Raw genomic sequence first — 57,671 nt, forward strand, 5'->3', positions numbered from 1 at the left:
GAATTAAGGCAGCCTCTAGGGTATGAGCCCAGTACAATACCGGGCTCATACCCTAGAGGCTGCCTAATGAAACGACCTGTCTAACTTTCGGGGGTCACTTCATCTATTCCCTACACTTTTATATAAAATCAATATTATAAAGTAGGATTCAACAACTTCTTACAGAATTCTATATTTAATACGTATTGGACGGATTATTTTCAAGTTCCTCTATAAAAAAGGGAGGTCATACAATTGTGAAATTTGTACAAGAACAAAGATTAACTGTCAAGACAACTTTTTCAAAAGAATACAAGATTTTTATTTTGGGTTTACTCATTTCACGAATCGGGGATTCACTATATACTTTTGCACTGCCTTGGATTGCCTATCAATTAACTGGTTCAGCTGTAATTATGAGTTCTTTATTTGCTGTTAACGTATTGCCAATCGTTTTATTTGGCCCTTTAGTTGGTGTACTAGTTGATCGATATGATCGAAAAAAGTTACTTTTGATATCAGATATTACCAATATTATTTTAGTAAGTCTCGTACCAATTTTACATGCATTACATCTATTAGAAGTCTGGCATTTATACGTAATTACTTTTATCTTAGCAGTTATGTCCATGCTTTTTGATGTAACAACAGTTACAGTCATTCCACACATCGCAGGTGCATCATTAACGAAGGCTAATTCTTTATATCAAATGGTTAATCAATTGGCTAGTTTGTTTGGTCCAATCATAGCTGGGCTTTTCATATCTTTTATTGGCGGCTTTCAAGTACTTTGGATTAATGTTCTTTCATTTATTGCTACATTAATTGCTGTGATTATATTACCTTCTATGAAAAACTTAAATAAAAAGAATACTAATAAAAAAACATTGCAAAATGTACTAAATGATTTGCTTGATGGTTTTAAATGGCTCAAAAATGATCGGTTAAATATAGCTTTGTCACTTCAAGCTATGGTAGGTAACTTTGGAGCAAGTGCTGTTTTAGGTGTACTTATGTATTATTTATTATCGACATTAAATCTTACCTCCGCACAAAGTGGCTATAATTATACTTTAATAGGAATAGGTGGGCTTTTAGGAAGCTTAATTGCCGTTCCTTTAGAAAAGAAATTTCGACGTGGTGTACTTATTCCTTTACTCCTATTTTTAGGAGCGCTTGGGTTAACATTTGCTTTGTGGAGTACATATTGGCTTGCTCCCGGAATTGCTTTCGGAATCGCGATGACATGTAATATCACATGGAATACGATTGTTACATCAATTCGGCAGGAAACTGTTCCATCCAATTTGCAAGGGCGTGTTTTAGGTTTTTCTCGTGTACTTACACGATTATCTATGCCATTGGGGGCATTAGTAGGTGGAATTATTTCAGCCTACAATCCTGTATTTATATTTGCTTTAGCTGCTTTTACTAAAATAATTGAAGTCTTTATTGCCTTATATAGTCCGATACGAAAACTGTAAAGATGAAGATTTATATATTTTGAGATATTAATAAAATAAAAAAGGCATAAAACATGCCTTTTTTTATTACTTATTTGTTTATTGGATAACAAACTTCTGTAACCCACTTATTAGGATCCGATTCCATCGCTGGGCTCACATGATAAATATTAAACATTGGGCCTGCTAATTCGTAACCTTCTGTCTCAATCCATTTTGCCGCAGCTTCATTTACAGTTGTCATCTGTTCATAACTTCCATTAACTGTTATGGAAGCTACATGAGTTGATTCAATCTTTTTAAATGCAACGTCTTTTGTATTTTCGTGCTTACCAAGAATACTTAGCTGTATTTCTATATCTACATCATTTTCTTTGTATTCACTATCATGGAAAACCGCAATACTATAACTTGGATGGTCAATACTAATATTTCCTATTTGAATTTCTTGCATCAATATACTCCATAAATCACCTTCGCAATTATACGATGGGATAATCTTTCTAACACTAGCTACAGTTCTTTCTGGAATTTCTTTTATTGAAACATGATAATTCATCTCAACAACATCCTCTCTCATCATTTTCATTGAGTCTTCGAGGAGACGGAACTGTTTTTGGAGGTTATTCATGTCTTCTTTAACTTGAGCACTACGATTAAAAAATTTCTCTTTTATGGTATCTATATTATCGCATTCTATTATTTCTTTAATAGTAGCAATATTAAACCCCATAGCTTTTAACGTTTGAATTTGATTTACTTTTTTTAATTGGTCTGCTGAATAAAATCGATATCCACTCTGCTCATCGACTTTTACTGGTTGTAGTAATTCCACTTTATCGTAGTGTCTCAACATTCGTATACTAATGGAAGATAGTTTTGAAAAATCCCCTATTTTAAACATGATTTCCTCCTATAAGTTACATCTACTTTGAAGCTCAACTTTATCTTAAACAATGACATTGTGTGAGGGTCAACTGTTTATAACGTTTGAATTATATTTCTTTAATTATTTACCCTTATATACTCTTCTGTCTTATGCCTATAAAGATTGATAATAATCCGTTCACAGCTAATAAAATTACTATAATACTTGTAAGTAAACCTACATCTGCCGCAAATATTTTTATCGTACGCCATGGTGAGCTTGTACAATAAGTAAGAAGTGGGATGAAAATAATAGATAATAGTAGGAATAGAGCCCCTACGAATAACCAAGTTAATTTTTTTACAGTTTCCTTATGTTTATATTTTTTAATTAACATAATTGATGAAATGAAAAGCGCGAGTATAACTGTAGACATAACAATTTGTGTAAATGGTATGCTTTTATGGGGATCAACCGGTTCTTCTTCATTCAAAATATTAATAATCCCCTTTTTTAATACTGAAAGTGCTGGTTCTTCTAATACATGATTTTTATTTGTTAAAATCACACCACCCCAGCCACTTTTATTTAAAGTAAATATTTCTGTACGAGCATCGGGCGTTGATCCTGAATGCCAAATCATCGTTTCGCTTTCATTTATACTTGTTGTTCTTAATCCAAAACCATAGCTTTTTTCTGAATTTATGTTATAAAGTGGTGTAAGATAAAGGTCGATGTTTTCTTTCTTTAAAAATTGAGTATCTTCTTGTCGATTCAAAAACATAATAAATTGAATCATATCTTCCAAATTTGCGGTAATATAACCATACGGTGCCCCGGCATTATCATAGGATACTACACTTTTTCTTGGTATGCCAAACCATGACTGATAACCTGTTAAATAGCCTTTTTCATATGCAGTTTCTTTACTTGCTGCCGCACCATTCATATTTAATAGCTGAAAAACATGTTTTTCCATATATGAGGAATATGTATCATTTGTAATTTCCTCAATAAGTGCACCTAAAACAATATAATTCGCATTACTATATTGATATTTTTCTCCTGGTAGAGCAGTTAATTTTACATTTGAAAGTCTCATTACATTTTCTTTTAATGCTGTAGAACTTTTGGATTGCTTATCTGATATTAATAAGCCTTCATATGTGTTTATTCCGCTTGTATGAGTTAAAAGGTGTTGGATTGTTATAGATGAGGATATTTGAGAATCTTTTAGTTTAAACCAAGGAAGATGTTGTTGAACTGAATCCTCTAATTTTATCTTTTTGTCTTCTATTAATTTTACTATAGCTAAAGCTGTTAAAGATTTGCTTATTGAGCCGATTGCAAATGGTGTTTTACTAGTTATTTTTTTTTCAGATTCCCCAGTAATCCCCCACGTTTTAGTGAAGAATACATCTTTATTATGTACAATTGCAACAGCAGCCCCTGGAATATTCTGTTCCTTTATAAATTTTTCAATATACTTATCTAAAGTAGCTTTAATATCTTGCTGAGCATATGCTTTTGGATAAATGATACATAATACTATTACATTACAAAGAATATAGATTTGAAATAGTTTATAGATAGTTTTCTTCATTATACTTTAGATAGCTTTCTTTTTTTATAACTTACTAAGCTAATAAACACTACTACAGAGAGCATAAAGCTAATCATTATTAATAAAACGTTCCACCATTGATTCTCTGATATGCGATATAAAATATTATAATTAAATGTATTTTTGCTATTAGTTGAATTAAATGATTCAGTTAAAAATATTGAAAATGTAGTTTGCGAGATGAGGTAAGTAATAATTGCGATGAATATGCCACGTAAGATAAATGTGTTGAATTTTCCTTTTTCATTTTGAAGTTGTTTCATTTTAACTTGTAAATCAATTTCATTTATTTCTATAAAATCTTTAACAAATAATTGAGGGGTACCTAAATCATCTATACTGTCTTCACCATGTTCATGACACTCTTGAATATGTTCTAATATTTGTCTCTTAATATTTTCCCTTTCTTCTAAACTAATATCGTATTGCTTTAATTCCTTAAGTACGTCTCTTAAAAATTGCTTTTCTTTACCTATCAATTTATTCCTCATTTCAGAAGGTCTCCTTTCAAACCACTTTTTAATAATGTTTGAATGTCCAATTGCAATTCTAACCACTCATTAATTTTCTTCTCAAGACGTATTTTCCCATTTTCATTAATTTCATAATAAATCCTCACTTTACCACTGTCTGTTACCTCTTGATAAGTGTTAACCCACTCTTGATTTTTCAACTTAGTTAAAATAGGATAAATACTTCCTACTCCTTTCAATTTTAAATTGTTTATTTCAAGTTCTTTCATAATCTCATAACCATAACTTTTCTTTTTCGACAAAATAGATAATACACACATTTCTAAATGACCTTTAATTAAACTTGTTCTATCCATAGGATAAATTTAACAGAAATATATACTTCATTCAAGTATATATTTCTGTTAAATTTAAAAAATCAGACAATGAAAAATAGATTAATAAACAAAAACATATCACTTACGAACCATTTTAAACCTTAATTTTCGTTTTTATAATATAATAATTACATAATATATTAATCGTTTATCACTATTTGTTTTGTATCTCTCCTTCCATATTACTTCTTTTCTTATTGAAAAATATTGTATGGAGACATAAAAATACTAAAAGATCCAATTTCTTAATTTTGATATTAAGAAATTGGATCTTCTTTCATTACCTTGTATTAATCATACTGCGCTAATATATACATTATAAAGAATATATGTTTTATTAATTTATGTTAATAAAACATATATTAATAAAATTTACTGATTACTCTCAAGACATTCATAAACCGCCATCATATCTCGTTTATCCAACTCACGTATGCGATTGAAAATGGGTATTTGTCCAACAGCTTCTGTTAATAAGCTTTCATTCACAACATCACTTACTTTTCCAGTTAACCACGTTTGTACATCCACGCCCTCGACAACTTCTTTTAACCCTTCGTCATTAATACCACTTGCATTACAAGTTACACATGGAATTGTTAGTTTAAAGACACCATCATGTAGATTATCTTCGGTTATCACTTTCTTACCTTTACAAAATGGACATGGATTACTTTTTTTAATTTTATTAATTTGGGTAACTAATTTTTTGTATCCAAACGCTTCGTATACATACGTAAGTTTTTTATATTTACCATTTGTGAAATACTTATCTATAATGGTTTCTCTCGTTTCATAAACATTAGGGAAATCACAAACAGTTACCTGATTATTAACACTAATGGATTCGATATTTCCTTTTATTTCGCTCCAGAATGGTAAGACATTTTGTAACACCATTTCATAGTTTGAAAAGCTTGCTTGTTCTAATTCAAACATTTTCAATGCAACTTGTGCTTTTCTTGGCAATAAAGAAACATCTTCCGTCAATACCATATCGCCACCAACAATAGACTTCAATTTAACAAGTGCCGGTAAATCACCAACTATTTTCAATACTTTATTAATAGGCTGATTGATTATTTCACGAATATCTACGTTACCAAATTTAAGTGGTTTATGATGATTTAAAACCGTCCCCTCACAAATTGGACATTTCATCATTTTTTTTGAACTCTTAATTTCTTCTTTAATAGGTGCTTTTGAAATAACAATATATCCACCAATAATTGTATTAAACCCTACCCATGTTCTGCGTGTCTTTCCTTTTTTATCATAAAATGATTTTTCAAAATATCCGTACCAAAACGTATGCTTTTCTTCTTCTGACATATCATTATAGCTCTTTGACAAATCGTGACCAAGCTCATTTTTTATTTCTTCGAATAGAAATTCTATTTTTTCATGCTGATAAAATTTTAATACCTTCATGATTTCTTGATCGAATAGCCCATCCCAAAATGGAACACTTTTATCTTGAATGGCAATATCTTTATCAAAAACTTCAATTTGAAGACGTCCAGAACAAGATGGACAATGATTGTCCTGTGAATAGAAATCAAAACTTCTCGTATCTTTATTAATTGGATGAGCAGCTACAATATGATTAATTAATCCACCAATCTCATATAAGAAACTATATTGACTATATAAATGTCTTTCAAGATCAATAGCAATAACAGGTGCGATTGTATCAGATTCATATTCACCATAAATTAACCTAGCCATTGATGATAAACTTTTTAAAATACCGCCCTTATAAACATTTTCGGCATTTTTAAAATAGTTAATATGATTTTCTTCTAAATAGTGAACTCCTTTTTTCTGCTTAAGCATTGAAGAGATATTTATTTTCTCTGTGCTATTCACATTACTTTTTTGACGATAGTAATCCTCATGATTAACAACATCCAAATGCTCTACAGATTCATTCTGCCTTTTTCCAAAATCAACTATATAATCAGAGCTTTCTAACATGTAACGATTATGCTCAATCATAATGATAGAAACTGATTCATCTTGCAGAATACCTCTAATACTATCGATAAATTGATTTAAAATATTTTGTGATAAACCTTTTGAAGGCTCATCAAAAATGAATAATGTATGTGGATTTCTAGTGTTTGCAAATAATTCCGAAACTAAATGAACACATTGAAACTCACCTGTCGATAATGTTTGTGTTTTTCTCTCTAATGTTAAATAGCCAAGTCCTAATTTAATTAGTAGGCTCAAACGTTTATAAGCGATATCTTCATTTGGAAGTTCATCAATAATATCCTCAATCGAGCGCTCAAAAATATCATCAATGTCTTCACTATACTTTGTTAGTTTCTTTTTAATATCTAGGAAAGTTGCTACAGTTGATCGACTTGTAATTGATTGATTTCGGTCTTGTCCCACCATAACTAATTTATCTTTTGGATATCTTTTCAAGAAATCTGTAGCTAGACATTCATTGACAAGTGTAGATTTCCCACATCCTGATTCTCCTGTAACCGTTACCAGCCTGTTTTTAGGAATTTGAAACTCCTCCATTTGGATATTACGGCAATATAAATCATAGAATGTATAATATTCTGTTGGTATTTCTTTATTTCGATCCCACAGTATTGACTTTGGTCTTGGTGATTCTTTCACAATTTTCCCGCCATATTTTCCGCTACCAGGTCCAAAGAACAATTGCTCATCAGTTGTATCTAGTACCGTATCTGAATGATCAATAAGCCAAATTTGATTTTTACACCCTAATCGTTTAATCTCTTCCAAAATTTGCAATAATGTTTCATGATCAAGTCCAACTGAAATCTCATCAATAATAATTACAGCATTTTCACTTACTGCCATGAATTCAGCCAAATAAAGTCGTGTTAACTCTCCACCTGACAATGTACCCATAATTCGATTTAATGTTAAATAACCAATGTTCATATTAATAATATTTTGCAGTATATGCTGTTTTTCTTCACTAATATTTAATTCTTTTGCTAGTGAAAGAATAGATTCAACACTTAAACCATTAATATTTGAAATTGAATGCGGCTTGGCCAACAAATCAATTTCATGTTGTTCAATTTCTTCACTATAACGTTTTCCCTTACATTTTTTACACTCAACATTTTTTGTAGTACCACGGCCTTTACAACCAGTACACCAGCCTAATTGATTATTAAATGAAAAGACCTCTGGAGAAAGATTAAATACTTCAGCAAGTTTTTCCCGAACCTCTGTAAAAACACCAGTATGAGTACCAATCGTTGAACGCGGATTAGATGAAATCGATGATTTTCCTAGAAAAAGTACTAATGGCATTTCTTCCATCTTAATAGCACTAAAATTTGTTTCCATAATGTTAGGAAATAAATATTGATATTCAGCCTTTGGTAATAAAGAAACTAATCGTTTTTTTGACTCTTCACCAATTGTTTGGCAAAAAGTTGTTTTACCCGATCCAGATAACCCAGCAATTCCAAACGATTTATTAAACGGTATAGTTGCATCTAATTTATTTATGTTATTAGCAATTAATTGATTTACTTTCATATTAACCTCTATTCTTATTTATTCACAAAAGCATTTTTAAAATATAATAATTACATAATGAATATTACCTATTATACAATTATCCTCTCACTTCATGAATCTTATCCTTGTATATTCCAAACCATTGTTGCCATTCATCTTTAGAAAATTCTTTCTCTTCTCCTTCTAAAACAGAAGAAAAAAGATTTAAACAAATATGCTAACCAGCTAAATCCCTCGGTGTATGATCTGTTAATTCATGAATGTACTCTTTAAGGAATAAAAGAGTACCATTTTCCTCTTTATGTATTTCAAATCGGACACGATCTTTATCCCAAGTAAATTCAAGTACTGAGTTTACTTGACACTCTAAAATATCAATGTTTATGAATGAACCGTTCATCATGTCGAACTTTATTATTCCACCCGTTTTAAGGCTTTCAATCTGTAAATTGGACATCCATTTTTTCAGCTTACTGTTTTCTGTTAATACAGACCAAACTTCTTCTGCCGTATATGGAAATTGGCGTTCAAATTTCACAATATATCCATCATTTAGTTTCCCAATTTCAGCTATCATTTTGATTGCCTCCTTATACAGAATATATGTTCTCATTTCATTTTACACGAATATAAATATAAAATAAATATTTATGTCAACGAAGTGTTAATTTAAAGTGAATGACGCTAAGAAAAACTTAAATATTTTCTAAATCGAGTTATATAGTATTGAAAATTAAATATAGATTTACGTACAAATAAAAAAGCCGCATTTGCGACTTATGAAATCATAGGATTAACTCCTTTTTTGGTTGAATGATTAGCGCTTAATCGCATCGACAATTAGCGATGGAAAACCAAGTTTATCGCCTTTATTTCTAGAATCATACCTTTTCGAACGGAAAATAACACCGTCGTTTGCATCCCATTCGTTGTAATAAAACTGACCATTTTCATCACAATATTCAAGTAAAACTACCTCGAATCCAGCAGTTTCAAACATTTTCGTTAATGTTTTATAATTATGAACGATTTTATGACTTGCTGCTGGATGATCTTTCGGACCGGGTCCCCCTATTTGAACTATATTTTGATATACCTCATCCTGAAAGAATGCATCAGGGACTCCGCACCGAATATGACCAGATGGTTTTAAAAATTCATAACAGATTTCAGCTGCTCTTACACCTTCTTCAAAAGTAAGGTGTTCCCATACATGCTCAGCTAAAATAGCTGAAATAGAGTTGTATTCAAATCTTTCTTCCCACGTAGCTTTATCTAGTAAGTTAAGTTCATCTTCTTGCGTTTGAATCCAGCCTGGATTATTATTAAACACTCCAGCTCCGACAACTACTTTAATTTCGTCTTGTTTTATTGCCACCATGTTCACCTCTTAAACATTTTAATTCATTAATATATTCTATGTTTACTAATATCCTTCCTCCTTCAACAAATGTAGTAACATGAGTCCAGTACAATACCGAACTCATGCCCTAAAAACTCTCTAACGCAACAATCTGTCTAACTCTATAAAATTAGTTCATAATATACGATTTTTCTTACAGAAATATAGCACACCAAACATTAGCATAATACCAATTACGTAAAAAATTGTTGTTCCGCTCCCACCAGTATTAGGAATTACCCAATTATTCTTCGCATTTTTCACTGTTATTTTTTGTGTCTTTACTGCTTCTGTAATTTCTATTTCTATTGGATCTCTAAGTAACATGTATCCATTCGGTGCTTTTATTTCTTTAATCGTATACTTTCCAATTGCTAATTGGTTGGAAATTACCTTTCCTTTTTCATCCGTTATTAATCTACTAAGTTCTTTCCCTTCTTTATCTAACACTTGAAATACAGCGCCTTTTAGCTTTAATTCACTATCCTTATCATCAACTTTTTCAATTTCAAATTGCCCAGTCGGATCTGGCAATTTCTTATTTTCTATTTTAATTTCTACTACTGTATCTTTTTCTATTTTTACAGCTATTTTATCTTTTAATAATTCATAACCTTTAGGTGCCTCTATTTCCACTAGGGTATAGTTTCCTATTGGTAAGTCCTTTGATATCATTTCTCCTTTTTCATCTGTTATTAACTCTCCAACTACTTTTCCTTTTGCATCTTCTATATGAAACTTTGCCCCTGCTAGTTTTTTATTTTTATCACTTATGTCTACTTTCACAAGCTTCATTTTTCCCATTGGATCTGGCAATTTCTTATTTCCTATTTTAATTTCTACTTCTGCATCTTTTTCTATTTTTACAGTTATTTTATCTTTTAATAATTCGTAACCTTTAGGTGCTTCTACTTCCACTAAGGTATAGTTTCCTATTGGTAAGTCTTTTGATATCGCTTCTCCTTCTTCATTTGTTACTAGTTCTCCAACTATTTTCCCATTTAAATCTTCAATTTTAAACTTTGCTCCTGCTAGCTTTTTATTTTTATCACTTATGTCTACTTTCACAAGCTTCATTTTTCCCATTGGATCTGGCAATTTCTTATTTCCTATTTTAATTTCTACTTCTGCATCTTTCTCTACTTTTACAGCTATTTTATCTTTTGATAATTCGTAACCTTTAGGTGCTTCTTTTTCCACTAAAGTATAGTTTCCTATTGGTAAGTCTTTTGATATCGCTTCTCCTTCTTCATTTGTTACTAGTTCTCCAACTATTTTCCCATTTAAATCTTCAATTTTAAACTTTGCTCCCACCAATTTTTTATTATCATTATTACTATCAACCTTTTTTATTTTTACTTTTCCTGTACTAGGCTTGTTCCAATGGTTCCAGTTAAATTTGAAATTGTGAAACTCAAATCCACCAGTTTGTTGTACCGCACCAACAAATGCTTGTCCATTAATCGAACCGCCTTTTGTTTCTAATACAGCATTGGGAGCAAACACACTCCCAACTACACCATATCCCTCTGTTGTAATTTTTTTCGCATTTGGAAAAACCCAAATCATTTTCCCATTTAGCTCAGTAAACGGGGAATTAGGCGAATATGGTTGTGATGTAGGAACTATATCTGTAGCCTTTCCAATATTGTTCGTGTCATATAGAATAGACCCATTTTTAAATGTAACCTCTATTGCATCTGAATACATTACAATAAAATCTTTGTCCTTAGCATTGGGCAAAAATACATCTCTTATATCTACACTGATTTTCCCTGTCAATTCTGATGAAACATAAATATTAGGATTGTTTATATCTTTTCCGATTCCATGACTCATATTTGGAATTGGGGTATTCGTTTTATATTGACCTGCATTTTTACTAACTTGGTTCACTATATTGCGAAATTCATTAAATTTCGCGTCAATTTCTAGTTTTTCTTTATAAACGATACGATCATAAGAAGATTGTATGATGCGATCTGGATCACTCTCTTTTGTCATTACGACTATTCCGTTTTGAATGATAAAAGATTCTTCTCTTGATTTTTTTAGTTTTCCAGACAATAACAAGGACGGATATCCCTCATCAACCCATTTTTCACCTACTATATTAGATGTTCCTGCTGCTGCACCTACAATCGTATACCCCGATGCATCCATATCACCTTGAACTGCAATTGCTCCTTCAATGTCGCCACCTATTGCTTTATGGTTACCAAAGACAACAGCATTATAACGCGATATATCTCCTAGACCTTCTAAGGTAGTCGTGGATCCATATGCTTCTTTTGGTACATATACGACAAAACTTACACTTAACATTAACAAAACAATAAAATGAATACTTACCAGCTTTAATCGTAGCCTCAATTCCTTTGTTCCCACCTTTACCGTATTTTTTTTATAATCGAATAAAATGAATTTTTATTAATGATGATTTACTTCATCCCCTATATACCGTCTTTACTTATCTTTGAATTTCCGGTCCCACTTCCCATTAATGCAGGATAAATACATTCTATCGAGTTAACTTTTTCTTATAAATTACGACTAGAAGCACACATAACAATAGGATTGTAACTATTACAGTCCACTTATTAAATATAAATATCTCTGTACTCACTTTTTGTTTTTCTTTCTCGTTTAACTCCACGCGCTCACCTCGAACTAGCAATCTATTGGTGTTTACTCCATAAGGCGTACACGTAATTAAAGTTGTATAATCTTTATTTTCTACAATTTGTAGATCGTCCGTTTCATGTGGTAACACTACTTTAATTTGATCTACTTTATAAGCAAGAACTTTGTCTAAAGAATGAATATAAAAAAGATCTCCTTTGCTCAACTTATCTAAATCTGTAAATAATTTTGCTGATGGTAAACCACGATGCCCTGTTAAAATAGTATGCGTACTTTCTCCACCTACCGGGAGCGAAGAAAAATCTAAATGACCTATCCCGCGACCCAATACTTCCTCAGAGGTCCCTTGATAGATTGGCAGTTTTATATTAATTTTCGATATTTCAATATACCCCATTACATCTCCTAAATTTAACACATCAGCATACGCTTGATGATTACTTTTTTTTTCAGAAAATGGATCTGTAAATGTTTTCGCAGAAGTTTGAACTTGTTTATTATATTCGGCTGCTTCTTTTTCCCTACGTTCGACTTCTTTCTTTTGTAATGCTTTAATCTTCTTATCGTAAGAGCTAATCTCAGAATAATGTGCACGAGTCGCCAACCAATTACTAATAGTAGGATATAAAAAAATACCTAATCCAAATAAAAAAATACCCCCCAAAACAAGATTTCGTTTCATATTTCCACCTCTGTATATGCTTAAATATCGAAAAGAGGGAAGCATTTTGCTTCTCCCCTTTTCCCATAGTTACATGTTCCTAAAATCTTAATTTCTAGCAAACTTTTTTCTAAAGAAAACAAATGCCGCTGTAAGCATTAACGTAAGGCCTATTACAGTAAAAAGAGTCGTTCCTATGCCACCCGTTACCGGAAGAATCCATCCACTTTTATTATTTTCAATCGTCAATTTAACCGTTTGATTATTTTCACTAATCTTTACATCAATGGGGTCTTTTAATAATTGATAAGATGCTTTTGTACCATCTTCTTTTGTATATGTTGGTGCTTTCGTTTCAAAAATTTGATAGTCTCCATATGGAATGTTAGACCATTTAATAACACCATTTTCATCTGATACACCTGTTACTTCTTTTCCTGCTACGACAACTATTTTTCCATTATTATCTTTAAGTACAAACTCTGCACCTTTTAATTTATTCTTATTAGCACTATCAATTTTTGTTAACTCAATTATTCCAGTTGTCGGAATAACAACTACAGGTTTAGATTCCTTTTCTCCAATTACATCATTTTTATTTGTAAAATGTATTTTTGCTGTATTTAAAATTTCCGAACCAGATGGTACTCCTTCTTTTACTTGGGATTTAATTTGCAAATGAAATTCTTTTTTACCATCTAATTTTGTGAAATCTTTTACTGTAGCTGTTACTTTTTGACCTTCTATAGCTACCTCAACAACGTTTGCATTTACTTCTGCTCCATCAATTTTCACGATTGGCTTTCCTTGAATCACTAAACGATTATCCAAAGTATCTGTTACCACATATTTTTTGTATTCCTTAATGTCTTCTGGAATTAATGTTTTAATATCATAATTATAATTAGTTAACGGATTTATTGGTAACGCTTCCAATTTTCCGTTAATTTTTTTATCAATTGTTGGTTCTTCATTGTTTTTCACTTCTATTTTAACTACTGTACCAGAAGTAATAGTTCCATCTTCATTAATTGTTCCGGAGTTCTTAACAAAAAACTCACGTTTAGTTGGATCTATTACGTAGCCTTTCGGAGCTTTTGTTTCTTGGAAATAGTATTCACCATACTCCAATCCTTGCACGCGAATATGACCATTAGCATCTGTTACTAACTCTTTTTTCACTTCTGTACCATCTTTTTTAAATAAAGAGAATACTGCACCTGCTAATGCTTTTTCATTTACACCAGTTTTTATTAAATCCACTGCACCACGTTTAATCTCATTTTTGGGATACATGTGAACATCATAGTTTAGCACCTTACCCTCTTTATTCGTTAATGGGATATCCACTGTATACGTATTGGGATTTAGATTAACATGTGGAGGTCCTGCCACTTCTTTCACCTCATAACGTCCTAGCGGAAGATCTTTTAATACAGCTTGTCCGTTATCATCTGTTACTACTTGATTTGGAGTGGCTCCCATTACAGGTTTCACGTCTTCTTTTACGATTTTCCCATCGTTTGAAATTTTTTCAAAAGAAGCAACCCTTTTCACTTCAAACGTTACACCTTTTAATGGTTTCACATCTTTTGGCACCTCTTGATTTGCAGAACCGTCACCTTCTAGTCCCTGCGCTCCATCTTTTTCTTGTTCATACTTATGAATCGTTAAAGTACCTTTAGATGGTGAATCTGCCTTTACTAATACACTAGACCATGTAGAAAATGTTAAGAATAACACTAAAAGCACACTAAATATTTTTTTCATTTCTCTTATCCCCTTTACTACTTCTATCATTTTAAAAATTTCTTTATTACTATTACCTTCTTAAAAGCAATAGTGTGCCAAGTATCAGATTTAAACGAATAACATAAAACATAGTCGTCCAACAATCCATTGTTTACAATCACTTATTCACTTTTCTTATCTTCTATTATTACGTTGTCTCTCCGCATGATATATGTAATTTTCTCCCCTAAATTACACGTATATCCCTATTTCAAGAATCATTACATTTGTTACATAATAGCTTTCACTGCTAATTTCGACTAGTCACTTACTGTCAATCTATTCATATCTCACTTCCTATCCCTATTTAAAATCCAATCTTAATCATTTTTTGATACATATAAGTAATAACCAACAAATAAGTGTGACGATTCATATTTTACGTTACTGTCCAAAACTATTACCTGTATATTCAAATAATATGTGCTATTCATGTTAAATTATGGTATTATTCTTAGAAGTTTATAACTTTTATTTATATTTTTTATTGATAAAGGTTTTCCGTATCTACTTATGAAAAAGGAATATATGTTTATTTAACTATTACGCATAACTGTAAGGAGGAAGAATATGACTAAAAAACTCAGTCTAGTTGAGATAGAGTACATTTGCAATATGTTTTTTCAATCTTTCGAAATTCCAGTTTGTTTTTTAGATTGTAACAAAAATATTCTTTTAGAATTTAAATCCAAAAATGATTCACATTCGTTATATACATCAAAAATAGAACAGTTACATATGCTTTTTCAGAGAAATGATACATATAATTCCCCCATCTTCAGAACTCACGAATATCTAGGGCACTTTATTTTAATTCACATAAAGAGCGATTATATGGTGAACGGTACTGTTATTATTGGGCCCTTGACACATGTAAATTTTTCTACAAGTAAAGCGGATAGTAACCTTAATTTTATTCCAAATTATAAAAGAACAAGAGACCATTATTTTTCATTGTCAGTCAAAGATCAAAATTTCTTTGTAAATATAGCGATATTGTTCTATAACATTCTCTATAAAAAAAATTCAGATGTAAGCACCTTTTCAAATAACAGTGACTCACTTCATATAAGTCATAGCAGCATCTTAAACGAAGATGTATATATTTCAATGCAAAAAGACGAATCCATTTATCATAATTTATATATAGAGCAGCAACTACTTAGTTCTATAGAAGACGGGGATAAAGAAACCGTCCTCAAATATTATTACGAATTCCAACAAGAGACTCTTTCATCTTTATCTTCATTCCATCAATTAAGACGTCATAAAAACATTTGTATTTCATCCATCACGCTCGCTACTAGATATGCGATAAAAGGGGGACTTCCATCTGGGATTGCTTACAAAATTTATGATTTACATATTCAAAGAACAGAAGATTTAAAAGACAAAGAATCTGTTTGGGATTTATTAAAAAATGCTTTTTGTACCTTTGCAGACCGTGTAAAGGCACAAAAAACACAGCAACATTCACAGACTATTGCTATTTGTAAAAACTACATTTTTAAAAATATTTACAATCCAATATCTGTTAAACAACTTGCTAAATTTGCAAATGTGAATTCAGATTATTTATCTATATTATTTAAAAAAGAAGTCGGTATTTCATTAATTGAGTACATTCAACGTGAACGAGTCGAAGAAGCAAAGAAATTATTAACTTTCACCACCTATCCCTTATCAGATATATGCGCTTCGCTTAATTTTAGCGATCAAAGTTATTTCACTAAAATTTTTAAAAAATTCACCAATGAAACACCTGGTAAATACCGAAAATCTCATGTTGTCATTTAGAGTGACACTTCCATTAAAACAAAGTGTTTTCAGTAACTTATCAATGGCAAATTAGAAGTACTCCTATATTCATGAGCTATAGGATTTATACTATTTTCAAATCAAAAAACACGTTACTATTCTTTTATTTTAATGAGAATAGTAACGTGTTTTATATGTAATATAGTTCTGTAGACAGAATAGTATCCAACTGCAAATTTTTATAAAAGCCAAATGTACCGCTTAACTATTAAAATCTTAATAAGTAAAAAATCCATATTTCGTTTTATTTACTTTCTACTTTATTTCTTTTGAATACTGAACTCTTTTCTTCAAACGAATGATCCCTACTATTATTTTTGTATCTTTCTAAATTTGCGAATCAAAGTGAGTACTGTACCTGCAATAATCATCAATATGCCGATTGCTGCACTGTTAGTTGTACTTACACCCGTCTTTGGCAGCTCCTTATATGTATATTCTTTTTTATCGGTATTACTGTTATTTGAGATATTATTGTTATTTGTCTTATTAGCAAGACCATTAGGTTTGCTAGTTTCTTTATCTTTCACTAATACTTTTTGTATCGTATTTACCTCATTACCCACGGAATCTCTTACACTATATATTATTTCATAAATACCGGCTTTATTTGTATCTATAGTTCCTTCATACGCTACTTTAGAAGTAAGGTCACCGTCTTCTTTGTCAGTAGCTGATACTCCTATCAACGGATCAAATTGATCACCCTCAGTAATTGAAGTTGTAGCAGGTACTTTTAGTATTGGTTTATCATTTTTAACTTCTTCTCTAACTTTGACCGTTACAGTTTGCTTCGCCGTTACTTCATGGCCTTTTGAATCTGTAACTGTGTATTTTAATACGTAAGTACCGGCTTTATTTGTATCTACTTCACCATCAACTTTGATTTTAGAAGTAAGATCACCGTCTTCTTTATCGATAGCTAATACTTCTGCCATTGGAACAAATGAATCTCCTACATGAATTGTCGCTCCAACAGGCACTGTTAATTTAGGTTCTAAATCTGATGTTTCGCCATTTCCCTCTACAATTACAGTCTGTGTAGCCGTTGCATTCCCCCCTTGAGAATCAACAACCAGGTATTCCACAATGTATGTACCTGGTTTTGAAGTATCTACATCGCCTTTATGCTTTACTTTATTTGTTAAATCACCATCTTCTTTATCAACAGCTTTTACATTTCTCATTGGATCAAACGTATCACCTACACGTAGTGTAATCGTAAACGGTACAGTTAACTCTGGAGGTTGGTTTTCTGCTGTTTTTTCGTTTTCTTTCACCGTTCCTGTAATTTTTGCCGCATCAAAAGCATTTTGGACTGCTTGAACTTCAATTGAGTTCGTTCCATATTTATTAGCTGCGACTTTAAGGCATGCCAATTTCAATTCAGAGAAATCAGAAGTCATGTTTAATTCATCAGTATTTGCATAATAGAAAATATCAAACATTTTATCTTCACCAATACCATTTACATTTACACCGTTATGAGTACCACCTTGTGCAATTAAATACGCAACTTTATTAATAATACTTGAATTAAAATGTACGCCTCCATAATCCTCTCCATTTAAATCATTATATTTACTATAATCATCGGGATACGGTAGTCCTTCTGAAAAATTAATTGCAGTTGGATTTTTCATATTACGAAAAGTCGATCCAGTTTGCTCTCCTATTGTCCAGTTAAATTCCCCATTATTTATGTATTTCTCTATAGCCGTTCCCATAATATCCGATAATGCCTCGTTAATTGCCCCAGATTCTCCTGAGAATTCAAGGTTAGATTCACTTGATGTAACTGCGTGTGTAAATTCATGACCGGCTATATCGAACGCTTTTACCATAGGATCTCCATATAAAAGCATACTGATGTTATTAATATTAGTACTAAATGCATTCTCCCAATTTTCAGGATCATTTGTTCCTCCAGAATCCCATGCATGTACAACTGAAACTACTTTTTTTCCTTTATTATCAAAACTATTACGATTATATTTTTCTTTATAAAAATCATATACCTTTGTTGCTAAGAAATGAGCGCTTACCGCCTTTGGATCATTAAATGTTGTTGAAGCGCTAGTTGCTAGTATGCCAGGATAATAACTTTCTTCATTTGTAATATCTCTATAATTTACATCATATGTCTCAATTCCTTGCCCTCTTGTGTAATCAGCAAGCGCATAATTCCCACTGGTCTGTTTAGAAATACCAAATGTACGAGTTACGCCTAAATCATCTTTTCCTGTTCCAGTTAATGATGTGAAATTGCTAGTTTTATTTTCCTTAACGGATTCAACATACTCTTCACTTATTTTCAAACTTGATTCTTGTACCATATCTTTTAACATATCGCCATTATGAGCATTCACTAAATAAGTTCCAGATACATAATTTGGTGTTGTAGCAGCAAATGTAACTTGATATGCATTGCTAGCCTGCCCATGATTTTCATCAACAAAAATAACCGCCTTAACTTCTGGTTCAGAAATAAATTTAATGTCGTTTCCGTACTTTTTATAAATATATTGTTTCGCTTCTTCTTTTGATAAATTAATAGGTTTCTTTAAATCTTCTTGTGTTAAATTTTGTGCGCTAGCTCCTGAAATGCTTTTAATAATACCTTTTTTATCTACGTGAGCAGTTAACTGGTGGCCATACACTTCTTTTCCTTCATATATTTGTTGCATGCGCACAAGTGTAGTTCCATCATAAGAACCACGTTTTTGAAGAACCTTGTAATCTACTCCTGTTTCTGCACTAACTTGTTTTGGAGACAAAGCATGCTCCGTATTTTCCTTAAGTGCATCTTTCACTACATTCTCTGGCGCCTTTTTTGATGGTTGTGTAAGATCACCTGTACGGAATGAATCCTCTTGAATTTCAACTTGCATTTGACCAGGTTCCTCTGCATGACCTACTCCATATGGTGTTACACTTGTTAAAACAAATCCTGTTGTTAATGCAACTATAGCTATTTCTTTTTTATTTCCCATGGTATTTACCTCGTATAAATTTCTATTATTTATATGAAACTGCTAAAATGTATACAATCTATTCCTAACATAAAAAGATGACTTTTGTAATCTACAAAAGCCACCTCTTCAATATATAATATCCCTAAAATGTTTTTAATACATAATTTCTATACAAAAAAGAAAAAAGCATTCATTAACGAGCATTTTGCAATACTTTTATTAGGTCATTTATATTTTCAACTTTCTGCTGAAACTGATCAAATCTGTTATGTAGCGATGAAGGATTTTTATCTTCAGTTGAAATAACTTGTTTTAATTCATTTTCTAATTTATCATACATATCAAAAAAATTATCAAATTCTACACTTACAAGCTCTTCATTTTCGCGATAGAATCTTTTTGCTTCTATATAAGTCATATATGATTTATTTAAAAATCCTAATGAAATTAAATATTTAGAAGTGTTTTCTTGATAAATAGCAATATCACATGCTATTTTAATATCAGAATAAGTCTTTTGAACGAGACAATGCAATTCAAAAATCTTAAACTTTAATCCATTATTCATTTCATCCCCTCCCATCGTATCTATTCTACATAAAATTAGAATATTATACAAAGAAAATTATTAGCATAAAATTGACAATTTAAAAAATAACTTAAGGATAAACAAAATCCCTCTCATTATAAATTATAGTTGCGGAGCATTTACCAACATAACAGCAAAATAAAAAACGAAAAGAATAAATCTTTCCGCTCTTAGAGTAATAAATACATTTCATATTGCGCTAAAGAATTCTTTTCAAATCCACATTTCTTTAAAAAACCCTCCAATAAATTATTGTTAGGAAACCCAATTGATAAACTTGATAAATGTAATTCTTCTCTTGCTACTTGTAATAATTTCATCCCAACACCAATATTTCTATAATCTTTGTCTACGAAAATAAAACTAATTTTACCTTGTTCATTTACACATAGAGAGCCTTTTAAGTCATTATCGACATATGCACCATAAAATACATTATTTGTTTGTTCGATATAATCAATATCATTTTGCCAATTTATATGGAAGTTTAACCATTTCTGAATTTCATCTTTAAAAGTTGGAAATTCTAATTGTTTTACTTCAATATCCTTACAATCTTTATTCATTATTTTAGTCAAATCATTTAAATTATAATAAGAAAGATCGTACACTTTTTCATAGCCCAACTTATTATAAAAATGAATCGCTCGGTCGTTTCCTACAATGACTTCGAGAAAAAGTTGCTTACATCCATGTTGAATCGCCTCTTCTTTATGCAGTTCAAATAATTTTTGACTCACACCAATACCGCGGTAATTAGGATGAACCGCTAATGTTCCGCAGCGCATAGTCTTTATACTTTCATAATCTTTTATACCACCTAATATTACGCCAACTGATTTGTCACCGTCTAAAGCAAGAAAAGAATGTTCTAGCAAATTACCTTCTGGTCCCAAAAAACGGTGTATAAAATCCCCTTTTGAAACTTCCATCTTAATAATATAATCGGAAAATCCATCTTTAAAAGCTTCATATACTAAATCAATATTTACTTCACTACACCTTTTATATTGAATCATATAAAATTGCCCTCCAATTGCTTGTATTAACCTCAACATGTACCCATATAATATATTCCATCTATTATAAATTTCAGCTCTTAATTTGAAATGAACGGACATTTCCCTACATATAACTCACTTTTAATTTGTTTTATAACAAACTATCTATTATTTACTACATTAATCTCATAAACACGTAAAAAAGCAATTAAATGCTCACATGCTCTTTCGCATGCTAGCATTTTAAAGATTTTTTGTTCTTCTTTCGTTTTATCATTAGCCTGATCTGAAGCAGCTTTTAAACATAGAAATGGTTTTTTATTTATTTGACACACATAGGCGAAAGCTGCTACTTCTTGATCAACTGCCAATGCTCCATATACGGTATGGAGTAAATATCTCATTTCCGAACTACGAATACGTTGATCTCCTGATAAAAATGTGCCGAAATGTATCGGATCATACGATCGTATTTTTTTTATTCTTCTTACAAGTGATTTTGTTGTTTCAATAGGTGCTGTTCTACCGTTATATAAATTAAAAACATCTTCCCCTGAACCAGCAGCAGTAACATCGTGTTGTATTGCGCTTAGTGCCACTACAATATGACCGTTTTGCACCTTGTTTGATAAACTTCCGCATATTCCTGTCATAAACAACTCATCTGGCTGAAACTCACTAATTAACAATTGTACACAACTAGCGCAGCTTACTTTACCAACACCAGTAACAACTGATATAATTTCCAGCTCATTAATAGTATGAAAATGAAATTCCCAAGCTGCTCTTTTTTCAACACGTTCACTTGGATAATGTTGATGCAAATACGTCAGTTCTGGTTCCCATGCAGATACAATTGCAATACGTTTCATTACACGCTTCACTTCCCCTATTGTCATTTAAATAAGTTATCTATATTTTCTCGTTCATAATCTGGAATCCATTCTTTGTATTTCTTATATAAATCTCGTATTATTTCTTTATTCTTCGCAATTACTTCACATCCTCTATCATCATACATAAACATGACAATATCTTTCGTTGCATTTATGAGAAATACATTTGGATAAGAAATTTCTTTTTTTCGTCCAAATCGAGGATACAGAGCAGAGAAATCCTCATGATTAGCAACTTGTATAAGCGATTCATATTTAATATGTTCCGCAAGGCATTTTAAAGAAAAATGATATGTACAATATAAATCTGCTTCTTCATCTTCAAATAAAAACGGTAACGTTTCTTATCTTATATGAAATCTTAAATCTCTTTTCTTAATATATTTATTGTATACATTTATTTTCTGTGGAGTTTTTATATTTTCCTTTTTAAATCTATAAACATTTGTCACTACAAACACTACATCTTCTTTTGAAAATATGTCTTCAAATAAGAATTTATTATATGTATATAGTTGAGAAAAGTATTCCGTATTTAAATTGTCGGTTCCTTCTACAATTTGATATTTATCTTTTCCAAAATCAAATTGTAAATGATTTTCCCACTAAGAATATAAGTAGGGTACTAATGTAACTCCTGGAAATGTTTGATTCATATATTCTTTTAATTGCATTTCCTTGTCCTTTCTACTGTACAATTCCTTTTAAATCCCAGTATGCTTCTTCTAGCCATGGATGTATAACTTTCAATGTATCTTTCCTTTCCCACAAATATGAAATATATACAAAAGCTGCTTTTTCCAAAGATTTTTCCAATCCTTTTTTTATTTCTATTAAATATGGTGGTGTCCCTTTTTGATCCCATTCTATTTTATCTGCAACAAATAATACTAAATCCATCTTCGTTGCATGTTTACGCAACGTTGTGTGGCAACAAATTGCATTTAAAATCTCTTCATCTTCTACTTTAAATATTTCTTTTGCGATTACTCTCGATAGTTTTTGATGAATGATCATAGGAAACTTTCTTTCTGCTTCCACTATTTCTACACCAAATTCTTCAGCAACTGCAATCCACTCCTCGTTCGGAAAAATGCCACTAATATCATGTAAATATCCTGCAATTGCTGCTTTTTCTTTATCTACGTGAAACTTTTCTGCAATCTTTTTTGCCTCATTTGCCACACGAATTGAATGTTTATATGTAAACTCTTTATTATATTTTAGTAGAAAAGCTTTAATATCATTTTCTATTTTTCCAGTTGGAGTAAATGAATATATATCATTACATAACATAGAAAATCCCCCTTATAACTAACTTTCATTATAATGTAGGATCTAAATATCCTCGTTATTTTATATTCGTTATTAATCTTTTTACTCCTTTTTAATACGTTACATGAAATTTTATACAGAATCATCGCTACAAGTACATAAATGTTTGATATTATAGTAATGTTGATGATTTGTAAGGAAAGGAACTACACAATGAATAAAAATATATTAATTATTGATGATGATAAAGAAATTGTTGAATTACTTGCTGTTTATTTGCGAAATGAAGGCTATAACATTTATAAAGCTTATGATGGCGATGAAGCATTGCAAAAGGTTTCTACATATGAAGTTGACCTTATGATTTTGGATATTATGATGCCAAAACGAAACGGATTAGAAGTTTGTCAGGAAGTGCGTGAAAATAATACTGTACCAATTCTAATGCTTAGTGCAAAAGCAGAAGATATGGATAAAATATTAGGTCTTATGACAGGTGCCGATGATTATATGATCAAGCCATTCAATCCATTAGAATTAGTAGCAAGAGTGAAAGCTTTATTACGAAGATCCTCTTTCCAAAACGCTACTTCGCAAAAGAATGAAGATGGTATTATTCGTATTCGCTCTGTTGAAATACACAAACATAATCATACTGTTAAAGTAAATGGAGAGTATATTAAATTAACCTCTATTGAGTTCGATATTTTATATTTACTTGCAAGTAATACAGGAAGAGTATTTAGTTCAGAAGAAATTTTCGAACGCGTTTGGAATGAAGATGGTTACGGTTCAAATAAGACTGTAATGGTTCATATTAGCAACTTACGGGATAAACTTGAAACAGTAATAAATGGAGAAAAATTTATTCACACTGTTTGGGGAGTTGGCTATAAAATTGAGAAATGAAGCATTTGATATATTAAAAGATATCCCTAAATGGAAACTTATTTTTTGGCTCTTATTAGCTATCACACTCACGCCTATTACTGAGTTAATTATTTATCGCCTCGTTACGAGTGTAATTGAGAGTTCACTTACTCTAACTGAACTTGGTAAAGAATTCATTCGAATTTTTGGTTATGAAAAGTATAAAGGGATTAAAGAATCGTTATGGATGATGATTGTATCTTATTTGTTTTTATTTTCTATTTTTTCATCCTATCTTTACATTTTTTATCGCCACGAGAAAAAACTTTACTATGAAACTTGTATTAAAAAAATGATAGAAGAAATTCGTTATATTGCAAATGGAAACTTCAATCATAAAGTTTCTATTGTAAATCATAATTATCTAGAAGAATTAGCAATCGGGGTCAATGAAATTGTTGAACAATTAAAAGTCTCCATTGATGAAGAAAGACAAGCGGAACAAGCAAAAAGTGAACTTATTACAAATGTATCACATGACTTACGCACTCCCCTTACTTCTATAGTTGGATACGTAAATTTAATCCATCATGATAATTATAGAGATGAAGTAGAATTGCGATACTATATTCAAGTCATTTACGATAAAGTAACTCGTCTTAATGCATTAATGAATGACTTGTTCGAATATACACGTGTTCAAAATAAAGAGTTAAGCTTGTATTCTGTTCCTATTGACATAGTAGAGTTACTTGGACAATTAACTGTTCAATTCCGTATACAATTTCAAGAAGCAAATATAGAATGTCGACCTTCTTTCCCATCTCAAAAGCTCATGGTATTAGCTGATGGTGAAAAATTAGTGCGTGTGTTTGAAAATCTTATTATAAACGCTATCGCTTATGGAAGCGAAGGTCGCTATATTGACCTTACTGCTTATGAAAGCAATAATATGATTACAATTGATATAACAAATTACGGACAACCTATTCCTAGTACGGATTTACCACATATTTTTGAACGTTTTTATCGCGTTGAGAAATCTCGCTCTACAAACACTGGTGGATCTGGACTTGGATTAGCTATTGCAAAAAGTATAGTCGAATTGCATAAAGGAACAATTGAAGTATATAGTGATGATGAAAAAACAACATTCACTGTAAAACTACTCCCATACAAATGTTAATATTATAAATAAAAAGTTCAATTTCTTATCATATAAGAAATTGAACTTTTTCCATTAATGCCCAAAACTTAATAATCCTTTATAATTCTTTAGAAATTCTTTACCTTTTCTTTCTTCCTAATTAAGCATTCCTTTTTACAATACTAGTATTGATGTCATAATAGGAGGATCGCTTATGCAATTCTTAAAAAAATTCGCTATTTTATTATTATCTTTTTTCATTACTGCACTTATCGTTTTATATTTTTACCTTTATGTAAATGGTCCGATTATTCAAGCTAAATCAGCTATTTTAATAAATGCTAATTCAGGTGAAATTGTTTATAAAAAAAATGAAGAAACTCCAGTACAATCAGCTGCTTTATCTAAATTAATGACAGAATATATCGTATTGGAGCAACTAAATGATAGAAAGATACAGTTAGATGACTTAGTACAAATAAGTAACGAAGTTTTCCGAGTAGAAACAAGCCCTATACAAGTAACATCGAATGATAAAACAACGGTTCGTGATTTACTTCATGCATTGCTACTGGCAGGGAATAATCGTTCTGCACTCGCTCTAGCAGAACACATTGCTGGAAATGAAGATAACTTTACAGTATTAATGAATAAAAAAGCAAAAGAACTAAAGTTATTACAACCATCTCCATTTCTAAACTCTACTGGAATTAATAATGATACAGATAAACAATCAACTACAACAGCGATAGACGCAGCTAAACTAGCAGCAAAATTAGTAAAAGATTTTCCAGATGTATTGAATATTACGAAACTAACCTCTTACCAATTTACCTTCAAAGATTCCCAGGTTTTCAATACGAATAAAATGATATATTCCCTTAATGAAAACATTAAACTTCAAGGTGTTGATGGCTTACAAACTAGTTTTTCAACTAACGGTAATTATAGTTTTGTCAGTACAGCAAAACTTGGAGATACTAGACTAATTTCAGTAATATTAGATGCAGATGAAGAAAACATTTCATTTATTGAAACAAAAAAGTTGCTACAGTATGGTTTTGATCCTTCCTCGTACTCTGCACTCCAAGCTTTTAAAGACGCCCTTACATCTTGGACAATATTGCTTCAGTTTAAAAATTTAATTATACAAACTATAATGATTTTTTTAATCATTACCACCTTAATGTTTTTACATATACGTCAGAAAAAATCCGAGGATTTCAATTAAGAAATCTTCTTATATATATAAAACCGACTTGCGCTTAAGATGCAAGTCGGTTTTTAATTCTATCATCCTCTTCAAATTTGCTGAAACTGGTTGCAAGTTTAACTTCCTCGCCCATACAGACAGCTGACCAATATGATGAATTTCATATCCCATTACATGTCTTAAAACCTATGTTTTTTGAGGCATACATCCATCTCTGTTTCCTTTCGTTGTGTTCGTTTGTTTAGTTTAAATGGGTTAATCTATTAATTCTATTAAATCCAACAATTGAACTATTACATTTTAAAGTTCTACTCATATACTATAGTAAATTACTAGAAAGGAGGTTTAACTATGGATAGTTGCGTTGTATTTGTAAACGGACAACCTTTTTTAGTTCTTTCAGTAGCTGGTATTGAAATTGCTAGATTAGAGATTTCCCTTCAAGTAGCATTAGCTCTAAGAGTGCTTGGGATACCAATCTGTGATTAATTACCAAATTAAAAGAAAAAGAGGGCATTAGCCCTCTTTTTTTATTTTCTTCTCACCTTTTCTTAACAACAAACAAAATTCAAATTTAATTAATTATAAAAAATTAAAGTATATGAACGTTACATGAAACACTTGTTAAGATAGCTGTCCTTCACACTATTTATTTCGCCGACATTATATAATCAAAGCACACAATGATTAACTTTTTATACGGCTTATTTTAAGTGTGCTAGCATTCTAGGCTAGATAATTATGACTGCAAAAAAACTTCAAGTTCTCGTTTATATAAATTAAATAACGCTTTCACTTTTTGAATCGATTGATAATCTTTAAATTGCTGTTCTCTATCTTCTTATCCTTGAAGAGCACTAATCCAACTATACTCTACATCTACAATATGAAATAATGTTTCTAACATACCCCCAGTTTGCAAAGTAAATCTTCCTCTGAAAGTTGTTCACACCACTTAAACCAATCATCTCTTACTTGCCAATTATATTGAAATAAAGTGTACACATTTATCTCTCCCTTACTTCAATTATCCACCTAACAGCATCTGTTATACATTTAACCATTGACAATCACTTCTCTTCGGCCAAGTTCCTCTACAGCGTGATTAATTATTTCACTTACAGATAAAGAACCATCCAATATGATATCTGAATTCGGCTTAACAGTATGAATTGCCTCTAAATAAGCTTTTCTCGCATATGTCATGTAATGTTCCAAATCATTATGTATTTCATCTATTGTACCTTCCTTAAAATCTCGCAAAATCCTTCTAGCCATCGCAATATCTAAAGGCGTATCAATAAATATAGTTACATCAATGAATTTTCGCATCTCACTATTTAAGTATGCAAAAGGATAATCTACAATAATATAGTCTAAGGTATTATTTTGTATAAGTTGCTCAATATCATGAATTAATGGTGTTAATACCCACTCGTCGTAATTCGCCCCATCATCAATCCATTTACAAATATCAGCAGGAGAGTTATCAAATGTATAACTATCAAAATATAGAGCTTTTGAGTTTTTAAACTTATGCTTTAATCTTTCTGTAATTGTAGTTTTACCTCCTCCCGAAACAGCTGCAATTGGAATTATTTTTGTTTTATTATCCACTATACCCCCCAAACCCCTTTGTTAACATAATATAATTATAAATTACTATCGTTGCTACTTCTTCCATTCATATTCTAACATACTCATTTCCCATAAATTCCAATACGTTTCTCCTACTCTTTTTGACTCTCTTAATAAGCCTTCTTTTACAAACCCTATTTTTTCGTAACATGAAATGGCCGATGTATTAAAATCATACACACCAAGAGTTACTCTATGTAGTTTTAATTCGTCAAAAGCAATATGAAGTACTGCTTTCATCATATGTTTTCCTATAGAACGTCCTCTCATCTTCGTATTACCAACTAATACTTTTCCAATTCTAGCGGACTTATTAATATTATCTATTTGCCCAAGCGAAATATGTCCAATAACGTCTGAAGTCTCTTCATCTACCACTTTGAAAGCGAGTGTATTTGCACTTTCTATATACTTCTCTAATTGCTGTTCGTCTAAAGGAAATGTGAATGCATTTCCTGACCATTGTATTAGAAATTCTTCGGAATTAATCCAATTTATTAATTGTTTAAAATCAGATTTCTTAAAGCTTTCTAGTTTAATCACTTCCTTGCTCCTTTCGTACATCATGCTTTATAACCTCAAACTTATTTCTATATAAAGAATATATTCTCCTTTTATATAAAATTAAAATAAAGCCATTCATGTGAATGGCTTTACAAAAAAGCAGCATAATTATGCTTTGTTTGCTACATCAATACCATTAAAATCAAAGTCAGCAGTAACCGTTGTAACCGGTGGGAAAATTGCTTCAATTTTGCAAATGGAAATAATTACTCCAACCGATCCAGGAATAGCCGCAAGCCTAACTACATCACAACTTACAGACGAAACAGTACCTACATAAGTACGTCCCTCTGTATTAATTTGAACTGTTCGATTAATTAATTTCTTAAGTTCATCTCTAATTCCTTGTACACAAGAATTATCACATTTCTCATGCTGTTCTTTTTTACACTCTTCGAATACTTCCCAACAATCATCTTGTTTACATGTACACTTCTTTTTACAATTATTAAATCGAGAACCCAATACCTCACCCCCTAATCCTTTCTATTAGTAAAGTATGTCCACTAGCTTAAAAGGGTACGAGGCAAACACATAAAAAGAAAAAAACAAACAATTGTACCAAACTTTCTTTTCATTATTCATTATAAAAACAGACTTCTCCTAATTAAAAGCTTTTTAATGAGCGGCCGTGAATTTAGTCCTACTCCATTTAATGTTTAGACACCACTTTCTAAAACAAACCTTTTTTCTTTTAAATAAGACGCCCCTTAAAAACACACTAGATTTTCCCATTAACTCACATATACATAGACTTTATTTGTGGATTTCCCATTTTTCATTGTGAAATATACATTTAAAAAGCGTACTCGAAAATAAGATATTATTTGTAATTAGAACATTTTCTTCAACAAGTGTTTATTGAAAAATACCATAACTAGTAGTAGTTCTCTCCACTTTCTCTTAAAAATTAGCATAGTTTGTATGAATTCTATATCGAGTAGAAGACACTCTATCATATAAAGATAAAATAGTAGGTTAATAAACAAGCCATTTTTTTATTAAAACATAGAATAATATGAACACTATTGAAAGGAGGTAGAAATAAATGTCCTGGAAAAATGATTGCTGGAGTTCTCAGAAAAAGCATTGTTGTGATGATTGGTGGAAATCTAAAGAAAAGCATCATTGTGATGATAATTGGAGTTCTCAGAAAAAGCATTGTAATGATGATTGGTGGAAATCTAAAGAAAAGTGTCATTGTGATGACGATTGGAGTTCTCAGGAAAAACATTGTAATGATGATTGGTGGAAATCTAAAGAAAAGTGTCATCGTGATGATGATTGGAGTTCTAAACGAAATAAGTGTCGTTGTAAATGTTTCTTTATTTGTTGCCATTGTAAAAGGAAAAATTGGTAATATTTTCGATGCCAACTTAAAGGAAAGAATATGTCTTTTGGAACCGATAAATACTAGAATGTATTATACAAAAAGCTGACTGAATATAATCAGCTTTTTATCAATGAACACGTAAAGATTTCAACAGACATATGTATTTACTGATTAGGTGGGCTATTAAGAAAAAACAAGCTAACTCTTATAAATCGATTTTTAATTACTTCACGTACGTATAAAGCTTTAGATGCCCTCATTACTTCAGACGAATTCACCAGTATTTTCAGCAAAAAATTCATGGAATCTTTAATTAGTCGAGTACTTTCATTGCCTTCAGAAACCCCAGAGACAAGCGGGGTTTCTTTTATTTAAATAAAGATTTTGTTTAAACTTTACAAAACTCACCTATATTAAAATATCTTCTAAAATCCTTATTGAACATTTATAATACTATTAAACGGTTTAAATTCGACAATCAGTAATGGAGGCATTTTAATGGGAAACATCCCAAAAGTATCATCACACCAATCAAATCCTAATATACCCTCACAGCAAGTGAATCCTAATACCCAACAAGGTAGTATAAAAAAAACAAGACGCCGTATTATAACTACTTTGGCTTTTATATTACCTATAATTTTTGTCCTTCAATATTCTCTGAATAACCAACAAGAAATGATTAAAGAAAAACAAATCACACTTAATACGGAACAACAAAAATTATCTTCTGTAAAGAAGGATGGTCATTCCCTTAACAAGGATGTCAAGGCTTTAACAAGTAGTGAAGAAGAAATTTTAAAATTCGCAAGGAAACTGTATGGATTTTCCAAACCGAATGAAACTATATTTCAAATAACTGAATAAAATTACACGGCATTACCTAAAAGGCGATTTGAAGATAATCGCCTTTTTATATTTAATTTCTAAAGGAATCATACTAATCTCTCTTTCTATCATATAACTACTTTGTTTAATTTGTTAAAATAAAACCGCTTGTCCGTTTCACTTTGCTCTATCATTACATTTACTATTAGTAATACGATTTTTAGAGGTGATAAATAATGGACGAGTTTTTATCTTTTGCTGCACTTAATCCCGGTTCTATTGGACCTACACTTCCAACTGTTCAACCTTTTCAATTCCCTACCGGTCCCACCGGTTCTACAGGAGCTACTGGATTAACCGGATCAACTGGACCGACTGGGCCAACCGGATCAACCGGACCAACTGGACCAACCGGATCAACTGGATCAACTGGATCAACTGGACCAACCGGATCAACTGGACCAACTGGACCAACTGGACCAACTGGACCAACTGGACCAACTGGATTTAATCTTCCTGCTGGACCTGCATCTATTACCTTGACTTCTAACGAAACTACAGCATGTGTATCCACTCAAGGAAATAATACTTTATTTTTTTCGGGTCAAGTATTAGTAAACGGTATTCCTACTCCAGGGGTAGTGGTCAGTTTTTCGTTTAGTAACCCATCTCTTGCTTTCATGGTTCCTCTTGCTGTCATTACCAATGCCTCAGGTAACTTTACCGCTGTATTTCTAGCCGCTAATGGGCCTGGAACAGTAACCGTTACTGCTTCACTTCTTGATTCTCCTGGAACAATGGCTAGCGTCATTATTACCATTGTGAATTGTCCGTAATGATTTTATTTTTAAGAACTAAGCAATTTCTAATAAAAAGAGCACTGATTTTATAGCGCTCTTTTTTTATCATTTGGATGTGCCTTTCAAATTAAATTTCGTAACAGCCTATTAAAATAACGCTTTTATTGAATTTCATCCTTAACAAAATTTAATTACTCCAATGAATAAACATGCCACAGTATCGTATTTTAATAAAAACTATAAAACAGACATACTTAACACTAATAGTAGAATTTTTCTTCTTCATCAAATTCACTTCTTTTCTTTTTATAAACATAAAAAAGGATCTCTATTTATACAGAGATCCTTTCTAACTTTATAATTTACTAGACTGTAACCCCTGAATAAACGGAACTACTTCAGGATTTACAAGTGAAGACAAATCACCTAATTCTTTTCCTAAGTAAGCTGCTTTAATAACACGGCGCATTACTTTAGAATTACGTGTTTTCGGTAAATCTTCTACAACGTGGATGTCTTTAGGACACAACGCTTTTCCAATATGAGAGTTTACTAAACTCATTAATTCTTTCTTTAATTCTCCTGTGAATGTTACATGATCTCTTAATACTACAAAACAATGACAAACTTCACCTTTTACTTCGTCAGGTACACCAATTGCAGCAGCTTCAATTACATCGTTATGTTTCACAAGAATAGATTCATATTCAGCAGGTCCAATACGTTTACCTGCAATATTTAACGTATCGTCTGAACGCCCTGTGATGATATATTGTTCACCATCGTAAATGACCCAGTCACCGTGGACCCATTTATTTTCAAAACGTGACCAATATGTGTTCACGTAACGTTCATCATCTTCCCAGAAGCTTTTCGTCATACCTACCCAAGGTTTCTCTAAGCATAATTCTCCGACTTCATCTCGAATTGGTTTACCTTGATCATCCAGTACGACAGCTGCCATTCCTGGTAAAGATGCGTTAAAACTAATCGGTGCGATTGGCTTAATAAGAACATTACCGAAAATCCCACCAGAGATTTCAGTTCCACCTGAGTAGTTACAGATTGGAACATTTCCTTTTCCAACTGTTTCAAACAGCCACATCCATGGATCAGGATTCCAAGGTTCTCCTGTTGATGCGAATACTTCCAAACTCTTTAAAGAATGTTTATTGACATACTCATCACCTTTTGCCATTAATGCTCGGATTAACGTTGGCGAAATACCTAGATGAGTAATCTCATATTTATCAACTGTCTCCCATAACCGGTCTGCTTCTGGGAAGTCTGGAACACCTTCGTACATAACCATCGTTGCTCCATTAATGAGTGAACCGAATAATAGAAACGGCCCCATCATCCAGCCCATATCAGTTACCCATAATACACGATCACCTTGTTTAATATTCATTCCAAATCCTGCATCAAAAGCTGCTTTCAAAGGAAATCCTGCATGCGTGTGTACTGTTCCTTTCGGCTTACCAGTCGTTCCTGATGTATAAATGAGCATCAATGGATCATCACTTTGCATTTCCTCTGCATGTATGAATGGTTTTTCTTTTTCTAGCGTACTCCACGAAAAGTCATAGTTATGTGGTGTAAAATCATTTCCTGCATGACGAACGATAACAACTTTTTCAACAGTTGGGCAATGTTCACAAGCTTTATCTACTTCATCTTTTAAAGAAACAATTTTACCGCGACGTGAAAATCCATCTGCGGTAATAATCATTTTTGAACCTGCCGCTTGCACACGTGTCATAACTGCATCAGACGCAAAGCCTGAGAATATTGGTGAAATAATTGCTCCGATTTTCATTACAGCTAGCATCGCAACAACTGTTTCTGGAATCATCGGCATATAAATTGTTACACGGTCACCTTTCTCAATACCCGCGTGTTTCAAACCATTTGCAACACGGCTTACCCAGTTGTCAAGCTCTTCATATGTAAATGATTTTGAAGTTCCATTTTCCCCTTCGTACTGAAGTGCTGGCTGTATTCTCGTCTCTTCATCCGCAAGCCAGCGGGATAAAGCTGATTCTACAACGTTACATGTTCCGCCATTATACCACTGTGCAAACGGTGTACCATTTTCTAAATCTAACACTTCTGTATAAGGTTTCATCCATTGATAGCCTACTGCTTTTTCTGCCTCTCCCCAAAACCAAGCTGTTTCCTCAATAGATTTATTATAAAAAGTTTCATAATCTTCATATCCCAATGATTTCATCCAACCATATAAACGTGTTTTTTCCTTGTACTCTTCTGTTGGAAACCAAACTGCTTGTTTCAATGTTTTCCCCTCCTTAACTTTTTGAGCAAGAAAGCCCTAAATAGGGCTTTTAAACTGGATATACAGGATGTTTACGATCTGTGAATACTTGATATTTACTCATATACATTTCGAAACGTCCTTTTAACTCTTCACGTAAATTGTTTGGATGAACAATACCATCAATCACCATCTCTGATGCTAAATGATAAATATCAATATCTTTCTTATACTCTTCACGTTTTTCAGCAATGAAGCTAGCACGCTCTTCTTCTGGTAAAGCTGCAATTTTATTTGCATATACAGCATTAACCGCAGCTTCTGGACCCATTACCGCAATAGAGGCTGTCGGTAATGCCAGACAGCAATCTGGTTCAAATGCTGGACCTGCCATCGCATATAAACCAGCGCCATATGCTTTACGAACAACGATAGAAATCTTCGGTACAGTTGCTTCACTCATTGCAGAAATCATTTTTGCACCGTGGCGAATAATACCGGCACGCTCTACTTTTGTACCAATCATAAATCCTGGTACATCCGCAAGGAATAATAATGGAATATGATATGCATCGCATAAATTAATAAACTTAGCAGCTTTATCAGCTGAATCGTGGAATAATACGCCGCCCTTCATACGCGGCTGATTTGCAATAATACCAACTGGCTTACCATCAATACGTGCTAAGCCTGTAATTAGCTCTTGAGCAAATAATTTTTTCACTTCATAGAATGAACCTTCATCAATAACTCTATTAATGAGATCTTTCATATTGAAAGGAGCATTTTGATTTTCTGGAATGATTTGTTCTAACGTTTTATCGAATTGCTTCGGTTCTTGAGGTGTAACCAATGGAGTCTTTTCTAAGTAGTTGTTTGGAAAATATGAAATGTATTGTCTTGCTTGTGTAATCGCATCTTCTTCTGTCTTACATAAAACATCTCCGCATCCTGATACAGAGCAATGCATACGAGCTCCGCCCATCTCTTCTAAAGTTACCTTCTCACCGATAACCATCTCAGCCATACGAGGAGATCCTAAATACATAGATGCATTTCCTTCTACCATCATTACAACGTCACAAAAGGCTGGAATATACGCACCACCAGCTGCAGAAGGTCCAAATAACAAGCATACTTGAGGAACTTTACCTGATAACTTCACTTGATTATAGAAGATTCTTCCTGCACCGCGGCGCCCTGGGAACATTTCTACTTGATCTGTAATACGCGCTCCAGCAGAGTCAACTAAATAAAATAACGGAACACGTAGTTTTTCAGCTGTTTCTTGAATACGTAAAATCTTTTCAACTGTGCGTGATCCCCATGATCCAGCTTTTACAGTAGAATCATTGGCCATTACACACGCAGTACGACCATGTATTTTACCCGTTGCCGTTACAACGCCATCCGCAGGTAAGCCTGTTTGTTCACAGTTAGCAAATAATGCATCTTCTACATATTCGCCATTATCAAATAGAAGCGCTAAACGATCTCGAACAAATAATTTTCCTTTTGCTTTATTTTGCTCATGATATTTCGGTGCCCCGCCTTGTTTAATTGTTTCAACTCGTTCTTCAAATGAATTAGATTGTTGTTTTTGGTCTAACATATTTACTCCCCCTTATACATCGGTTTGCGTTTTTCTTTGAATGCCTGTAATCCTTCTATTCGATCTTTCGTATGGATTACACCTTCATACGCTTGTTTTTCCATTTGTAATCCGGTATGTAAATCAACTTGAATACCATTTGAAATTGCCTCTTTTGCTAATCGAACAGCAATAGGTCCATTACTAGCAATTTTCTCTGCTATTTCAATCGCTTTCTCTTCAAGTAAATTAGCTGGTACAACAAATTCTACTAAACCGTATTCTTTTGCTTCTTGCGCTGAAATACGTCTACCTGTATAAATTAATTCTTTCGCTCTACCAACACCAATTAATCTCGGTAAGCGCTGTGTACCACCTGCTCCTGGTATAATTGCAAGTGTCGTTTCAGTAAGACCAAGACTTGCAGATTCAGCAGCAATTCTAAAATCACAAGCTAAACTTAATTCCGTACCACCACCAAGTGCAATTCCATTTATAGCAGCAATAACTGGCTGTGGTAATTGTTCAACCATCTCCATAGTAGTGCGAATCATACTAACAGCATGGCGAACTTGTTCTTCATTCATACCGGCACGCTCTTTTAAATCTGCACCAGCACAAAATGCTTTTTCACCAGCACCAGTCAAAATAACTACACGTACGTTTGAATCTTCACTTATTTGAGTTAATATCGTTTGTAGTTCATCTAATAATGTCAAAGATAATGAGTTTGCTTGTCTTGCACGATTTAACGAAATCTTTACTACGTGAGGTGTTACATAATCAACTGAAATGTTTTGTAATTGTAGCATCTTCTCACCTACTTATCGTTTTATGTTGAAGCGCTCTATACACATGACTCGGTAATTGGATATTCAACTTACTTTGAATAAATTGACTAGCTCTCAATAACTTTTCTTCGTCTATATTCGTTTGGACTCCTAATTTATGGAGCATATGTACTAGGTCATCAGTGGCAACATTACCTGATGCTCCTGGTGCATAAGGGCAGCCCCCGAGTCCACCACAAGAACTATCAAACGTTGTAATACCGTATTCTAATGATTTAACTACATTCGCTAGAGCCATTCCATACGTATTATGAAAATGCATGGTAAACTGCGAAGCATCATACTTCTTTAATAGATGTTCTAATACTTGTTCTACTTGTAATGGATTCGCTACACCGATTGTATCCCCAAGAGAAACTTCATAAATGCCGTATGAAAATAGTTGATTACATAATTCGTCAACTGCTGCGACACTTATATCCCCTTCATAAGGACATCCAAATACAGTAGAAACATAGCCTCTTACCTTTTTCCCTTCGAATAATGCCTGTTTTGTTATATCTTCAATTACAACTAATGCTTCTTTAATCGATTTATTAATATTACTTTTATTATGAGATTCACTTGCTGATAAAAAAACATTCACCTCATCTACATTTTGCAAAAAAGCTCGTTCCAAACCATTTTGATTCGGAACAAGCGCAGCATATGTAACATTTGAATCCCTTTTCAGCTCAGAAAATACATCATTTGCATCCGCTAATGCAGGGACCCATTTTGGGTGAACGAATGAGGAAACTTCAACATACGACAATCCTGCTTCTGTAAGTAGTTGAATCCATTTTACTTTATCTTTTGTGCCAACAATCTTTTTTTCATTTTGTAAGCCATCACGTGGCCCGACTTCTTTAATGACAGCAAAATTAGGTAGTTTCAATTCGCTTCCCCCTATATCTCCCTATTCAATTTCTAATAATACATCTCCTTCATTTACAAAATCGCCTTCTTGCACATTAATTTTCATAACTGTGCCAGCTTCTTCTGAAATGATTGGAATTTCCATTTTCATAGATTCCAAAATGACGACATCCTGCTCTTCCTCTACTGTATCTCCTACTCCTACAACAATCTTCCAAACGTTTCCTGCCATCGATGCGTATACTTTCGTCATCATTTTTTCCCCCTTAATATTGTTAAATCTTATTTTTTAACGAGTTGTTTCGTTACAAAGCCTGTTGTATAAATACCCTCTTTGAACACTTCGTCTTCCAAAACTTGCAGTAGCATTGGTGTGTTCGTTTTAATACCTTCTACTTTTAATTCCTCTAGAGCATCATGTAATTTTGAAATTGCTTCTTCACGAGTCTCGCCATGTGCAATGACTTTCGCAATCATTGGATCATAGAAAGGTGTAATCGTTACATGATTTTCTAAGAAGTGATCAATCCGTACATTTGACGGTAATGTTAAATCTGTAATTTTCCCAGGTGACGGGAAGAATGTTTTCGGATCCTCTGCATAAATACGAGCTTCAATGGCATGACCACTACGTTTTACATCATCCTGAGTAAATGATAGTTTCTCTCCACTTGCAATCAGAAGTTGTTGTTCTACAAGGTCTAATCCCGTAATTTCTTCTGTCACTGGATGCTCTACTTGTAATCTCGTATTCATCTCTAAGAAATAGAAGTTCTTCTGATCATCTACAAGAAACTCAACTGTACCTGCATTTGTATAACCAAGTGCTTTGGCAGCTTGTACAGCAACTTCTCCCATCGCCTTTCGTGTACCTTCATCTAAAAATGGTGAAGGTGCTTCTTCGATTACTTTTTGATTTCGGCGCTGTACCGAACATTCACGCTCCCATAAATACACTGTGTTACCATGTGTATCTGCTAAAAGCTGAATTTCAATATGATGCGCGTCTGCTATATATCGCTCTAAATACATTTCTCCGTTACCGAAGAAGTTTTGCGCTCTCGTTTTATTACTTTCAAACGCTTTGGTGAGCGTTTGCTCAGTTTCCATCAACTGCATACCAATGCCTCCGCCGCCTGCGGATGCCTTAAGCATTAATGGATAACCAATTTGTTTTGCAATTTCAATTGCTTCTTCAGCAGTTTCAATATTTGTAGTAATACCTGGGACTACTGGGACATCTGCTGCTTGCATTGCGATACGTGATTCGATTTTACTTCCCATCTTCGTAATGATTTCTTCTGAAGGACCGATAAATACGATTCCTTCTTCTTTGCAGCGAACCGGAAAAGACGGATTCTCTGATAATAAACCATAGCCCGGATGAATTGCTTCTGCATTTGTCTTCTTAGCTATTTCAATAATTTTTTCAAGGTTTAAATAGCTTTCTTGGACACGCGGTCCACCTACTAAGTAAGCTTCATTTGCCATTTTCACATGAAGGGCATTTTCATCTGCTTCAGAATAAATAGCAACAGTGCGAATGCCAAGTTTTTGACAAGTTTTCATAATACGAACAGCAATTTCCCCGCGATTCGCAATTAATATTTTTTGAAACATAGTGATTCCTCCCTTTTATCTACATCCTAAATGTCTAGCAATTACGAGACGTTGAATTTCAGAAGTTCCTTCACCAATTTCTAATAGTTTCGCATCACGAATATGTCGTTCAACTTCATATTCACGCATATAACCATATCCACCATGAATCTGTACTGCTTGATTCGCAATACGGCTTGCTGCTTCCGATGCAAATAGTTTTGCCATTGCCGCTTCTTTGCCGAAAGGTTTATCATTATCTTTTAACCAAGCTGCTTTATGTACTAAATTGCGTGCTAGCTCTACTTCAGTCGCCATATCAGCTAATTTAAATTGAATCGCTTGGAAATTAGAGATTGACTTTCCAAATTGTTGACGTTCTTTCGCATATTGCAATGCACGTTCAAACGCTGATTGCGCAATACCAACTGCCAATGCTGCGATTGAAATACGTCCTCCATCAAGTGTATATAAAAATTGTTTAAAACCTTTATTTACATCACCAAGAATATTTTCTTTCGGTACACGAACACCATCAAGTACGATTTCACAAGTATTAGAAGCGCGAACGCCCATTTTATCGTAAGGACTAGAAATCGTTAATCCTTCACTAGTAGTAGGTACGATAAATGCTGAAATGCGTTTTCTACCATTCTCTTCAACACCGTTGACAGCGGTTACAATAATGGTATTTGCATACTCTGCGTTTGTAATCCAACACTTCTCACCACTGATTACATACTCATCGCCATCTAGTACCGCTTTCGTTTGAGTACCACCTGCATCTGATCCAGCATTCGGCTCCGTTAATCCGAAGGCACCTAATGTTTTACCTGACGCCATTGGAACTAAATACTTTTGTTTTTGTTCTTCTGTACCGAAATAATAAATTGGAGAAGCACCTAATGAAATTGTTGCAGCATAGCTTAAACCAGTGCCACCACAAGCGCGACCAATTTCTTCAACTGCTAACGCATACGATACAGTATCGCCACCTGAACCTCCATACTCTTCTGGGAATGGGATGCCTAATAATCCTAGTTCGCCCATTTTTTGAAATGTTTCATATGGAAACTCTGCAGTTTTGTCATAATATACAGCTTTCGGTGCGATTTCCTTTTCAGCAAAGTCACGTACCATTTCTTTAATCATTTGTTTTTCGCGAGTTAGAGTAAATTCCATTCCGCTACACACCCCTTATCGAATATTGAGTTTCGACAGCGTGCGAGTTTCTACTACAAACTTAACAACTTAAAAGACAAGAATATTAGTTAGACAATTGCTATAATTCTGTCATAACTTAATTTTAAAACAGATTCTGTACTAATGCACAAAAAAATTCCTACATTGTTCTACAACAACATAGGGGATTTTGTGTCGAATTATGTAATTTATTGTTTAATAATCTCTACCTTTTCCCGAATCAGAAATTTCTACTAATGCTTCAGGGTATGGTTCGAAATACGTTTGTCTTAATAAATACTTTTCATCAAATCGAATGGCCCATGATTTTAAAATTGTAAGTAAACTACTAAGTGGTATTTTCTTTTCTGCATACTTTTGTAACAGTTCTATAAAATGATCTTTTTCTTGTTTTTTTAGCTTTGTTTTAAAGTATCCAAAAATGTGCTCGCATACATTTACATTCGATGTATAGCGGGGGGTGCGCATAAATAATTCATATAAAGTCTTCTCATAGTTTTCAAATACAACTTCAATCTTTTCATTTTTGTGATTTGCAATTATACGCCCTAATTCCTTTTGTTTCACTTGATTATATGCCATAAATAAATATTTATTGTCCGACTGAAACGATACAAGGTCTTTCATATTTTTATTATGTTTAATCATTTTGTAATATGCGATTGTAAATAGTCTTGTAAAGAAATGCTCTCTAATAATAAAATTCGACAATCTGCCTTCCTCTTCAATAGGAAGATGCGAAAATTTTTTTACTACTGCTCCGCCAAATAAGCCCGATCCTTTTCCCTTTGCTGGCGCTTTTTCAAAACCAGAATAAATTTTCACATCACGCGTACCACAACTTGGTGAACGATTCTTTAAAATAAAACCATCCACATCCGATATCGTTTGTAAAAAGTCATTTGAAAACTGCTCCATTTTTTCAGTTACATCTTCTCGTGTCGACGGTTGCACAAGTCTGTTCTCACCATTTTCTTCTACAATTCGTATCGTTTCACGAGGAGTTCCCAATCCAATCTCCACTTCTGGACAAACAGGTATAAATGTAACAAATGGCTGCAAATTTCGTATTGTTACATCTGGAATCATCTCTCCATTATATCGACAAGCATCAAATTCTAAACATTTACTTACGACGATTGTAGGTTTTGCAAATTGTCGCATCTCATTACCTCCTTAGTGCTAGTCCGTATACTATAAATTGTACTAAGATTAACATTTTAAGCAAAGTTTGATTCATTTATTTTTATGAGAAATATATATCCAATAATATATTAACAATCATTCAACTCTATTTTCAATAAATGTGCGCCCTATTATACTGGTTTAGATATTGTGAAATGAATAATACACAGATGCTCCGGAGAAATTAATGATTAAGAAAGGAGGGAATTGTTATGAAAAAGAAATTATCATCTATTTTAAGTGTTTTAGCACTCTCTATTATGTTTTTAGGTACATCTGCGCAAGCTGAATACGATGGAAATAATATGAATAGAGTGAATAACACTGATATTTCAACTCGAGTAAATGACAATAATTTAGACAGAGTTAATAATGATGTAAGAACTCGAAATGTAAATACAACAAATGATTTAAATGATAATCGTGATAGAAATAATAATTGGGCTTGGCTTGGTTTATTAGGACTAGCAGGATTATTAGGTCTTAGAAGAAGAGACAAAGAAACACGCTGATTTAGAATGTTTTTAATAAACAAGTACTTATTTATCAAAAATATATAACGAAAATAAATCGCCTTTTTAAAGGCGATTTATTTTTACTTAAAAAGTAATATATGTAATTCACACTTCGACGATTAAATTCGTGGAGTTAATCCATACAATATAAATTGAATCGTATTTTCAATTTCTGCTTCATCATTCCATTTTTCTTCAGGTAATAATAAAAATCGTGTTAATAATAAACCTAATACAGCTGATAAAGTAAGACGTAGTACGGAAGATGGTGGTATCTCAATAATCTCTCCTTCTTCTTGAAATTTCACAATCAACTTTTTGAAATGTGAAAACAGTTCTGTTTCTACTAATTGCTGTATTTCATTTTTTAGTTCTGGTTGAAATGGTACTTCTTGAATTAATATTTTTATCATAGGAAAGTGTTTTTGAGCAAATTTAAATCTATTATGAATTACAACCCTTAAAAGTCCTTCATACGATTCATACTCTGATTTAAATATTTCTTTTGCAAAGGTTTGTACGAAAAATGGGGCAACGAACTTAGTTAAAGTTGGCATTACGACCGCTAGTAATAAATCTTTTTTCGTCTTATAGTAGCGGAAGATGGTTCCTTCCGCTACACCAGCACGCTTTGCAATTTCACTTGTTGAAGTTGAAGCGTATCCTTTTTCTCCAAACATATCAACAGCCGCCTCTAATATTCGCATTTGACGTTCATTTCGTTTATCCGTATTAGTTGCAGCTATTAATTCCTCCAGCCAATCCTTCTGCATTTATAAAGCTCCTTTTTGTCATTATTATATTTTGCGATGTTTCTTTAAAGCAAATACATTTCCTACTGCAAATAATAGTGAAAAAAGTAATAATACAGTAAGATCTAATGCAATCTCTGTAAACCCTTGATTCCGAATCATCACTTGTCTCATTGCGTCAGCGCCGTATGTGAGTGGAAATACTTTCCCTAACATTTGTAGCCACTTATTCATAGATTCCATTGGAAACAATCCAGAAAAGAAGATTTGTGGCACAATAACAAGCGGTATAAATTGAATCATTTGAAATTCATTATTTGCGTATGCCGATAAAAACGTACCTAATGTTAGTGCAGTTAAAGAGAGCATACATGTAATAAGTAGCGTTAGCCATATGGAGCCAGCTACGTATAAATCTAAAATATAAACGGAAAAGCTTACGATAATAATGGATTGTATAAAGGCAAAGATTCCAAAACCAATAATATAACCTGCGACTATTTCCCATCTTCTTACTGGGGTGGATAATAACCTTTCTAGCGTACCACTTAAACGTTCTCTTACGAAAGATACACCTGATAATATAAATACAAAGAAAAATGTAAAGAAACCAATTAATACAGGACCAAGCCCATCAAACATCGTAAAGTCTTTAGAGCCATGTAAATAATTTACTTCAGGTTTCATAATCGATACATCATTCTTCTCTGTGCTTTTTTGCAATACTTGAAGTACAGCACGATTTTTTGACGAATCACTACCTTCCAACAGAAGTTTCATTTTTCCATTCTCTATACGAAATACTGCATCTACTTTTTGTTTTTCCAACTCAGAAATCGCCTTTTCCTTACTGTATTCATAAATTGACGCTTCTTGATTTTTCATCATTTTTACTATTTGAGCGGGCATATCAACAACAGCAATTTGCGGTATATAGTCTTTCTGTGTAAACACTAGTGACAAAAGCCAAAGTAATAACATCGGTGCTCCAAACATCATTGCTAACGAACGCTTATCTCGAAAAAATTGACGAATAATACGTATAATTACACCAGTAACTCTCATGATGGCACCACCTCTTCTAGCAAAAAGACATCTTCAATCCGTCCAGATGACACGCGTTTTTTCAATTCTTCAGTTGTTCCAACCGCAACTAGTTTCCCTTCTCTAATTAACCCTAGACGCTCACAAAATTCAGCTTCATCCATAATGTGCGTCGTTACAATAATCGTTGTGCCTTTCTTTTTAAGATCATAAAATTTTTCCCAAATCGTTTTTCTAAGAAGCGGATCTATCCCCACTGTAGGCTCATCTAAAATTAATATTTCTGGTTCGTGAAGGAGCGCTATTGCTAATGATAAGCGTTTTTTCATTCCACCTGAAAATTGTTGTACTTGCTTTTTCATATACTGAGACAATTGTACAAGTTCAAAAACCTCTGCAATTCTTGTCTTTTTACGTTTTCCCTTTAGTCCATACATCGTTGCTATAAAATCTGCATTTTCATATGCTGACAATTCTTCGTATAATGCATCCGCCTGGGCCATATAACCAATTCTTTTCATTTCATTTAAATTAGGCATATTAGTATTATTAACAAGCACTTCACCTTTCGTTGCCTCATTAATACCTGCAATCATTTTAATGAGCGTTGTTTTCCCCGATCCAGAAGGTCCAACAAAACCAAAAATTTCTGCTTTTTCAACTTGTAATGAAAGATTGTGTAACACTTCTTTTTTCCCAAAACTTTTTGATACAGTCCGTAAAATAATGGAAGGTTGTTGCACGTTTCATCCTCCTTTTCCAATAAAATGAGTGAGTACTCACTTTTATTTTACCCTTGCTTAATTATATGTCAAACTTCATTGATTATTATGTATGTTCAATCAACGATATTAAACAATGAAACAGAGTCGACATTAGAATTTCATTTCCTAAAGTCGACTCTGTTTCATTTAAACTATAAATTTCACTTTACGTTTTTAAATTCATATACTTCCGAATTCTAGCAACATCTAAAGAATATTCAATAACTAATTGCTGTAACGGTAAAATAACTGTGTCAGGATATAAATGTGCATATTGTAATGTTTCTGCATATTTTTCTAACCTTTTTTCTAAATACTTTATTATTTGATCAGGATGACTTACTAATAAACATTTACAATAATAATGTATTTGTTCCTCAATCGCTGTGTATTCTTCAATTTCATATTCTTTATGCATGTGTACACCCCTTTAAGTTTTTTACATGAATTACTTATCACAATTTTCACTCGACAAATTTTAAGTTTTTTGATTATTTACACTATAACAAACAATCAGGGTCAAATTTTGTTACTTTATGTAACGTAGAAAATTTTTAACAAAATTGTAATGTTAACTCCTGCAAAATACATAAAATTTCTTTACTCACTTTTGTATAAAAAAATCGTACAGCTTAATTTAACTGCACGACTACAATCTCTGGCCTATTCAAAATTCTTTGCGGAATGATACTATTTCCTAATCCTCTACTCACTACCATTGATGTATTTTGTTCTACATATAAACCTGCTGTATATTTAGGTAAAACACCTTGATTTGGAGCAACTAATCCACCGATAAATGGCAATCTAACTTGCCCTCCATGAGCATGTCCCGATAAAACCAAATCCAACCTCTCATTCGTATATTCCTTTATAAATTCAGGCCTATGGGATAATAATACATTATATCTATCTGGCTGCATTTCAATTTTTGCTTTTTTAATTTCATCTATTATAATATTTCCTTCATCACGGTTTCCAGTAACAAACTCTGGATCATCAATACCTAGCAAGTTTATTTCTTGCTCACCCTTTCGAATGCCTACATGTTCATTCCTTAAAACATTGACACCATATTTCTTCAACTCTTTTTCTAAACTGTTATACTTTCCAGACCATTGTTCATGGTTTCCTGTCACAAAATATACAGGATACTTATTTACCATTTTTTGTATTAATTGCATACTCACTTCTGCATCGTATGATTTACTGTCAATTAAATCACCCGTAATCGCAATAATATCTGGGTCTATACTTTTTATTTTTTGAATTAACACATCTTGATTATCGCCAAATTTTTTATTGTGTAAGTCTGAAATTTGTAGAATTTTATACCCTTTAAAAGAGGATGGTATTTTACTAGAGGTTATTTTAACCTCAGTTATACTTATTAAATTGTTCTGTAAATATAAAAAGATTGTAAAACCTACTAATATACAAATAATCATTACAATTCTATTAATTTTCTTTTTCATATTTTCTCCTTTACATTCTCATCAAACACTTCTATATGCTAACTGAATTATATTATACTTTCTTGAAATGTATTTAAATCAATATAATAATACAGTACATGAAATTTCGTATGAGATATGTCATATATATTCCTTATATTTTTACTTTTACCTTTTTAATAATAAGAATACAAAAACGACTCTTATCACAAGAAAAGAGTCGTTTTCTAACTTTATACTTTTAATACTTTCATGTTAAAAATGCGAAAACTAAAATACTATTTAAGAGCCTTAACTATAACTTTAGTTGCCTCTGCAATGAGTTGATTATCATAGGTTGCCTCTTTCTCATCTTTACTAGATAAAATTGCGATGATAATTGGTGCTCTATTTGGAGGCCAAACGATAGCAATATCATTTCTTGTCCCGTAACTACCAGCACCTGATTTATCTCCAACTACCCATTCAGTTGGTACGCCTGCACGAATAAGTTTGTCCCCTGTAGCATTTCCTTTCATCCACTCTGTAAGAATTTTACGTTTTTCAGCTGGAAGTGCATTTCCGACCGTAAAAGCTTTAAGATTCGTAGCAATAGCTTTCGCTGTACTAGTGTCACGAATGTCTCCTGGAATAGCTTCGTTTAATTCTGTTTCAAAGCGATCAGACATAGTAATCCGATCCCCCATATGCCTAAGCGCTTTTTCATATCCTTTCGGTCCTCCTATTTTATTAAATAAAATGTTCCCTGCAGTATTATCGCTTGAACGAACAGCTGCCTCAGCAATTTCTCCTAGTTTCATTCCAGTATCTACATGTTTCTCTGTAACAGGTGAATAATCCACTAAGTCTTCTTTCGTATATGTAATTACTTCATTTAATGAATCAATTGAGTTTTGCTGTAGTAATACTCCCGCGGCTAAAGCCTTGTAGGTTGATGCGAAGGCAAATCTTTCGTTAGGTCGATAAGAGATTGTTTGATTTGTACCAGTATCAATCGCATATACACCTAATCGAGCATCAAATTTTTTCTCAAGTTGAGAGAACTCTTTATGCGTTGCCTGATTTTTATGTTTCACTTGACCAGTCTTTTCTTTCGCTTCAACTTGCAGTGCCCCTCCTGTAAAAGCTTCTAGGCTTGTAAGACTTAAACCTAATATACCAACGCATATTCCTATTTTTAGCATCCTCTTATTTTTCAAAATCATCATTCCTTCCAAATTTTTAGCACCTTTTTATACGTACACATAATAGACAATCACCGAACCAAATTTGTTCCATAAACTAAAAAAATTATAGCTAGTATGAGAGTTATTAACAAAATAAGAGATAGTAGCTACGACGCCTCTATCTCTTATTTCATATTTCATTTTTTTACTTATAAATGGCTTTATATGAACAGGGTCTCTTCCCTGAGAAAAGTACTCTAATTTTGCTTAGAACTACCTGTACTAGTAGCTTCACCATGTATACGTTGCTGTTTCAAATCAAAGTATACATCTAATACTTCCTTTCCAATTATAGAATTAATTCCATTTTTATCATCATGAAGCCATGGAACTACTACGGAAAATGCTACTTCTGGATTATCATATGGAGCATATCCAACTAACGTTAAGTTGTAACATTCCATACGTTCTCCTTTTGCATTTCTACCAATCGGGTCATCTCCACCATATACAGTTTGGGCTGTTCCTGTCTTTCCTGCTGGTTTATATGGCGCGTTTTTGAAATATTTCACGCCAGTTCCATCACCTTCTTGGAATACCCATCTAAACCCTTCTTTTATCCGATCAATATGTTCTTTCTTCATATCAATTCGATTTAATACGACAGGCTCTATGGAACGTATAACTTTGCCAACCTCTTCTTTTATTGATTGTTCTCGTATTTCTTGTACAATTTGAGGTTGCATTCTATAACCACCATTCGCAATCGTTGAAATATATTGCGCTAATTGCAACGGCGTATACGTATCATACTGACCGATAGAAAAATCTAGTAAAAACCCAGGTTGACTATCTATTTTTCTCGTTTGTCCAATTATTTCATTCGGTAAATCAATACCTGTTGGGACACCTAAACCAAATTGCTTGAAATAATAGCGCATCGTATCAAATGCTCCTTGTTTAATATCCAATGAGCCATTTGGTACGTAATTGACTCCCGCAATTTTTAAAGCTGTCTGGAACATGTATACATTCGAAGATACTTGTAAAGCCCGTAAATCATTAATATTACCAAATCCGGATACATTCCACGATTTCTTAGCTTGTGTACCTTTAAATTTCATCGGCGCGTCATAAAATTGATCTCCTGGATGTATTGCCCCTGTCTCATATCCAGTTAATAAAGTAGCACCTTTTACAGCTGACCCTAGCTCATACGAAGTTGTCATGTTTCCTAATGCCAAATCCTCAACCTCTATTTTCCCTTCTTTTTCTACAATCTTTTTGCCTGCCATTGATAAAATTTGTCCGTTATTTGGATTCGTCATGACAACAAAAGCTCGATCGAGCAGTGGCTCTGAACTCTTAAAAGCTCTCAAGTTTTTTTCTATACTTTCTTCCACTTTCTTTTGTAATTCCATATCAATCGTTAATGTTAAACTATTACCACTTTTTCCTTTAGAGATTATTTCTGTGCTAACAATGTTTCCTGATTTATCAGTAATATTTTTTACTTCTTCTTTTGTGCCGTGTAATACATCTTCATATCGTTGTTCAATATAACTTTTTCCAACACGATCATTACGGTTATATCCACGTACTAAATAAGAATCTAAATTTTCTTTCGGTAATCCTTCTTCACTACTCGTAATATTTCCTAATACAGAACGAAATAAATTACCGTTTACATAATTACGTTCCCAATCAACAGTTGCATCTACTCCTGGAAAATTCGCAAGATTTTCGCTTATCCGCGCATACTCTTCATCTGTTACATCTTTTTTAATGATTTGTGGTGTTAGTTGATAACCTGAACTCATTTTACTTTTAATAGCTAACACCTTTAAATCTTGTGCTGTTAATTCTGCTAATTCTACCTCTGTAACCCGACCTCGTCTTAAGTCTTCTATTTTTTTATCTAACTCTTTTCCCTCTATACCCTTTTCTTTAAACTTTTCTATATCTTTCTTAGTAATCTTTGTCTCCGCACGTTTCGAATTCAACTGCATCCAAAAATCTTTTTTATCGATATCTGTTAATTTATTTATATCTTGTTCAGGCATTTCAAGTACTTTCGCCAAGTCTTTTGCTGTTTTTAAAATATCTTCACTCGTAATTCCCTTCACCCTTGTATACGTAATTGTGCGAAGAGATTTATTATTAACAACTGTTTTCCCTTCTCGATCTAAAATTTGTCCACGTGGAACTGGAATACTAGTTATTGCATTTTGACTACTTTCCACTTGGTTCTTATAAGCCTCTCCCTCAACGATTTGTACCTTTCCTAGCTGCATAATAATAGCTGAGAATAGTACAAATATGCAAAGGAACATTATATTTAATCGAATAGATATATATGTCTTCTGCTTCTTGCCTTTTTGTCCTTTCATAAATCCTCCATTTAATCCTTTCAGGAATTGCTACAAATACTAAAAGCATTCCTTATATATTAGATACCGATAATCGGTTATAAATATCGCCTCAATTTTTTTCTTAATCCTTGTAAGCAACCATTCCTTTTCGTTTAGCTACGGAATTAATAACTCTCCCTTCTTGTTTTCTCTCTATTTTTTTTGCCACTTGCATTAGAAGTGCTAAACTGTATAATAACTCTTATTAAACTTACATATAAACTTGCTAGTAAATTTTCATGCTAATTATTCCTTTCTTCATGCTGTAATACTTAATAGACAACCTAAACAATAAAGTTGTTCCACATTTACAAAAAAAATAATTAAATATAAGATGAAATAGGCTACATAAGGGAGGGTTATATGTTACATACAAGAAGATGGAGATTTTTTGCGGTTCTTTCTATTGTAGGTTTGATTTTACTAATTTTATTAAAAATCAACTTCTTTTCAATTACTATCGCAACTTCTTCAGCTGAAAGAGGAAAGATTTTTGATAAAAATGGTGTAATGCTAGCTACAAATAAGAAAGTTAAGTCTCTATATTGCACTTCTAATGATGAAAAGCTATCGAAACAAGATACATCAAACACATTAGCTTTTTTTAACCAATTTTCAAGCGAGTTTCAACATGATATTTCTACAGAGAACATAAAATCTCAATTACAACAATCTTGTAAAAAGAAGACTATGAATGATATACCGTTATACTCTGATATAAATGAGAATGAACTTGCATTCATAAACAAAAACAAACCCAATAATGTAATAATTAAAGATGAATGGATTCGATATTACCCTAAACACGAAATTGGTTCACAAGTAATTGGGTATGTAGAAAATGACCTTAAGTCCAAGCATATGGCTGTTGGAAAAAGCGGGATTGAGCTGCAATATGAAAATGATTTAAAAGGAAAACCAGGCAAAACTCTTATTTTTAAATTGAATAATAAAAAGTTCTTATGGAACATTCAAAAAGTACAAAAAGGAAAAGATGTGCGGCTAGCTTTAGACTCTGAGTTGCAGCAAAAGGCAGAAGAAGCATTAAAATCTCAAATTAAGAAAACACCTGATGCTAAAGCTGGTTATGCTATAGTGAGCGATGCAAAAACTGGCGCAATTTTAACTATGGCCAACTCGGTAGCTTTTAATCCAAATATATTAAATACACATGTATCTTCTAGAAAAGAAAACATTAAATCTCTTTCGCAAAATAAAGCAATTCAAAAATTAAAGTATGGTGAATCTTATGTAAATATGGCTTCTACTATAAAACCACTCACTATTTTAATTGGATTAAATGAAAAGCTTTTCCAACCAGAAGATACTTATTTAGATAAAGGTACTTTTCAGTATGATAATCAAAATAACATTACGAATGCGCCTGGAACACCAACAGGGGAGATTACACCGAGGCAGGCTATCATTAATTCATCTAACACATTTATGACAGCAAAAGTAGCTCTGCCCTTATTCAACCAAAATAATGGAAATATAGAAAAAGTGGCACATATATGGACAGATTATTTAATGCAATTCGGCCTACGTTCTAAAACTGGGATTGATTTACCCTTTGAAGAAGACGGACAATATGAATTCCATCCATCTAATAAATTTGAAAATGGGATTTCAGCTTTATTAAATGCCTCTTGGGGAGGAAATGAAGTGCATACTCCTCTTCAACTCGCTCAATATGCAGCAACTTTGGCAAGTAAAGGCGACAAATATAAACCTCAAATCGTAAGTGCGATTATTGGTCAAGATGGTAAGGAAACCAAAAAGTTTAAACCCATTTTAGAAAGTTCAAATCGTTACCCGATGAACTTTTGGAGTGTCGTGCAAGGTGGGATGAGTCAAAATATAGAGGAAATTAAAAAGTTGCCCTTTGACGTCGCAGGTAAAACAGGTATTACAGGTTTTCCAAATGAGCAAGCAAGAATGATAAATCACTCTCTTTTCATTGCATATGCTCCTACGGAAGATCCACAAATTGCCGTTTCTGTCGTTATCCCTGGTAGTAATTCAGAAAAAAACATTGCCGCTCTCGTTACATCAGAAATTTTAGAGTACTGGAATACTCTTCAAAACGAAAATAAAAATAAAGAGGAAGGTTCACTTTAATGAACCTTCCTCTTTTACCATATAGAATCTATATTTATTATTTTCCATATACCTTCATTATTCTTTTCGAACATAAATGAATATTTAATATCAGTTAAAACATACTCTTTCTGTACATATCCAGTATTACCGTTAATTGTAGATATTTTTATATATCCATTATTCTGTACTTTTTCTGGAATCCAAGCTTTTACCATTTCATTAGATACTTCATATAAAACTTGTGATTCTCGCTTTGGTTCAGCTAAAATTTTCGTTTTATTTCCAGTAACAGTTGCATATATAAAATGCGCTTGGTTTGGTTGGTTACTTTCTGTCAATCCACTTGGTACTTTATATACTTGCTTTGTATCTTTTGCAAACTCTCCTCCCATTGTAAGGGCGACTTGCAACTCATGAAAGATATCTTCATCAAACTTCAGTTCATCCTTCCTATAACTCTTTCCTTTAAATAGAACTTCATCATTTAACGCTTTGTACAAGTTATTTTCATTTTTTGAGTTCGTACTTTGATATAGTTCATTCATAAATTGTTTTAATGATGGATCTTGAGCAGACTCATCTTTTGTTTTAGGCTTAATTTGAGTACTACTTTGTACCGGCGATTTATTATCATCAAGCCAAGGTTGTTGAACAATGAAAAATAACATTGTACAAACCAAAACAACTACAATAGGTAATGCTTTTTTACGAAATGGTCTTTTATGTTTTTCAAAATCCACTTCATTATTTTCATATATAGACTGCTTTATTTTAGAAATAAATTCTTCTTCATCTTTACGATTCTCCATTGGGCCTTTTTTTATTTTTCTATACCAGTCAGGATTTTGTTTATTGTTCATCACTACTACCCTCCCCTATTAATTTTGAAACCTTACTTCTCGCTCTACTTAATCTCGATTTTACAGTTCCAATGGATACTCCTAATGTTTCAGCCATTTCTTCATAAGATAATTCATATTTTGCATCCAATATAATTATTTCACGGTGCTTTTTAGGTAGTTCTAATACCACCTTCCACACATCATTCATTTCTTCTTGCTTAAAAAATTCTTGTTCTGCTGACAAGGATTGCTTATCGTCACTAAAAAATCCTATTAAAGATATCCTTTTAAAATAGGAGGATTTCAAATAGTTTATTGCCGTATTTCTTGTGATTTTTAAAATCCACGTTTTAATAGATGACTCCTTTCGAAATGAATTCCAATTTTTAAACACCTTTATAAATACATCTTGCGTGATATCATCTGATAAGTGTGGATCTTTCGTAATAATAAATGAATAATTCCATACATCTTGCCAATAGTCTTTTATAACATAGTCCAGCTCATCATGATTACACTTTTCAATAAACGTCTGTTCCATTTCCACACCTCAAACTTATTTGAATAAACATAAAACTGCCCTCACTTTTTTATTATGGTTTCAATATATAGACAAAATACAAGTTTCATTTGTTCCATTGTTTATCTTTTTTCAGGCAGAATAATACTACTAAAAAACAAGTAAAGCATACAATGATAAAATTCTACTCATGAAAATCTGTTTTTTGAATTTAACGTAACACTCCACTTGTCCATTTCAATTTGCTATCTCCTTCTATTTGCCATTAACAATGTCAACTTTTCTAGAATCACAGCAAAAAAGCATTCTTTCTAATCGAGAATGCTTTTTTGAAATTTAATTGTTCTATATTTTCCCCAATTTATATCTTTGAGTTAAGCAAACCTGTAATAAATTTAGTCAAAAAATTCACCATATAATTAAGTATTATTTCTGAAATACATGTTTTACTTTTTCACCTGGAACGTTACTTCCTCCTCTTCCTTTTACATCTTCAATCATCATTGTAACAATCATGTCTGGCGCATTTGCATCGAAAGCTGCGAACCATCCCAGTTCTTTTCCGTCTGCTTCTTTCGACTCTTTCAGTTCTGCTGTACCAGTTTTACCAGCAAGCGTCACACCATCAACCTGTGCAATTCTCCCTGCGCCATCAGGGTCATTAATGACTTTGATTAATGCACTCTTTAATATCTCTTGATTCTTTTTAGAAACCACATTTTCTTTCCAATTCCCCGCTACTTTTGCTTCTTTTAAAAGATGTGGCGACGGAATATTCCCTTCATTTACAATCGGTGCATATGTTAATGCTAAATGAAGTGGTGTCATTAATACTTGTCCTTGTCCATAGCCCGTGTCTGCAAGTTGAATATCGTTTTTTATCCCATCTTTTGCAATGATTGAAATAGGAAGTTCGTATTCGATTGGTAATTTTTCATGAAATCCGTACTTTTTAAATTCATTTACATACTGATCTTTTCCCATTTTCAAAGCTTGTTGAGCAAAATAAATATTATCAGAGTACTTCATTGCCTTATCAAAATCAATTGGACTTGCATCCTTTACACGCGTTACATAGTAATTTCCCCAAGACGAATCTTTTGTCCACTTCAATCCTTGAATTTTAAATTCTTCCTTCGGATTTATTGTGTTTGTTTCCAAACCAATTGCACCTGTGATCGTTTTAAATACGGAACCTGGTACAAATGCTTGTGTAAAGCGATTCGTCATTGGTAGTTTCGAGTCGTTACTCCATGCTTCTCGCTGGGCTTTCGATGCTCCTCTAACTATTATATTTGGATTATAAGCAGGGCTACTTACAAGTGCGATTGTTTCACCTGTTTTAGGATTGACCGCTGCACTAGATCCTGCTTCAGTTTTCATCTCATTAAAGATTTTTTCTTGAATTGCAGCATCAATTGTTAACGTAACATTTTCTCCTTCTTTTGCTTCTTTTTTTGCTACGTTTTTAATCTCTTTCCCCTTCTCATCTTCTATAAATACGCGTCCACCCTTTTCACCACGCAATTTATTTTCTAACACTTTCTCTAAACCGGTCTTACCTACTAAATCATCTGCTTGATAACCTTGTTTTTGAAGTGATTTTAACTCCTCCGCATTCACCTTTCCTATGTATCCAGTTAAGTGTGCCGCTGCTTCACCTAATGGATACGTACGAATATTTACTGGGTGAGATGAAACTCCTTCTAATTCAATATAATCATTCTGTCTGGTTCCCTCTTTTAAAATACCAATTGGTACAAAGGAGTCTGGTTTTATCCATTTTGCTGTGAGCTTTTGTTCGACCTCTTCTATAGACATATCAAGTAATTGTGCTACTATTTCTTTCGTTTGCGCTGCTGTTTCGCCTAGTTTCTCTGGAATAATTCCAACCTCAGTCGCTTTACCATTCGTTGCAAGCCCTTTTCCATTTCGATCATATATTTCTCCGCGTTTTCCTTGCTCTATTTGCATACGTACTTTGTAATCTTTTTTCATTCCTGGAAAAATGAAGTCTGGTGTCCAATCTATTTTCCAAGACTCTTTATCTTTCACAAGTTTTGCTTCATGGATGAATGAAACTGATCCTACATCCGTATCCATCTTAACTTCAAAAAGAAAAAGCTCTTTATCTTTCGTATGCTCTCCTTTCATTTTAACTTTTAAATTATTAGCTCCAATCCCCTCATAGATTTTTTGATATTTTTCTGTGAATTCTTTTTTAGAAATTGATTTTTTTGCATGATCTGATAAATGATCATACATATTTGTAAATTTTCTATCATTCCATAAATTGATATATTCTTCAAATGCTTGTTTTGGCGGTTCGTTTTTATTACATCCTACCAACATAACCGCAAAACAAACGAAAAGCAGCATCCATAATTTTTTCAATTCAATCTTCTCCCTTAGTTAAAAATGATGATTCCTTTCTTAATTTATTTAATAAAAAATGTTCTAACGCTTAATAGACAGTGAAAGTAATGATATTGTTCCATATTTACAAAAAACTAAAAAAGAGTGATAAGAATTCCGTAAATTTGGAATCCTCATCACTCTCATTTGATATTGTGCAAATCATGAATATGAAATAAGAATTTCTAATTTTTAAAAACAATTTCAATTTTCCGACTAACGGGATAAAAATCATGTATTTGTTCTATTTTTAATAATTCATAAATTCGTTGAAATGTTCGCATCAAATTCATCTGATGTTTTGGTATCTATTTTTCTCCCATCAATTGTCATCTTTATTTTTTGTTTTTGGTTTGCTGTTACCACCCAAGCGTTCGGTAAATAACGATCTTCATGGGATAATGTAGACGGTGAATTTATAACCTTTCCTCCTAAATATAGCGTAGCAGAAGAACCTCCATCCATTGCCATTGCATTTATAGCTCCTTTTTCATATAAAATATCTTGACACTCTTTCAACGTAGCTCCTATACTATGTGTCTGTCTACCGTCAATAACTAGAAACATAATTGTACCATCTTCTTTTTGGGCCATAATACTTCTTGGAGCCGACCCCCAACCGCCGTCTCCTTCTGTAATCATTTTTTCTCCATTTACAATTAACTGTGGCATAAATCCAGCTGCGGAAACGACTTGTTTATCCAACAGTTGTTGGGTAGAATAATTTCCTGTTATCATTTGACCAAACTTTGTTAATCCCGTAATAATTGTAAGGGCATTTCTATCCATATTTGTATCAATAGCTTTCCCATTTTCTATCACAATTCCAGTAGCAACATTTCCTCCACCCCTTCCTGTTTCGTCAGCAAATCCACTTGCATTCACAGCAACAAGTGCATGATTACGTTTTGCCATTACACTAATTTTTTCTCCCCTGTTAGCACCCTGTGTTCCTTGATGGCTAACAAGTTTAACATTGAAAGGATTACTAATTGTTACTAACTTTCCTTCGAAAAGAAAGCGACTATCTTTATTACTTTTAATTGTTTCTACATCAATTTCTAATGGCTGATTTTTTAATTCTTCTAATCTTTTTCCTACTATTTTTTTATAAATATGCTCATCACTGTTTGACCATTTTGGATGATTAATTCTATCTTGCAGTTTATCTAGTTCCTTTTGGGATAGGAATGTATATTTCGCATATTGTGGATGCTGAGAAGTTAATATACTCCCAGCGATTGTTATACGAAGCTCTCGGCCATAGCTAGTACCAAATAGTATTCCTACGCCAATAATCATTAAAATAGAAAATAGAAGCAAAATTCGTTTGAAAATTTTTCTTAGATGTTTCATAGTTTTATCCTCCAGCATTCATTACATTCAATAAATCCATTAAAATATTATTTATCTAAAGACAAAAGTGTTTGATTTCCTCATGCCTGAATTCCCCACTATGTTTTAGCAATTAAGGCAACATACTTATTCCGGATTTCGTTTTTTTAGTGTATATTTATAAATTTAATAACGTTTTTGCAACCATGAAGTAAATTATTAATCCTGTTCCGTCAACAAATGTTGTAATAAATGGACCTGAAACAACTGCAGGATCTAGTTTTAATTTTCTTAGAATTAAAGGTAAAACAGCTGCTACAAGAGAAGCCCAAATAACAATAAATAATAAAGTAATTGCTACAACTTGCGCAACTTCTGCTCCAACTCCTAACATATAAGCACGAATGAGCCCAGCTATCCCAAGTGCAAGTCCAAGAAGCATACCAATTGCAAATTCTTTTTTCATTACACGGAAAATGTCTTTAAATTTTAACTCTCCAATACCAATTGCACGAGTAATTGTTGCTACAACCTGTGTTCCTGTATTCCCTCCAGTACCTACTAATAATGGAACAAAGAAAGCAAGGGCAACTACAGTTTCAATTTCGTCTTCAAAATACTTTAATACTGTACCTGTATATGCCTCAGCAACAAAAAGAAGTAATAACCATGGTAGACGTTTTAGGAAAATGCTCCAAATACTAGCTTCAAAGTAAGATTGATTCAATGGTTCACTTCCGCCTAACTTTTGAATATCTTCTGTAGCTTCTGCTTCCATAACATTCATTACGTCATCAAATGTTATAATACCAATCATTTTATTATTTGCTGTTGTGACAGGTATTGCTGCTAAATTATAATTCAGTAGCTTTTTTACAACTTCTTGCTGGTCAACTTCAGCGTGTACTGAAATTACCTCTGGCATCATGATAGTAGATAATATCTCTTCATCTGCTGCTAGTAATAACTCATGTATGGAAACGATTCCCTCAAGATAACCATGACTATCAAGAACATAACTATAAGATATTGATT

At 32.6% G+C, this 57,671-nt stretch carries 49 protein-coding genes and 5 pseudogenes (1 of these 54 running past the window's edge); 11 read left to right on the forward strand and 43 right to left on the reverse strand.

All coding sequences use genetic code 11. From position 1 onward, the window contains the following. Window positions 1-236 precede the first annotated feature (236 nt). Window positions 237-1,463 carry an MFS transporter gene (locus D1166_RS22395; RefSeq protein WP_098318584.1) on the forward strand — a complete coding sequence of 409 codons (1,227 nt, stop codon included), beginning with the start codon at window positions 237-239 and terminating at the stop codon, window positions 1,461-1,463. Window positions 1,464-1,533: 70 nt separating this feature from the next. Here the strand turns inward: D1166_RS22395 and D1166_RS22400 are convergent, their stop codons facing one another. The 10 genes and pseudogenes from D1166_RS22400 to D1166_RS22445 all read right to left on the reverse strand — a co-directional run bounded on the left by D1166_RS22400 (window position 1,534) and on the right by D1166_RS22445 (window position 14,785). Further along, the gene (locus D1166_RS22400; protein ID WP_098318583.1) at window positions 1,534-2,346 is read right to left on the reverse strand and encodes a MerR family transcriptional regulator; all 813 of its coding nucleotides are present in this window, start codon (window positions 2,344-2,346) and stop codon (window positions 1,534-1,536) included. Between the two features lie 115 nt (window positions 2,347-2,461). Further along, window positions 2,462-3,913, reverse strand: a complete 1,452-nt coding sequence (locus D1166_RS22405; RefSeq protein WP_000751428.1) for a serine hydrolase domain-containing protein — start codon at window positions 3,911-3,913, stop codon at window positions 2,462-2,464. Then, complete coding sequence (locus D1166_RS22410; protein WP_001244705.1) at window positions 3,913-4,425, reverse strand: hypothetical protein; 513 nt, start codon at window positions 4,423-4,425, stop codon at window positions 3,913-3,915. The genes D1166_RS22405 and D1166_RS22410 overlap by 1 nt, the downstream gene beginning before the upstream one ends. Next, window positions 4,422-4,763, reverse strand: coding sequence for a PadR family transcriptional regulator (locus D1166_RS22415; protein WP_000376286.1), 342 nt, complete (start codon window positions 4,761-4,763; stop codon window positions 4,422-4,424). Before D1166_RS22415 ends, D1166_RS22410 begins: the two co-directional genes overlap by 4 nt. 393 nt (window positions 4,764-5,156) lie before the next feature. Beyond that, window positions 5,157-8,327, reverse strand: a complete 3,171-nt coding sequence (locus tag D1166_RS22420; protein ID WP_098318582.1) for an ATP-binding cassette domain-containing protein — start codon at window positions 8,325-8,327, stop codon at window positions 5,157-5,159. A 79-nt stretch (window positions 8,328-8,406) separates the two neighbouring features. Beyond that, window positions 8,407-8,886 (reverse strand): annotated as a pseudogene (locus tag D1166_RS22425) (SRPBCC family protein). 240 nt (window positions 8,887-9,126) lie between these two features. Continuing rightward, complete coding sequence (locus D1166_RS22430) at window positions 9,127-9,690, reverse strand: class I SAM-dependent methyltransferase (protein WP_000225725.1); 564 nt, start codon at window positions 9,688-9,690, stop codon at window positions 9,127-9,129. Window positions 9,691-9,846: 156 nt separating this feature from the next. Continuing rightward, window positions 9,847-12,084 carry an MSCRAMM family protein gene (locus D1166_RS22435; RefSeq protein ID WP_118043433.1) on the reverse strand — a complete coding sequence of 746 codons (2,238 nt, stop codon included), beginning with the start codon at window positions 12,082-12,084 and terminating at the stop codon, window positions 9,847-9,849. Between the two features lie 148 nt (window positions 12,085-12,232). After that, window positions 12,233-13,036: a class C sortase gene (locus D1166_RS22440; protein ID WP_080296745.1), complete on the reverse strand. Its 804-nt coding sequence runs from the start codon at window positions 13,034-13,036 to the stop codon at window positions 12,233-12,235. Window positions 13,037-13,123: 87 nt separating this feature from the next. Beyond that, window positions 13,124-14,785 (reverse strand): LPXTG cell wall anchor domain-containing protein, encoded by a 1,662-nt coding sequence (locus D1166_RS22445; protein ID WP_000719305.1) that lies wholly within the window; start codon window positions 14,783-14,785, stop codon window positions 13,124-13,126. Window positions 14,786-15,376: 591 nt separating this feature from the next. Between D1166_RS22445 and D1166_RS22450 the strand changes: the two genes are divergently transcribed. Then, window positions 15,377-16,603 (forward strand): AraC family transcriptional regulator, encoded by a 1,227-nt coding sequence (locus D1166_RS22450; RefSeq protein WP_000162832.1) that lies wholly within the window; start codon window positions 15,377-15,379, stop codon window positions 16,601-16,603. Between the two features lie 332 nt (window positions 16,604-16,935). Here the strand turns inward: D1166_RS22450 and D1166_RS22455 are convergent, their stop codons facing one another. From D1166_RS22455 to yqeK, 6 genes and pseudogenes are all read right to left on the reverse strand, one after another. Then, window positions 16,936-19,617, reverse strand: coding sequence for a M4 family metallopeptidase (locus D1166_RS22455; RefSeq protein WP_098318671.1), 2,682 nt, complete (start codon window positions 19,615-19,617; stop codon window positions 16,936-16,938). Window positions 19,618-19,792: 175 nt separating this feature from the next. Then, window positions 19,793-20,167, reverse strand: a complete 375-nt coding sequence (locus D1166_RS22460; protein WP_001059023.1) for a hypothetical protein — start codon at window positions 20,165-20,167, stop codon at window positions 19,793-19,795. 191 nt (window positions 20,168-20,358) lie between these two features. Further along, a complete protein-coding gene (locus D1166_RS22465; protein WP_098286710.1) occupies window positions 20,359-21,207 on the reverse strand; it encodes a GNAT family N-acetyltransferase in 849 nt (282 codons plus the stop codon). Window positions 21,208-21,350: 143 nt separating this feature from the next. After that, window positions 21,351-22,088 carry a phosphorylase family protein gene (locus tag D1166_RS22470; protein ID WP_002101023.1) on the reverse strand — a complete coding sequence of 246 codons (738 nt, stop codon included), beginning with the start codon at window positions 22,086-22,088 and terminating at the stop codon, window positions 21,351-21,353. After that, a pseudogene (locus tag D1166_RS22475) lies at window positions 22,085-22,759 on the reverse strand (DUF3885 domain-containing protein). The gene D1166_RS22470 and the pseudogene D1166_RS22475 overlap by 4 nt, the downstream one beginning before the upstream one ends. A 13-nt stretch (window positions 22,760-22,772) precedes the next feature. Further along, entirely contained in the window at window positions 22,773-23,381 is a 609-nt protein-coding gene (yqeK, locus tag D1166_RS22480) for a bis(5'-nucleosyl)-tetraphosphatase (symmetrical) YqeK (RefSeq protein WP_098318672.1), read from the reverse strand. Window positions 23,382-23,573: 192 nt separating this feature from the next. Here yqeK and D1166_RS22485 point away from each other — a divergent pair, with 192 nt between their 5' ends. The 3 genes from D1166_RS22485 to D1166_RS22495 all read left to right on the forward strand — a co-directional run bounded on the left by D1166_RS22485 (window position 23,574) and on the right by D1166_RS22495 (window position 26,608). After that, window positions 23,574-24,269 (forward strand): response regulator transcription factor, encoded by a 696-nt coding sequence (locus D1166_RS22485; RefSeq protein ID WP_001038807.1) that lies wholly within the window; start codon window positions 23,574-23,576, stop codon window positions 24,267-24,269. Further along, entirely contained in the window at window positions 24,259-25,416 is a 1,158-nt protein-coding gene (locus tag D1166_RS22490) for a sensor histidine kinase (RefSeq protein WP_001243309.1), read from the forward strand. Before D1166_RS22485 ends, D1166_RS22490 begins: the two co-directional genes overlap by 11 nt. A gap of 175 nt (window positions 25,417-25,591) precedes the next feature. Further along, a complete protein-coding gene (locus tag D1166_RS22495) occupies window positions 25,592-26,608 on the forward strand; it encodes a D-alanyl-D-alanine carboxypeptidase family protein (RefSeq protein ID WP_001160052.1) in 1,017 nt (338 codons plus the stop codon). A 9-nt stretch (window positions 26,609-26,617) separates the two neighbouring features. Here the strand turns inward: D1166_RS22495 and D1166_RS22500 are convergent. Beyond that, a pseudogene (locus tag D1166_RS22500) lies at window positions 26,618-26,776 on the reverse strand (DinB family protein); the annotation flags it as partial. Window positions 26,777-26,941: 165 nt separating this feature from the next. Here D1166_RS22500 and D1166_RS22505 point away from each other — a divergent pair. After that, on the forward strand, window positions 26,942-27,079 hold the full coding sequence (locus D1166_RS22505; protein ID WP_000376554.1) for a DUF3956 domain-containing protein: 138 nt from the start codon (window positions 26,942-26,944) through the stop codon (window positions 27,077-27,079). A 256-nt stretch (window positions 27,080-27,335) separates the two neighbouring features. On the opposite strand, the pseudogene D1166_RS31560 reads toward D1166_RS22505, so the two are convergent. The 4 genes and pseudogenes from D1166_RS31560 to D1166_RS22525 form a co-directional block, all read right to left on the reverse strand. Next, window positions 27,336-27,595: pseudogene (locus D1166_RS31560) on the reverse strand (DinB family protein); the annotation flags it as partial. 51 nt (window positions 27,596-27,646) lie between these two features. Further along, the gene (locus D1166_RS22515; RefSeq protein WP_098318673.1) at window positions 27,647-28,207 is read right to left on the reverse strand and encodes a nucleoside/nucleotide kinase family protein; all 561 of its coding nucleotides are present in this window, start codon (window positions 28,205-28,207) and stop codon (window positions 27,647-27,649) included. 54 nt (window positions 28,208-28,261) lie between these two features. Beyond that, window positions 28,262-28,795: a GNAT family N-acetyltransferase gene (locus tag D1166_RS22520; protein WP_000990082.1), complete on the reverse strand. Its 534-nt coding sequence runs from the start codon at window positions 28,793-28,795 to the stop codon at window positions 28,262-28,264. Window positions 28,796-28,900: 105 nt separating this feature from the next. Further along, complete coding sequence (locus D1166_RS22525; protein ID WP_000535577.1) at window positions 28,901-29,257, reverse strand: hypothetical protein; 357 nt, start codon at window positions 29,255-29,257, stop codon at window positions 28,901-28,903. 596 nt (window positions 29,258-29,853) lie between these two features. On the opposite strand from D1166_RS22525, the gene D1166_RS22530 reads away from it, so the two are divergent. The 3 genes and pseudogenes from D1166_RS22530 to D1166_RS31875 form a co-directional block, all read left to right on the forward strand. Beyond that, entirely contained in the window at window positions 29,854-30,231 is a 378-nt protein-coding gene (locus tag D1166_RS22530) for a hypothetical protein (protein ID WP_000560137.1), read from the forward strand. Window positions 30,232-30,623: 392 nt separating this feature from the next. Continuing rightward, window positions 30,624-30,992: an FtsB family cell division protein gene (locus tag D1166_RS22535; protein ID WP_000526886.1), complete on the forward strand. Its 369-nt coding sequence runs from the start codon at window positions 30,624-30,626 to the stop codon at window positions 30,990-30,992. Between the two features lie 197 nt (window positions 30,993-31,189). Further along, window positions 31,190-31,246 (forward strand): annotated as a pseudogene (locus tag D1166_RS31875) (exosporium leader peptide-containing protein); the annotation flags it as partial. 17 nt (window positions 31,247-31,263) lie between these two features. Here D1166_RS31875 and D1166_RS31880 read toward each other — a convergent pair. The 10 genes from D1166_RS31880 to D1166_RS22580 form a co-directional block, all read right to left on the reverse strand. Then, window positions 31,264-31,527 (reverse strand): hypothetical protein, encoded by a 264-nt coding sequence (locus tag D1166_RS31880; protein ID WP_255422590.1) that lies wholly within the window; start codon window positions 31,525-31,527, stop codon window positions 31,264-31,266. Between the two features lie 30 nt (window positions 31,528-31,557). Beyond that, window positions 31,558-31,773: a hypothetical protein gene (locus D1166_RS31885; protein WP_000236250.1), complete on the reverse strand. Its 216-nt coding sequence runs from the start codon at window positions 31,771-31,773 to the stop codon at window positions 31,558-31,560. Window positions 31,774-32,108: 335 nt separating this feature from the next. Continuing rightward, window positions 32,109-34,049 carry an AMP-binding protein gene (locus D1166_RS22545; protein WP_000806481.1) on the reverse strand — a complete coding sequence of 647 codons (1,941 nt, stop codon included), beginning with the start codon at window positions 34,047-34,049 and terminating at the stop codon, window positions 32,109-32,111. 49 nt (window positions 34,050-34,098) lie between these two features. Continuing rightward, the gene (locus D1166_RS22550; RefSeq protein WP_000886744.1) at window positions 34,099-35,640 is read right to left on the reverse strand and encodes an acyl-CoA carboxylase subunit beta; all 1,542 of its coding nucleotides are present in this window, start codon (window positions 35,638-35,640) and stop codon (window positions 34,099-34,101) included. A gap of 2 nt (window positions 35,641-35,642) precedes the next feature. Further along, on the reverse strand, window positions 35,643-36,431 hold the full coding sequence (locus D1166_RS22555) for an enoyl-CoA hydratase (RefSeq protein WP_098318675.1): 789 nt from the start codon (window positions 36,429-36,431) through the stop codon (window positions 35,643-35,645). Between the two features lie 4 nt (window positions 36,432-36,435). Continuing rightward, entirely contained in the window at window positions 36,436-37,347 is a 912-nt protein-coding gene (gene mvaB / locus D1166_RS22560; RefSeq protein WP_118043435.1) for a hydroxymethylglutaryl-CoA lyase, read from the reverse strand. A 21-nt stretch (window positions 37,348-37,368) separates the two neighbouring features. After that, window positions 37,369-37,584, reverse strand: a complete 216-nt coding sequence (locus D1166_RS22565) for an acetyl-CoA carboxylase biotin carboxyl carrier protein subunit (RefSeq protein WP_001987345.1) — start codon at window positions 37,582-37,584, stop codon at window positions 37,369-37,371. A gap of 26 nt (window positions 37,585-37,610) precedes the next feature. Beyond that, the gene (locus tag D1166_RS22570; RefSeq protein WP_000486742.1) at window positions 37,611-38,948 is read right to left on the reverse strand and encodes an acetyl-CoA carboxylase biotin carboxylase subunit; all 1,338 of its coding nucleotides are present in this window, start codon (window positions 38,946-38,948) and stop codon (window positions 37,611-37,613) included. A gap of 15 nt (window positions 38,949-38,963) precedes the next feature. Then, window positions 38,964-40,109, reverse strand: a complete 1,146-nt coding sequence (locus D1166_RS22575) for an acyl-CoA dehydrogenase (protein ID WP_000397282.1) — start codon at window positions 40,107-40,109, stop codon at window positions 38,964-38,966. Window positions 40,110-40,325: 216 nt separating this feature from the next. Next, window positions 40,326-41,294 carry a YbgA family protein gene (locus D1166_RS22580; RefSeq protein WP_001248645.1) on the reverse strand — a complete coding sequence of 323 codons (969 nt, stop codon included), beginning with the start codon at window positions 41,292-41,294 and terminating at the stop codon, window positions 40,326-40,328. A gap of 233 nt (window positions 41,295-41,527) precedes the next feature. On the opposite strand from D1166_RS22580, the gene D1166_RS22585 reads away from it, so the two are divergent. Further along, complete coding sequence (locus tag D1166_RS22585; RefSeq protein ID WP_000728151.1) at window positions 41,528-41,827, forward strand: WGxxGxxG family protein; 300 nt, start codon at window positions 41,528-41,530, stop codon at window positions 41,825-41,827. Between the two features lie 122 nt (window positions 41,828-41,949). On the opposite strand, the gene D1166_RS22590 is transcribed toward D1166_RS22585, so the two are convergent. From D1166_RS22590 to D1166_RS22620, 7 genes are all read right to left on the reverse strand, one after another. Further along, a complete protein-coding gene (locus tag D1166_RS22590) occupies window positions 41,950-42,603 on the reverse strand; it encodes a TetR/AcrR family transcriptional regulator (protein ID WP_001168198.1) in 654 nt (217 codons plus the stop codon). Window positions 42,604-42,627: 24 nt separating this feature from the next. Then, window positions 42,628-43,647 carry an ABC transporter permease gene (locus D1166_RS22595; RefSeq protein WP_001266719.1) on the reverse strand — a complete coding sequence of 340 codons (1,020 nt, stop codon included), beginning with the start codon at window positions 43,645-43,647 and terminating at the stop codon, window positions 42,628-42,630. Continuing rightward, a complete protein-coding gene (locus tag D1166_RS22600; RefSeq protein WP_001187071.1) occupies window positions 43,644-44,369 on the reverse strand; it encodes an ABC transporter ATP-binding protein in 726 nt (241 codons plus the stop codon). Before D1166_RS22600 ends, D1166_RS22595 begins: the two co-directional genes overlap by 4 nt. A gap of 187 nt (window positions 44,370-44,556) precedes the next feature. After that, window positions 44,557-44,808, reverse strand: coding sequence for a hypothetical protein (locus D1166_RS22605; protein ID WP_000548621.1), 252 nt, complete (start codon window positions 44,806-44,808; stop codon window positions 44,557-44,559). 214 nt (window positions 44,809-45,022) lie between these two features. Further along, window positions 45,023-45,865 (reverse strand): metallophosphoesterase, encoded by an 843-nt coding sequence (locus tag D1166_RS22610; protein WP_000727188.1) that lies wholly within the window; start codon window positions 45,863-45,865, stop codon window positions 45,023-45,025. Window positions 45,866-46,122: 257 nt separating this feature from the next. Continuing rightward, on the reverse strand, window positions 46,123-47,049 hold the full coding sequence (bla, locus tag D1166_RS22615) for a class A beta-lactamase Bla1 (protein WP_118043436.1): 927 nt from the start codon (window positions 47,047-47,049) through the stop codon (window positions 46,123-46,125). A gap of 218 nt (window positions 47,050-47,267) precedes the next feature. Then, window positions 47,268-49,400 carry a peptidoglycan D,D-transpeptidase FtsI family protein gene (locus tag D1166_RS22620; protein WP_048568129.1) on the reverse strand — a complete coding sequence of 711 codons (2,133 nt, stop codon included), beginning with the start codon at window positions 49,398-49,400 and terminating at the stop codon, window positions 47,268-47,270. A 384-nt stretch (window positions 49,401-49,784) separates the two neighbouring features. Here D1166_RS22620 and D1166_RS22625 point away from each other — a divergent pair, with 384 nt between their 5' ends. Then, window positions 49,785-51,542: a peptidoglycan D,D-transpeptidase FtsI family protein gene (locus D1166_RS22625; RefSeq protein ID WP_061139277.1), complete on the forward strand. Its 1,758-nt coding sequence runs from the start codon at window positions 49,785-49,787 to the stop codon at window positions 51,540-51,542. A 14-nt stretch (window positions 51,543-51,556) separates the two neighbouring features. On the opposite strand, the gene D1166_RS22630 is transcribed toward D1166_RS22625, so the two are convergent. The 5 genes from D1166_RS22630 to mgtE all read right to left on the reverse strand — a co-directional run. Continuing rightward, window positions 51,557-52,384, reverse strand: coding sequence for an SH3 domain-containing protein (locus D1166_RS22630; protein ID WP_001060751.1), 828 nt, complete (start codon window positions 52,382-52,384; stop codon window positions 51,557-51,559). Further along, entirely contained in the window at window positions 52,374-52,907 is a 534-nt protein-coding gene (locus D1166_RS22635; RefSeq protein ID WP_000438327.1) for an RNA polymerase sigma factor, read from the reverse strand. Before D1166_RS22635 ends, D1166_RS22630 begins: the two co-directional genes overlap by 11 nt. A gap of 405 nt (window positions 52,908-53,312) precedes the next feature. Next, window positions 53,313-55,280 carry a penicillin-binding transpeptidase domain-containing protein gene (locus D1166_RS22640; RefSeq protein ID WP_097861711.1) on the reverse strand — a complete coding sequence of 656 codons (1,968 nt, stop codon included), beginning with the start codon at window positions 55,278-55,280 and terminating at the stop codon, window positions 53,313-53,315. 279 nt (window positions 55,281-55,559) lie between these two features. After that, entirely contained in the window at window positions 55,560-56,657 is a 1,098-nt protein-coding gene (locus D1166_RS22645) for a phosphodiester glycosidase family protein (protein ID WP_097861712.1), read from the reverse strand. A 157-nt stretch (window positions 56,658-56,814) separates the two neighbouring features. Beyond that, window positions 56,815-57,671 carry the 3' portion of a magnesium transporter gene (mgtE, locus tag D1166_RS22650; RefSeq protein WP_000734820.1) on the reverse strand. Its footprint extends 472 nt past the window's final position, so only the last 857 of its 1,329 coding nucleotides appear in the window; its start codon lies off the right edge, out of view; the stop codon is at window positions 56,815-56,817.

This window comes from Bacillus sp. ISO11, from assembly GCF_003458115.1.
Taxonomy (GTDB): Bacteria; Bacillota; Bacilli; order Bacillales; family Bacillaceae_G; genus Bacillus_A; species Bacillus_A cereus.

Excerpts from the sequence above, each read along its gene's own strand:
- D1166_RS22440 (WP_080296745.1), bottom strand. The coding sequence starts at position 13,036 with ATGAAACGAAATCTTGTTTTGGGGGGTATTTTTTTATTTGGATTAGGT.
- D1166_RS22630 (WP_001060751.1), bottom strand. The coding sequence starts at position 52,384 with ATGAACAATAAACAAAATCCTGACTGGTATAGAAAAATAAAAAAAGGC.
- D1166_RS22575 (WP_000397282.1), bottom strand. The coding sequence starts at position 40,109 with ATGGAATTTACTCTAACTCGCGAAAAACAAATGATTAAAGAAATGGTA.
- D1166_RS22415 (WP_000376286.1), bottom strand. The coding sequence starts at position 4,763 with ATGGATAGAACAAGTTTAATTAAAGGTCATTTAGAAATGTGTGTATTA.
- D1166_RS22445 (WP_000719305.1), bottom strand. The coding sequence starts at position 14,785 with ATGAAAAAAATATTTAGTGTGCTTTTAGTGTTATTCTTAACATTTTCT.
- D1166_RS22645 (WP_097861712.1), bottom strand. The coding sequence starts at position 56,657 with ATGAAACATCTAAGAAAAATTTTCAAACGAATTTTGCTTCTATTTTCT.
- D1166_RS22420 (WP_098318582.1), bottom strand. The coding sequence starts at position 8,327 with ATGAAAGTAAATCAATTAATTGCTAATAACATAAATAAATTAGATGCA.
- D1166_RS22530 (WP_000560137.1), top strand. The coding sequence starts at position 29,854 with ATGATTGCTGGAGTTCTCAGAAAAAGCATTGTTGTGATGATTGGTGGA.
- D1166_RS22550 (WP_000886744.1), bottom strand. The coding sequence starts at position 35,640 with ATGTTAGACCAAAAACAACAATCTAATTCATTTGAAGAACGAGTTGAA.
- D1166_RS22450 (WP_000162832.1), top strand. The coding sequence starts at position 15,377 with ATGACTAAAAAACTCAGTCTAGTTGAGATAGAGTACATTTGCAATATG.
- D1166_RS22590 (WP_001168198.1), bottom strand. The coding sequence starts at position 42,603 with ATGCAGAAGGATTGGCTGGAGGAATTAATAGCTGCAACTAATACGGAT.
- D1166_RS31885 (WP_000236250.1), bottom strand. The coding sequence starts at position 31,773 with ATGGTAATAATGACGCTAGCCATTGTTCCAGGAGAATCAAGAAGTGAA.
- D1166_RS22465 (WP_098286710.1), bottom strand. The coding sequence starts at position 21,207 with ATGATTCAATATAAAAGGTGTAGTGAAGTAAATATTGATTTAGTATAT.
- D1166_RS22485 (WP_001038807.1), top strand. The coding sequence starts at position 23,574 with ATGAATAAAAATATATTAATTATTGATGATGATAAAGAAATTGTTGAA.
- D1166_RS22505 (WP_000376554.1), top strand. The coding sequence starts at position 26,942 with ATGGATAGTTGCGTTGTATTTGTAAACGGACAACCTTTTTTAGTTCTT.
- D1166_RS22610 (WP_000727188.1), bottom strand. The coding sequence starts at position 45,865 with ATGAAAAAGAAAATTAATAGAATTGTAATGATTATTTGTATATTAGTA.
- D1166_RS22520 (WP_000990082.1), bottom strand. The coding sequence starts at position 28,795 with ATGATGTACGAAAGGAGCAAGGAAGTGATTAAACTAGAAAGCTTTAAG.
- D1166_RS22535 (WP_000526886.1), top strand. The coding sequence starts at position 30,624 with ATGGGAAACATCCCAAAAGTATCATCACACCAATCAAATCCTAATATA.
- D1166_RS22460 (WP_001059023.1), bottom strand. The coding sequence starts at position 20,167 with ATGAATAATGGATTAAAGTTTAAGATTTTTGAATTGCATTGTCTCGTT.
- D1166_RS22430 (WP_000225725.1), bottom strand. The coding sequence starts at position 9,690 with ATGGTGGCAATAAAACAAGACGAAATTAAAGTAGTTGTCGGAGCTGGA.
- D1166_RS22565 (WP_001987345.1), bottom strand. The coding sequence starts at position 37,584 with ATGATGACGAAAGTATACGCATCGATGGCAGGAAACGTTTGGAAGATT.
- D1166_RS22410 (WP_001244705.1), bottom strand. The coding sequence starts at position 4,425 with ATGAGGAATAAATTGATAGGTAAAGAAAAGCAATTTTTAAGAGACGTA.
- D1166_RS22470 (WP_002101023.1), bottom strand. The coding sequence starts at position 22,088 with ATGACAATAGGGGAAGTGAAGCGTGTAATGAAACGTATTGCAATTGTA.
- D1166_RS22595 (WP_001266719.1), bottom strand. The coding sequence starts at position 43,647 with ATGAGAGTTACTGGTGTAATTATACGTATTATTCGTCAATTTTTTCGA.
- yqeK (WP_098318672.1), bottom strand. The coding sequence starts at position 23,381 with ATGTTATGTAATGATATATATTCATTTACTCCAACTGGAAAAATAGAA.
- bla (WP_118043436.1), bottom strand. The coding sequence starts at position 47,049 with ATGATTTTGAAAAATAAGAGGATGCTAAAAATAGGAATATGCGTTGGT.
- D1166_RS22495 (WP_001160052.1), top strand. The coding sequence starts at position 25,592 with ATGCAATTCTTAAAAAAATTCGCTATTTTATTATTATCTTTTTTCATT.
- D1166_RS22455 (WP_098318671.1), bottom strand. The coding sequence starts at position 19,617 with ATGGGAAATAAAAAAGAAATAGCTATAGTTGCATTAACAACAGGATTT.
- D1166_RS22570 (WP_000486742.1), bottom strand. The coding sequence starts at position 38,948 with ATGTTTCAAAAAATATTAATTGCGAATCGCGGGGAAATTGCTGTTCGT.
- D1166_RS22605 (WP_000548621.1), bottom strand. The coding sequence starts at position 44,808 with ATGCATAAAGAATATGAAATTGAAGAATACACAGCGATTGAGGAACAA.
- D1166_RS22625 (WP_061139277.1), top strand. The coding sequence starts at position 49,785 with ATGTTACATACAAGAAGATGGAGATTTTTTGCGGTTCTTTCTATTGTA.
- D1166_RS22585 (WP_000728151.1), top strand. The coding sequence starts at position 41,528 with ATGAAAAAGAAATTATCATCTATTTTAAGTGTTTTAGCACTCTCTATT.
- D1166_RS22635 (WP_000438327.1), bottom strand. The coding sequence starts at position 52,907 with ATGGAACAGACGTTTATTGAAAAGTGTAATCATGATGAGCTGGACTAT.
- D1166_RS22580 (WP_001248645.1), bottom strand. The coding sequence starts at position 41,294 with ATGCGACAATTTGCAAAACCTACAATCGTCGTAAGTAAATGTTTAGAA.
- D1166_RS22620 (WP_048568129.1), bottom strand. The coding sequence starts at position 49,400 with ATGAAAGGACAAAAAGGCAAGAAGCAGAAGACATATATATCTATTCGA.
- D1166_RS22400 (WP_098318583.1), bottom strand. The coding sequence starts at position 2,346 with ATGTTTAAAATAGGGGATTTTTCAAAACTATCTTCCATTAGTATACGA.
- D1166_RS22405 (WP_000751428.1), bottom strand. The coding sequence starts at position 3,913 with ATGAAGAAAACTATCTATAAACTATTTCAAATCTATATTCTTTGTAAT.
- D1166_RS22555 (WP_098318675.1), bottom strand. The coding sequence starts at position 36,431 with ATGCTACAATTACAAAACATTTCAGTTGATTATGTAACACCTCACGTA.